Below are 57,671 nucleotides of genomic sequence, written 5' to 3'. Positions count from 1 at the left end.
GTATGGGTAACGATGGGGCTCAGTATCTGGATTTAATCCAAGACAATGACAGTCAGTTGTGGGCGCAAGATCCAAGTGTCAGTACTTGTCCTAGTCAGCCACAAGCGATTGTTGATTCTGGATATTGTGGTTTTATTGGTAGCCCTGTGGCTTTAGCACAAAAACTTACCGACTATATTGGTGAAAGGGCGGCTGTTGCCTCTTCGCATTAATCTATTGTGAGCGACGTATGAAACAAATTCTGAAACATTCGTTTGAGGCAGTAAGCTTGCTAACCACGAACAATGGTATGCTAGATGTCACTATCGTTCCAGCATTTAATCAGCCTGATTGGATTATTCCGAGCAGCCTGATTTTGAGTGTGGATGACTTTGATGAGCATATTTGGACTTATCTGTGGCAACAACAAGAAGTCGCTGTATTCCATTTGCTATCCAGTGGGCAAACGCCAGAAAAGATCATCGTATTAGAGGGTAATACGGCTGCCCATCGCATAGCATTACAGACTGTCGGTGAACTGCGCCATCTACAAGTACGTATCTCTGACGTTAAGGATATTGAGCTTCCTGAACAGTATACGAGCAATGCGAATATCAATTATAGCGTCGCCCAAAAAACGAAAAATAGCGATAGTGAAACGGTTCAAGCGACTGGCAAAAATCTGACAGATAGCGAAATCGACTACGTCAAAGAACGCTTTCAAGAAAACGTTGTAGAATCCTACTTGTTTCAAACCGTAATTATCGATAACATTCTCTACTTGGTGCCTGATTTGGATAAAATTGCGCATCAATTGGTTGATTTAGACAGCTAGCTTTTTTAGTAAGTGTGGCCTATAGTGAATAGCAATTCATTAGTCTTAATCATGACTAATGATCACGACTAATGATAGTGACCAGTAACATCGTCAAGACTAACCTAGCCACAATGACTGTGCCGCCTGTTATTGTCTTTATCTATAAATGTTGGTTAGAGTGAGTAGAGCAGCCTATGAATAATATCGATGCGAATGTTTCAAAGTGGTCAATCGCTAGCCGCTTATTTCACTGGATCAGTGCGGTTTTATTGCTGGTAACGTGGCTCATGATGCTGTTATACCAAAATCTTAATGACAATCTCTATATTGGGCTACACAAGGCCTTTGGTATAAGCTTGTTGTGTTGGATGATAGCGCGAGTTATCAATCGCGTCTTTACCAAAGTACCACCAGCGTTACCGATGCCTAAGTGGCAGCTGTTGATGTCAAAGTTGTCGCACTTTGCGCTATATGCTTTGCTAATCGCGATGCCGTTAGCTGGCTTGCTGATGTCAGTCTATGGGGGTCGACAGGTAGATATATTTGGTTTATTTCAGATTCCCGTCTTTGTCATCCCAGATAGAGGTTTAGCGCGTTATTATAATGATTTACACGCTGATATTATCTGGCCCATGATTATTGCCTTTACTGTATTGCATATTGGTGCAGCTTTGTATCATCAGTTTGTCAAAAAAGACAATTTGATCGCACGTATAAAGTAACGACTAATCTAGAAAGTATGCGTCCACAAAAAAGCCCTCAGTATTTTACTGAGGGCTTTTTTAGATTAGGGCTTAACTAGAGCGCTTTTTCTATATGCTTTTGAACAGTTTATTTTTTATGCTCAGGTAAGTTGATATTCATCTCTAGCACATCTAAGCTGTCTTCAGAACGATGATTGATATTCACATCATCAATTTGCACGCCATTGACGTACTTATTTACCACTTCTAGTATTTCACGTTTCATTTTTTCGATACGATCCGCTGTTAAGCGGTTGTTTAAGCGATTTTCACTCGCAACGATAACCTTGAGACGCTCAGTGGCTAAATTAGCACTGCCGACATTGCTGCTGTCATCAGTACCAAATAAATTGCTCCAAAATCCTTTTTTCTTACTCATCATTAACCCCCAAACCAGCGCTGTAATAAACTCTTTTTCTTCACGTCAATATGACGTAACGGCCGCTCTTCGCCTAAGAAACGGGCGACAATGTCATCATAACATTGACCAGCGATGGAGTCGGTATAGTGAATAACTGGTTCACCGTGGTTAGATGCCTCAAGCACTGAATGGCTTTCAGGGATAACACCAAGTAAAGGTACTTTTAGGATATCGTTAGAGATGGTATCGATATCCATCATCTCATTCGCTGCCGCACGTTCGGCATTGTAGCGAGTGATAACCAAATGCTCACGGATAGAACCTTGGTTCTCTTCGATCTTTTTGGTACGGCTTTGTAAGATACCGATAATACGATCCGAGTCACGTACTGAAGAGATCTCAGGGTTGGTCACGATGATCGCTTCATCAGCATGATACATCGCTAACTGGGCACCGCGCTCGATACCAGCAGGCGAATCACAAATGATATAGTCGAACTGCTTAGACAGCTCAGCCATTACTTCGGACACCCCTTCGTCTGTCAGCGCATCTTTGTCCCGCGTCTGACTGGCAGGTAGGATGTATAAGTTCTCAAGCTGTTTGTCTTTGACCAGTGCTTGTGACAAGCGCGCGTTACCGCTGATGACGTCTACAAAGTCATAAACAATTCGATTTTCACAGCCCATGATCAAGTCTAGATTACGTAGACCTACATCAAAATCGATAACAACTGTCTTATAGCCACGCAACGCCAAACCGGCGGCAAAAGAGGCACTAGTGGTGGTTTTGCCCACACCGCCTTTACCTGAAGTGATTACAACAATCTTCGCCACAATGGCACACTCCTATGAATCAATGGGATATCTATTAAATAAAATAGCGCATTCTCTTATGCTTATTATTCACATGTAATATATGCGCTGCGAGCGTAAGCCTAGCATAAATAAACAAAAATTTATAGCAAGTCTGCACTAAAGCGAAAAACAACGATTATCTGCGTTAAGTGCTCCTGCCTATAGGTATTAGCACTGATAGATAGGTTACATAGTGGCAGAGTAAATTATTTGTCTTGAGACAGTTTTGTTAACCAAACTTACCGAAATATTAAGTAAGATATTTAGCCATTACTTTCTTAGCACTACAGCAAATGCCTTTAAGATTTATATATAAAATTCGACAAATCAGCCGTCTAACTAAGCATCATCCATTACGGTAAATACCAAACCTTGACCTTCTATAAAGCGTACTTGTACTGGTTTGTCGATTACGTGTTCCGGTAAATTGTCTCGTAGGCAGTAAGTGCCTGCGACTGACACCAATGACGGGTTAAAGACCTGACAAAAAATACGAGCATCTTTGTCGCCTGTTGCTCCTGCGACCAAACGACCTTGGGCGCGGCCGTAGACATGCAAGCTGTTGTCAGTAATCGCTTCAGCGCCACTGTTGACACTGTTGGTCAAAATCAAATCCCCACCGACGTGGTTAAGGCTCTGTCCTGAACGTAGCATTTGATCATAGATGAGGCTGGTGATATGTTCAGCGCTTACCAAGGTTTCTGCTGGAATATTGGCGATGGTCGTCTCGGCCGCTGTCTCAAGTGCAGGTTCAGACGCTACGTCATTCGTGCTGGTCGACTCTGTACTTTTGGCTTCTGACGCTTTATTGACTTGAGCAGTGGCTTTTTTACTGGGTAGAATACGCTCGATACGTTTGCCGTCGGCAGGAAATATCGCCAATCGCTGCTCACGTGCTTGTGCATCTAACACACCTGTCACGACACCGATAGGTTGCAGTCCCCATGACCATAACAGCTCTACCAATGCAGACAGATCTTGTTCGACCTCGCTATCAATGAGGATAGGGATATTGCTGGATTTGTTGCTAAGCGTTTCAGCAAGCTGAGCCTCGATAGCGCTCAAGTCATCCGTACTGAACTGTAAGCGCGAAAAGGTGAGCATCTTACCGTAAAAGGCGAGAGCAGGCGTAGCACTCGGGGTTGGGCTGCTGTTGTCGTTATCTAAAATCGTCATAAGATTGATCCTCAAAAAATATCGTATGGCTGCATGCGTACTATATTTATTATTATTTAGTGGTTATTTACTTAGGTGCTGGTTATTTAGTAGCCATTTTTAGCAAAAATGTTATAAGTTAAGCATATCTTGGTGCTTCCATTGCTGCACTTTTATTTGTGCTTCAAATGCTGTCAAACTGTCCTCAATAATGCTAGAAATTAAAGTATCCAGCGCGGTGTTGTTGGTATCGATTTGTGCCACACCGCTGGCAATAGCGACCATCAATGCATCAAGACGTTCAGCATCAAGGAGACGCTCGTTTAAAGCAATGACCACATTTTCGCCAATATTGTGTCCCACATGCTGCAATTGCGACTCAATCAAGCCACCAGCGATGGGTATCATGCGCAAGTAGCGACGTAACTCTGGCGTATTGGCCAAACCTTCTTTAATCGCTTCGCCCATCGCACCAGCTAGCATGTTATTGCCTCCTGGTGAGGCCGTCAGCGCTTGCAGTTTTGGCGCCAGCTCTGTGCGTAGTAGCGAAAGTAATGCTGTTTCAATCTCATGACGGTTGCGAGCAATCGTTGATTCGATCAATGATTTGTGCGTTTTGGTGTCGGTAAGCTGCACACGAAAATTATCGATTGCAGTCAAAATGACACGATCTGACAACTCTTCTAGTAGCAGATCAATATAGAACTTGATACGGTCAATCCACGACTGCGGTAGTACTTGATAGCCAAGCTGGTAGAGTCGGCGGCCGATAACCACTACTCGAAATAACCGTAGCGCGCGTAGCTGCGGAAAACAGCCCAACACCTCATACCAGTGGACAAACGGAAAAAAGAACCAGCGATAATAAACTTTTTCTTTAATGGCAATTGCCCAGCGTAATAATAGCTCGACGACTAAGAATATGGTGAAAAACCCACCTGCCGTACGCAACGGATCATGCAAAGTGCCTTGATACCAGTTAAGCGCATCACTCAGTGTCAGCCACCCTGCAACATTGCTACTAAAGTTACTCATCAAGATGGCATCTATGCTAATCAATAAGAGATCAATACTAATAGCAACAATCATCAAAATGTCATAAGTCAGTTTAAAGCGACTTGGTTTGGGACGATTTGACTGTGGTGACTGCTCGCTTGAAGGTTGCGTGCTCGGAGATTGACTGCTTGCTAAGTTCGATGACTCATTTGGCATTGCTGCGGCTATTGGCGAGCTTTTAGTAGGAGAGGCGGGCACAGTCATACCTTTTAGTAAGAAATGGCATAAGAAATAATGTCATCAGTAGACAGGGTCAATGATGATATTACAACTGAGTAAGCGAGCGTTTTAATGACTATTCACATTATCAATGAATGCCATCAAAAAACAACCCATCAACCATTATAATTTGGTATTTTATATCAATTGAGTAAAACCTGATATTAGGGCGTGTCCTCAATCTGAACAGTAAACTGTAAACGGGTTAAAAATGGCTAAATATTTGCCAAACTGCGTCAAGTAGCTTGCTCATATCTCGATATTATATGTACTACTTTCCTTGTTTAGCTGCCATTTATCTCATTTTTATCACCATTTTCAAAATGAGGACACGTCCTAGCCAGCTTTTAGTGTTTATATTGCAGCATAAAAATTATAGCAACATTGTGATTTGCAGATTTACTGAAAAAAATAATTTATCGTTCGGTCTATTTTCTCTGCGGGTTATCTGCAAAGTCAGCAAGCATGGTGGTAATAAGGTCATCTTTTTGACACCATATCTGTTCAACCCAATCAAACATTTTAGCCTTTATTGCTTCATCCTCTTCATAGCCACCATTTTTGATACCAGCAAACAATTCGTCAGGTATTTTAATATACCGAACGTCAACGCCCAAGCGTCTGATATTGCCTTTCCATAGATCACCATAGGTTGGCACGCCATCCGGATAAACAATGGTCATATCCAAAATACCATCGATGTCATCCCCTAAGGCATTGATAGCCAGCGCCAAGCCACCCGCACGCGGTTTCAGTAAATGCGTATAAGGTGAGCCTTGTTTGGCATGTTTCTCTTGTGTGAAGCGAGTGCCTTCTAAGTAGTTTAATAAGGTGAACGGTTTATCTTTTAATAACGCGCAGGCACGCTTGGCTTCTTCAATGTCTTTGCCCTTTAATGCAGGGTTTTTGGCAACCTTTTCTTTAGGATGGCGGCGCATCATTGGGAAGTCTAAAAAATAAAAGGCTTGACCAACAATTGGGATGTAAATCAGCTCAAACTTGGTAAAAAATCGGGTGAGGGGCAGGCGCTGTTCACCAATATATTGCACGATACTGGTATCGACCCATGACTGATGATTGCTAACCAGCAGGTATTTACCGGCCATATGGACGTCATCGGGTAAGTTGATACGCCAATCTTTACGTGGCAACATATTATCGATCAAGGCGTTATTACTACTAATCCAGTGGGCAGCAATTTTTATCACGGTTTTATCCGCAATGGGTGCTCCAGTAATCATCTTGGTCGCGCCCATTAGCCATAGCGGGATACTATAACCAAAGCTATTGGCCGCGATGACACCGGCTGCTGTAGTCAGCGAAACTGCCTTGCCCAATTTTGGGGCGCGTTGATGTATTTTTTGAATAGTAGAGGTCAGGCGCATGTTTAATCCCTGTCTATCGATATTGTTGATATATAAACACTCCATTTCTGAAGTCGTTATTTGCAAAATTTTTGGCGGTTTTATAGGGTTGAAATCGCGCTATATGTTTAGTGGTGTTATTAGCGCTGCTTCACGGTCAACTTTATTGCATGATTTTAACAGAAATTATTCATAGTGTACGACTGTAAACGTGACTTGCCATGTCTGGCCTAGCAGAGATGGATAATACAAAGGAGAAGAGTGCAAACCCTCCTGCACTTCTCATACATAGATGTGACAAAATATTACACATAAATAGATAGTAATTGCCATAATAATAACGAACGAAAGTAAGCACCTAAATAAGATTCATAAATAATCTTTATAAAAAGCACAGCTTAACAAAGCACAATTTTAATTTAATACTTAAGAGGAAATATTATGCGTAATACATTAATGATTGCCGCAGTCGCATCTGGTTTAGCACTTAGTGGTTGTGCTACTGATCCAAACACTGGACAACAGCGCTTGAACAAAACTGCTATTGGTACATTGGCAGGTGCTTTAGGTGGTGCAACCATCTCTAAAGCAACTGGTGGCGACAAAACTGGCCGTGATGCAGCTATTGGTGCCGCATTGGGCGCTGGTGTTGGTTATTACATGGAGCGTCAAGCTAAGCAGCTTGAGCAACAGATGGCTGGTACAGGCGTAACGGTTGAGCAAAATCCAACGACTGGTAACATTGACTTAGTTATGCCAGGCAGCATCACCTTCTCATTCGATGATGCTACATTGAGCTCATCGTTCAAGCCAACACTTGATAAACTTGCTTCAACGATGAACCAGTACAACAAAACATCAGTTAACATTGCTGGTCATACCGATAGTAAAGGTTCAACGTCATATAACATGGGTCTATCACGTGATCGTGCTTACTCAGTGGCTAATTATCTAACTGCTCGTGGTGTTGCTTCTAACCGTGTCAACGTTGTTGCTTATGGCGAATCACGCCCAGTAGCTGATAACAACACTGATTATGGTCGTCAGCAAAACCGCCGTGTTGAGCTAACCATTAACTCGCCACAAAGCGTAAACTAATAAATGGTTTGATAACCATCTATTTTAGTCGCTTACAGTAAGAATAGTGCAAAAAAGGTCAGCAATACGCTGGCCTTTTTTTGGGCTTAGAATTTGATAAGGCAGCTTTTGATCAACGGTAAGACCCAATCCTTAAATTATATTTGATAATAGTTATCAATAACATTATAATTCGCAAATATTTGAATATTTCAGCAATAGTGATGACAGTGTTTAGCAGCTATGACCCTATACATCAGTCATTTACTGTACTTGCCTTTTTTTATAATGTATCTCATCGAGGACGTGTATGAATATGACCACAGTGACGAGCCGTAAAATTTTACCGACTACTTTAGCCGCTGCGCTTGCAGGGATACTGCTGGTATCGGGTTGTACCAAGCAAGCCAATGACGATACCGCCACTGATGCACAAACAGAAATACAAAATACAGACGCTGCCAATAATAAAATCACATCAGGCGCCGAGCAAGCCAATATCGATCGCTTGGCACTTAGCTATGTAAATATGGCTCATGCTGCCTATAAAGATTCATTAGACACCGCAAAGACTTTGCAGACAGCAGTGAATGCTTATGTAGATGCGCCAACTGAAGCGAACCTTGAAGCGGCAAAAGCTGCCTATAAAGCGGCGCGTCAGCCTTACTCACAGACTGAAGTATTTCGTTTTGATGAAGCATTTGTGAGCGCTGATGACAAGCGTGAGATTGGTAGCGTCGATGGCTGGGAAGGACAGGTCAATGCATGGCCGCTCGATGAAGCGCTCATTGATTACGTCAGCGACGACTATGAAGGTGAATATAACAGTCAAGACAATATCATCAATAGTGATAGCATTGCCGTCGGTAGCATTAAGCAAGATACCAGCACGATTACGCCGCAACTATTAGCAGACATGAATGAAATCGGTGGTAGCGAAGCCAACGTGACGACCGGCTATCATGCGATTGAGTTTATGCTATGGGGACAAGATATCAACGGCGTTGGTGAGGGTGCGGGCAACCGTCCGATTAGCGATTACAATACCACCGATGGCGAATGTACTAGTGGTGAAGGCGCCAATACCGATGCAAGCATTTGTGAGCGTCGTGGCGAATTCTTAAAAGCCGCTGCGCAGTTATTGGTTGATGATTTGACCGCGATGGAAGCCCAGTGGCAGCCTGACAGTGAGCATACCTTACGCAGCGATATGATAGCGCGCAAAGATAATAATGGCCTGCGCCAGATTATGTATCAGATGGGCAGCTTGGCATTTGGCGAGTTGGCCTCTCAGCGTATGCAGGTCGCCTTCGTCACGGGCTCTACCGAAGACGAACACGAATGCTTTAGTGACTTGACCCATCTTAGCTACGCCAATAATGCTCGCGGTATTCAGAATGTCTTTAATGGCAGCTACAAAACCCTCGCGGATAAAACCGTTGGTGGCTATGGCGTGAAGAACTACCTGATTGATACGGGTCATCAGGATGTTGCTGATAAGCTGGCTGCTGACTTTAGTAAAGTAGAAAGTGATTTTAATATCATCGTTGAAAAAGGCGAAAAAGAAGGTATTAAGATTGATCAAATGATCGCGACCGTTGGTCAAGCAAGCAAACAAGGTATCTCTGCTGAAGAGCAAAATGCTCGTCGTGGTTGGATCGAGACTGCCATTACCAGCTTGCAGGAATTGACGACTGGTATCGAAAGCGCGGCAAAAGCGGCTGGTATTGATAATCTCGATGCTGATGCGGGTTCATAGTTTTAAGCTAGGCTGTTTATACGCTTACTAGGGCGTGTCTTCATTTCAAAAATGGTGATAAAAATGAGATAAATTGCCGTCAAACAAGAAAAATAGCTGGTTAATATCGGGATATTAACCAGCTATTTGACGATGTTTGGCAAGATTTAGCCATTTTTAGCCCATTCAGATGATTATCGATTGAATTGAAGACACGCCCTAGCGTCAGTTGTATTCATTTATAATGCCTGATAAGTCGTTATAAGTGAATGAGAATTATTTTCATAAGAAAGTAATTTATGTATAATACACACGTTGTCAATCTCGGTTGGCAATGTGTTTTTTTATGCCCTATTAAAATAACGCTACCAGCCAGCTTTCTTACAGTTGTACCCTGTTGACTGTAACGACATATTGTTATGGTGCGCGATTTTGATGGTTCTATACTAGCGCTAAGGCAATGCTTATGAACGCCATTTCTGCCACGAAAGACAAACTATCTATGTCTCTTCATACCTCTTTATTGTCTAAAAATACACCGTTAAAGCTTGCGATTAGTGCTCTCTGCGTCTTGTCACTTACGTCTTGTCAGCCCACTGACAGCTCATCCGCTAATAAGAATGACGTCAATGCTGATAAGCAGGATCAGGATAAAGCCTTGTCTGCTGAACGCAGTCAAAATATCGAAGCGCTGGCTGGGGTGCCCATGCAGCAGCTTGCCTCTTTTGACCCGCAAGAGATTAAGCAAGGCGGTGATAGCGGTATTAGTATTACCAGTGCTGAGAGTTACTCAAAACCTTCATCAAATCTCACCGCCTTACGCAAAGGTTCTTTTTTTATTGGTAATGCGTTCTTTCAACAACCGTGGGTGATTGCCCCTGCTAGCACGGACAGCCGTGACGGTCTTGGCGCGTTATTCAATGTCGCTGCCTGCCAATCATGCCATGTCAAAGATGGTCGTGGTCACGCGCCGATGAGCAGCAAGGACGATGCTGATAGTTTATTAATACGTCTGTCTATGCCAGCGACAACGGATGAGCAGCGTCAGCAATTGCAGGATTCCCTGATCGAAAAAGTGGTGCATCCTATGTATGGCGGTCAGCTACAAGATCGCGGTATTCAGGGTGTACCAGCCGAAGCGCGAATTGCGGTACAGTGGACCGATATGCCAGTTACCTTTGCCGATGGTTATGTCGAAACCCTACGTGCGCCTAGCTTTAAGTTGACCAAACCCGGCTATGGGGCGTTTGATAATGAAATGATGGTATCACCGCGAGTGGCTTTACCAATGATTGGGCTTGGGCTCTTAGAACAAATACCTGACGATGATATTAAAAAACAAGCGGTCAATAACAATAGTACTAGCGACATCAGTGGCAAGTTTAACTGGGTGATGGATCCACAAACTGGCAAGCATGCGCTTGGTCGTTTTGGTTGGAAAGCCGGTCAAACCAAGCTGATTACACAAAACCAAAGTGCCTTTAATGAAGATATGGGGCTGACCTCAAACATTCGTCCTCATGAGTCCTGCATGCCGAGCCAAACCGCTTGTATTAACGCGACTACTGGCGCTGATGAGCAAGGTAATGGTAAGCCGCCCGTCGAAGTGAATGATGAAATAGCCAAGTTTGTAGAGTTTTATACGCGGAATTTAGCGGTGCCACATCGTCGTAATGCCGATGATAAGCTGGTACTGGCTGGTAAAAAACGCTTTTATGATATGGGTTGTCAAAGTTGCCATACGCCAAGATATCAGTTGCCAAAAACCGATGACGATCATCTTGAGCAGCATGGACAAGTCATTTATCCTTATACAGATTTGCTGCTGCATGATATGGGCGATGCGCTTGCCGATCGCACGATAGCGGGTAAACTACCAGCAAAAGATGCGCAAGTTGAGTTTTTGGCCAACTCATACGAGTGGCGTACTCCTGCATTGTGGGGAATTGGTCTGGCTCAAACCGTCGATCCACAAGCGACCTTTTTACATGATGGTCGCGCGCGCACGCTGATGGAAGCAGTGCTATGGCATGGCGGTGAAGCAGAAAAACAACGCCAAAAAGTGTTGAAATTAGATAAGCAAGGACGCGCTGAATTAAACGCCTTCTTAAAGTCATTATAAAAATGATATAAATTACTACTTATCCCATTACCGAGAAACTTATGAAAATAAATCCTGCATTAGCAATGGCGTTATCGGCACTGAGTGCTGGATTACTCATCAGTTGTGTCAAGCCTGCCGATGAGAATAAAACAGCAGAGGTGGATAGTCAAACCGTCGCGCAAGATGGCGCTGCCTCAAACAGTACGGCCGCCGATAGCGCGAATGACGAACAGATAGTCGCCATAGATATCAGTGCGGAGACCGAAAAAACCTATCTGACGCATGTGGCTGAAGACATTGTCATTCCAGCTTATGCGGATGCAGCGAAGCAAAGTGGTTTGTTACATGATTTGGCGCAGAAGCATTGTCAGCAAGCGCCTGTCAGCGGTGATGAATTGCAAGCATTGCGTGCTCAGTGGTTGGTACTGGCGCAAGCATGGGCGAGTGCTGAGATGATCAACTTCGGTCCTGCGACTGCTAGTATGAGCAACTTGTACATCAATTATTACCCTGACGAGCGCGGCTTGGTACACAGTGGTGTGGCTGACCTAATTGCCGCCAATCCAAAACTAACCCCAGAGCAGCTCGCTAACGAGAGCGCTATTGTGCAAGGCGTACCAGGTCTGGAAGAGGCGCTATTTGCCAATGACAGCTTGAATGCTGCTCAATGTGCTTATGTGGTTAGCGCCAGCGCGGCATTAAGCACGCGATTAAAAGACATCGAAAGTAACTGGCAGCAGAACGCCACGACTTTACTGGCGATTGATAAAACGGCTGACAGCGATCAAGGTTTGAACCAGTGGTTTAACGCTTTATTGTCATTGATTGAGACGATGAAGACCAATGCTATTGATGAACCATTAGGTCTCACAGGTAAAGCCAAGGGACATCTGCCAGCTGCTACTGCTGGACAAAGCCGCGCTATTATCAATGCTAAGTTGGCTACCTTGAATAAGACGCTAACTGACCCAGTATTGACGGCCATTCTTGGTAGCAATGATGAGAATGCTATTGCGGCAAGTCTATCAAGCGAGCTGGCTGATACCACCACGCTATTGGCGCAGATGCCAGAGGATTTAGCGACTGCCGATAAAGCCAAACAGCAAGAATTGTTTGATCATTTTACGACCATTACCCGTCTGCTGAAACGCCAATTGATTCCGACCCTCGGCATCCGTGTTGGCTTTAACAGCAATGATGGCGATTAAGTCATGCAAACCTCTGAAGCCCATACAGCTGCGATAGCAAAATCTCATAGCGCGTCCTCTAAAGCAACGCCTAGACCAGCAGACAAGCGCTCAAATCATGAGCAGCTGGTGACGTCGGCCTTGACTACGCTCGGTAGCGTATTGGGAACGGTGGCATTGGTTGGTATACATCATCACTATCGCAAGCAGCATCAGCCTGAAGCAAAGTTGCAAGATTATGTGTCGGGTGTGCGTTCTCAGCTGCATACATTGCAAGCATCGTCCAAGCCACAGCTAACCCGTTTTCGCTACGCCTATCAGCAAGCGACTGCTGCGTGGCAACGGGCTTATCATGATGATATCGATGATAAAAATCATGATACTAAAAATACCGTGACCGACCTGACGGCAATGCATAGCACCGTTATGCTGGCGCGTCCAGTATGCTGGGTCAGTGGCGTGGCATCCATGCCAAAAAACCTATCATTGATAAATGACGATAACAATCATGATGAAAATGGCTTTGGGGTGGTTGGTATCGATGCAGACCGACAAATCGTTTGGCAAACGACCATGCCTGAGCGTGTCCACGATATTGTTGTCCAGCCAATCCTTAATAGACAAAACAATCAAAACAGATCAAACACTCATAACCGTCAACGCGATGTCGTGGTGTTGGGTCGCCGCCCCAGTGAAAGTTTTTGGGTATTAGACACAGCGACAGGACAGGTAAAGCTTGCTATAAAAGCGGCTGATAATCGCCATTTTTATGGGCATGCTTGTTACAGTTTGGATGGCTCAAAGCTATACGTCACTGAGAATGATACGATAAGCTTGGCGGGTAAAATTGGTATCTACGATGCTCATGATAATTATAGCAAAGTAGCCGAATTTGACTCGCATGGTATTGGGCCACATGAGTTGATCATGCATTCAGATGGCGAGACACTGGTCATCGCTAATGGCGGTATCAAAACGGAACAAGCCTCTCGTGAAGAGCTGAATCTCGATACCATGCGTCCATCGTTGACTTATTTGAGTCGTCATGATGGGACGCTGCTTGAGCAAATTATTCCTGAACACAATCAGATGAGTGTGCGTCATTTGGCCATACATGAAGATGGCACGGTGATGATTGGTATTCAATTCCAAGGTGAAAAACATATCAATGTGCCGTTAGTGCTGACCCATCATCGCGGTGATCCTGACTTTAAACCATTGGTTATGCCCAATAATCAATGGCAATGCTTCCATCAATACATTGCCAGTGTGGCGGTTGATAGTGAGCGCAATCTGTTATGTGTGACCACACCAATTGGCGGCTGTGCGGCGATTTATGATTTAAACACACGTATGCTGATTGACGCTGTACGTTTGCCGGATTGTGCAGGCGCTTCGTTAGTCGCTGGTCAGGTATCTGGTCAGACCAAAAGTAATCATGGAGCGTCAGGCTTTATCGTCAGCGATGGGCACGGGAAACTGACCAGACTACGTGTCAATACTCTATCAGTAGAAACATCGGATGTAGCAGAATCAAATTCAAAGCATCCTGCCGACATTATTGTGCAGGACAGTCAAATACATAATATGTCTTTTGACAATCATTTGCAGGCAGTCTTAGCATAAGCGGTACAGGGGAGACATCACGATGCCGCAACCGAGTACGTCGCTCGTATTAGATATGGTCAGACAACAGCTGGCACAAGCAGGTATTGTGCTGCACGTGACCAAAAAGCGCGTCAAAAATATCAATTTTCGCTTAAAGCCTTATGCGCTCATGGTTTCTGTACCGATGTCTATCAGCGCCAGCCAAATCGCTCAGTCTGTCGACAAGCGCGTATTATGGGCGCTAGACAACCATCCGCAAGTATTAGCGCGTTATCATCACAAGCAAACCCCGAAACCCAAAGCGTCAACCTCGGATAGTCCTGTCCTCTTATGGGGCATCGAACAATCATTGAGGCTAAATCACGATGAAAAAATCGCTTATTATCGGCAACAACTTACTGAAGTAAATCCATCTTTATTTGACAAGTGGCAACCGATAGTCGGTGCTACTGCTAATGAAGTGCGGTTGAAGAAGATGCATACGCGCTGGGGCAGTTGTAATACACGCGCGCGCCGAATTTGGTTATCCGTATATCTTCCCGCTTACCCGATTGAATGCACCGAATACGTCATTGTCCATGAGCTGTGTCATTTGCATCATGCCAATCACAGCAAGGCGTTTTGGCAAACGGTAGCGGCAGCGATGCCAGATTATCAGCAGTGGCACGATATGCTAGCGGGCAAGTCGGGTCAGCTGGATTAAACGCCTCACACAAATGATATAAAGGCATTCGTTAACCCTAACATACCTGCTATGATAAGCGCTCACGTCGCAGTATACAGCGTATCATTCAAATAATAGAATGATAGGTATATTGTAGATGCATGGTATATACAGGGATGTCATATGGACAACGTCAATCAAGCCGAATTTTGGCAGCAGCGTTATGAGACTGGTAGCATACAGTGGGATATGGGACAGGTGTCACCACCGCTAAAAGCTTACATCGATCAACTGCCTGCGTCTGCTAAAGATCAGGCTATTCTAGTGCCAGGGGCAGGCAATGCCTATGAGGTTGGCTATCTACACGAGCAGGGTTTTACCAATGTCACATTGGTTGATTTTGCGCCTGCACCGATTGATGCGTTTGCAGAGCGCTATCCTGATTTCCCAGCGGCGCACTTGATTTGCGCAGATTTTTTTAATTTATCAGCTGAGCAATATCAATTTGATTGGGTGCTTGAGCAGACGTTTTTTTGTGCGATAAATCCGTCACGTCGTGATGAATATATCGAGCAGATGGCAGCGCTATTGAAGCCGCAAGGTAAGCTGGTTGGCCTACTTTTCAATGTGAATTTTGGCCGTGATGAACCACCTTTTGGTGGCACAAAAGATGAATATCAGCAGCGTTTTGAGCAGTATTTTGATATAGAGATTATGGAAGCCAGCTATAACTCGCATTCTGCACGTCAAGGCAGTGAGTTATTTATCAAGCTGCAAGCGAAGTAATCTCACGCTTGATATTATCTCGCGCTTGCTCTTCTAATCGTTCAAAGTAATAATCGGTCAGATACAGTCTTGGATGCGCCAACAATCCTTTTAACACCGCTGTTCGTCCGATACGGTAATCGGTAGCTGGCACGTGTGCATACTCTTTACGTACCGCAGATGCATATGGTTCATATTCAGACCATACAGCACCCAAAACGCTCAAATCCATATCTAGTAAATATGCTGCATCACTACACTTATCATCGTCTGCTAATGCATCAAGTTGATGAGTAGCTGTCATCATGATAAGTGCATAGATATGTTGGCATTGTTCCGCGCTCAAATATTTCCGTAACGCTTCCACCGCATAGTCTGCACTTTTTAACTCATTATCTGCCCGTGTTGGCTCGTATATCACATCGTGATAATACAGCGCTAAAGCGATAATATGCGGTTCATAAAGGTTGTGCTTAACTTGCTCAAACTGCGCAAACAACTGCTTAAGGTGGTGCAGGGTGTGATAAGCGCGATGGGCTTCGTTATAACGGGTAGCGACAGCTTGCCAAAGCATCTCTACCTCTACTCGATCAATATCATTAGCGATGGCAGACAAGTGCATGGCGAAATGCTGACCAAGGTCGGACGTTACGTGCGAAACATCGTTCATATCTATTCTACAACGCCTAGTTCATGATTGTTCTAACGGTCAAATCAATCCTTATGAGCTGCATCTTCAAAGGCCTGTTTAAATACCTTGCCCAGTAAATTTACATCGTCGACACGAGCATAATTCAAACGGGTGACAAAGGCGATGTGGCGATGTGGGCCTTTTTCTGCTAATGGCACCGCGACCGCATTTTGGTTTTGCAGATGCAATTGATCCAGCGCCATCTCAGGTACTAAGGTCGTGCCCATATTAGCGAGTGCCATCTGAATAAGCGTGTTTAAGCTAGCGTCAGAAAAGCTCGATTTCATTTGCGCCCGATCAAAATGACAAACCGATAGCGTCTGATCGGTCAGGCAATGTCCTTCACCCAGCAGCATGAGATTGGCAGTAGCGAGCTCCTCAGAATCAATGGTGTCAAGCTTGGCATGGACATCGTCTTTTGGGAATACTGCGAAGAAGTCTTCACTCCAAAATTCAAAACTGTGCAAGCCGTCTACGGCATAGGGTAGCGCAATGATTGCCGTGTCAATATGACCGTAACGCACTTGCTCAAGCAAGCGTTCGGTTTGTTGCTCAACGATGGTCATACGAAATTCTGGATAATTGGCTCGCAGTGTAGGCAGGACTTTTGGCAGCAAGTAAGGAGCAATCGTTGGAATGATACCCACGGTCATCGGGTAGGCAAGTGGCGTTTGATGACTGTGCGCACGGGTGGTCAAGTCGCTCACTTCAGAGAATACACGCTGCGCCCGCGTCAGGATATCTTGCCCAATAGGAGTGATAAGCACTTGTTTGTTATTACGCTCAAAAATCTGTGTGTCTAGTTGCTTTTCTAATTCTGCGATACCTAAGCTCAGCGCAGACTGCGAAATATTACAATCTTCTGCTGCCCGTTTGAAATGGCGGTGTTTAGCGACTGCTAAGGCAAATTCAAGTTGACGTAAGGTAATCATAAGACCTCTTTTTTGGTTGTTTTTCACGCAAATGACAATACTTATGCATCTTGGTCATTATCGAAATTTACCGATAGCACACTGATGACATGAAGTAGATAGAATAGTTTAACAAGTTTAATAAAACAAAACATCACATTAAAAACTTTTAACTGGATTAACCATAGAATTCGCGTATAGTTTGTCAGGTAGCCCAGATAGTTCAAGGCTTAACAGAAACAATCAAATAAATAAGCACCATTAAATTAATCACACTTAATCAAAAAAGGAGCCAATCATGGCGTCTATTATCAATCAAGAAATCCCAGAATTTTCAGCAGATGCATATGTAAACGGTGAGTTCAAAACCATCACTTCAGAAGATGTAAAAGGTAACTGGGCGATCTTCTTATTCTACCCAGCTGACTTTACTTTTGTTTGCCCAACTGAGCTTGAAGACATGGCAAACCATTACGAAGAGCTACAAGGTTTGGGCGTAGAAGTATACTCAGTATCGACTGACACTCATTTCACGCATAAAGCATGGCATGATTCTTCAGACGCAATTGGTAAAGTAAACTATCCAATGATCGGCGATCCTACTGGTAAAATCACTCGTGGTTTTAACGTGATGATCGAAGAAGCAGGCCTAGCTGAGCGCGGTACTTTCTTAATCGATCCAGACGGTTTGATTCAGGTTGCTGAGATTCATGCTGGCGGTATTGGCCGTAGCGCAAAAGACATGCTGCGTAAAGTAAAAGCGGCACAATATGTCCGTGAAAACGACGGTGAAGTTTGCCCAGCAGCTTGGGAACAAGGCGGCGATACATTGAAGCCAAGTCTTGACCTAGTCGGTAAGATCTAGGTTAGTAAAACCTAAGTAGTTATCCAACTATTTAGAGAAACGTGGCGCTGTTTTTATTATTTTATAATTTGAACCAGCGCTATAAGTAAAGACCCCATCAGCCTACGTTGATGGGGTCTTTTTATATCTTAATTTAAAGTTTTATTAGTTTTATTTATCGATAATAAATAAGCGATTACGCTTGAGATTGTACTTTATTCTTATCTATGGTTTTGTAAATCTCATCTTTGAGCTGTAGCTTGCGCCGTTTCATTTGTTCGATTTCTTCATCGCGGCTGGCGTGTTTGACCACGTCATTCTCAAGCTTATCAATTTGCCTGTCCAGTATAGTATGTTCATCGAAGATACTCGCAAAGTGCGCATCTTTTTGCTTGAGCTCATCGATGATGTCGCTGTGATCTTGCCATTTATCAGTCATGGTCATGTTGTCATCCTTGTTATTTAGCGTGTGCTTAGCATAAGCAGTGACGCGTTGTGGTTAAGACAGATTATGATTGTGAGACTTGTTGATTATAAAATTAAGATTTATAAAACTAAATGTAAGAAATTCTTAGCAGTAATTTTGAGGTGTATCCTCAATCTGAACGAAAGTGCTCAGATAGGATAAAGATGAGGACACGCCCCTAATAAATGAAGCATTAAGCGTGAGATTGTGTTTTGTTTTTATCAATTATTTTATAAATTTCATCTTTAAGGTGTAGTTTTCGACGCTTCATTTGTTCTATTTCATCGTCACAGCTGCTATGTTTTATCAAATCCTTTTCGAGATAATTGATCTTCTCATCCAGCTGAGTATGCTCAGCAAAAATACTCGCAAAATGGCTGTCTTTTTGCTTAAGTTCAGCGATAATTTCTTTGTTATCTAGCCTTGTATCAGTCTTTCTCATCTGGTCATCCTTGTTATGAAGCGCAAGCTAACGATCAGCATCAGCGCATTGTCGTTAAGATTTATGATTGTGAGACTTGATTATTACTCAACCAAACCACTATTACGCTCAATAGTGATAAGGCTTAATACAAGCAGAAATAGCCTTTGATAAGCACGCATAAAAGCCAATCTTCCGCTAGGAAACAGGAATTATTCCTATTGCTCTTATTCGATTGTAGCGAAAAAATCATCTTGATACTATGATAATAATCCTCTTATAAGTTTAAATTTAATTATAAATTACAATTAATGATTGGTTTTATAAAACATAAGGTTTGGGTTTCTCAGCTTGCTCAAATCTATGAAACCTATGATAATAGGGACATCAAAAGGCAAAAGCCTTATCCAAATAACACTTTAAACGATATCACTTACTACAGATTTTCCATCTTTAAACGTGCAACCGCTTAGTTGCCGTTACATATTAAATAATAATGAGGAACAAACATGATAGATCAAAGTTTATTAGATGCCATCAAGAGCTATAGCGAAAACATGACCCGTCCAATTACCTTTGTCTTAGGTAATGGCACGCATGAAAAGCGGGCAGAGTTGATTGACTTTTTAACCAAAATCGCTGGTACGACTGACAAAATTAATTTTGATGCAGAAGCGATTGATGAGAGCTTGCCTAGTGCGATTAGTTTTAAAGTCGTCAGCCATGCTGATGACGCGTTGACTGACACTGGTATCGTCTTTAGCGGTATTCCTGGTGGTCATGAGTTTACCTCGCTTATCTTGGCAATCTTGCAAGCGGGTGGTCATACGCTAAAACTAGACGAAGGTATTCAAAAATTAGTCAAACGCTTTAATAAGCCGTTACAGTTCCAGACCTATGTGTCATTGTCTTGCCACAGTTGCCCAGAAGTCGTGCAAGCGTTGAATCAATTTGCCTTATTGAATGACGACATCAGTAATGAGATGATCGACGGTGCATTATTCCAAGAGCAAGTAGAAGCGAATAACATCCAAGGAGTTCCAGCGGTATTTTTAAACGGTAAGCCGTTTGCTAATGGACTAATTGATACGGCTAAGTTGATTGGAAAATTGCAAGAGCAGTTCCCTGACTTGTTGTCAGAAGTGGAAGATGACGCTGAGCAATTAGAACAACAGGATGTCACTATCATTGGCGCTGGTCCTGCTGGGGTCGCTGCTGCCATTTATACCGCGCGTAAAGGTCTAAAAGTGACCATGGTCGCTGATCGTATCGGTGGACAGGTCAAAGATACGCAAGATATCGAAAACTTGATTTCTGTACCATTGACGACAGGTACACATCTATCAGCAGACTTCGTCAAACATTTAGGCGAATACAACATCACGCTAAAAGAGCACGTCAGCGTTAAAGAAATCGGCGAGACTGTCGATGAAAACTATAGTATTCATCTAAATACGGGTGAGACTTTTGAGACGCGCAGTATTATCTTAGCGACGGGTGCCCAATGGCGCAAGCTTGGTGTACCAGGTGAAGAAGAGAATATTGGTAAAGGCGTGGCTTTCTGTGCCCACTGTGACGGCCCGTTCTTTAAAGGTAAAGAAATCTCTGTCATCGGTGGCGGTAACTCTGGTGTCGAAGCGGCGTTAGACCTTGCCGGTATCGTGAAGCATGTAACCGTGCTTGAGTTCGCTGATGAGTTAAAAGCGGATCAGGTATTGATCAACAAAGCCAAAGAGAGATCAAACATCGAGTTCATCACTGGGGCGGCGACCAAAGAGATTAAGGCCACTGATGGTAAAGTCAGCTCTATCGTCTTTGAAGATCGCAAAACAGGTGAAACCCATGAGCGTGATTTGTCCGGTGTCTTTGTACAGATTGGTTTAGTACCCAATACTGGATTTATCAAAGGCTTCGTTGATTTAAACCGCTTTGGTGAAATTGAGATTGATGAGCGCTGCCGTACGGATCGCAAAGGTATCTTTGCTTGTGGTGACGTCACGACTGTGCCATTTAAGCAGATTAACATCGCGATGGGTGAGGGTAGTAAAGCAGCATTATCAGCGTTTGAATACTTGGTTATGCAGTAAGTTATTCGGTTTTAGTTTAAGCATAAAAAGCCACCTCGGTTGAGGTGGTTTTTTTATGGGTATATATAAACGCTGCTTCATGAAAGCCATTTTAAATATAAGTATTAAATGACAGACTGCTATTGACCTACTAGCCCATTTGGGCAACTATAGTTATGTTTATACCAATACACCCTATATACCTTCGCAAAAACATAAAATAAGACACTACTCTATGAATTTTGAACAAGCTTTTAAAAATATTGACAACCTACTTTATAAAGACTCAGGCGCAGATAGTGAACTGGACTACATCGGTCAAACCTCTTGGGTGATGTTTCTACGTTATTTAGACGAGTTAGAGCAAGATAAGGCGGACGAAGCCGAGCTACGGGGAGAAGACTACTCGTTTATTTTAGAGGACAAGTTCCGCTGGCCAAATTGGGCAATGCCAAAGGACGTTGATGGCAAGCTTGACCACCATATAGCCATGACAGGGCCAGATTTGGTGCAATTCGTTGATTATGAGTTGTTTCCTTATCTGGCAGGGTTTAAGAAAACAGCGGACAATCCCAAAACCATTGAATATAAAATTGGTGAAATATTCTCTGAGCTCAAAAACAAAATCCAAAGTGGCTATATTTTGCGTGAGATTTTGGAATATGCAGACGAGCTACCGTTTCGTGCATCAAAAGACAAGCACGAACTGAGTCATCTGTATGAAACCAAGATTAAAAACATGGGCAACGCTGGGCGTAATGGTGGACAGTACTATACGCCAAGACCTTTGATTCGTGCAATGATTCAAGTGATAGATCCAAAAATTGGTGAGACTATCTATGACGGTGCAGCGGGGTCATGCGGATTCTTATGTGAGTCATACGAGTATATGTACGAGCGTATGGACAAAACCACAGACAATCTAAAGACGCTGCAAGAAGATACGCTATACGGCAAAGAGAAAAAGAACCTCGCCTATGTGATCGGTATTATGAATATGATACTACATGGCATTGAGGCGCCCAATCTGGTGCATACCAATACCTTGAGCGAAAGTATCCGTGATATTCAAGAAAAAGACCGTCATCATGTGATATTAGCCAATCCGCCATTCGGTGGCAAAGAGCGTCAAGAGGTACAGCAAAACTTCGATATCAAAACAGGTGAGACCGCCTCACTTTTCTTACAGCACTTTATCAAAAGCCTAAAAACTGGCGGACGCGCGGCTATCGTCATCAAAAACACCTTTTTGAGTAATACCGATAATGCCTCCACAGCATTGCGAGAGCATTTATTAAACAGCTGTAATCTACATACTATCTTGGATATGCCAGCAGGGACGTTTACGGGCGCTGGGGTAAAAACGGTAGTGCTGTTCTTCACTAAGGGCGAGCCAACCAAAAATATTTGGTACTACCAATTAAACGCTGGCAGAAACATGGGTAAGACCAATCCGCTCAATGATAAAGATATGGCGGAGTTTTTAGAACTACAAAAAACCAAGCCTGAAACTGAAAAGTCTTGGGTTTATAAAGTCAGTGAGTTAGACGAAGAGACGTTAGATTTATCACCCAAAAATCCAAACTTACCTGAGGAAGCGCCGCTGCGTAGTCCGACTGAGATACTCGCCGAGATGCAAGCACTAGATGAAGACACTAATGAGATATTGGCTCAAATTAAGGAGTTGATATAAATGATTGAGCTAAAGAAATTCGGAGAAGTATGTGATTTTGTTAGAGGTCCGTTTGGTGGTAGCCTCAAAAAGAGTTGTTTTGTAGAAGAAGGTTATGCTGTTTACGAACAACAACATGCAATCTATAACCAATTTTCAGACATTAGATATTTCGTTACTGAAGATAAATTTAATGAAATGAAAAGATTTGAGCTCAAACCTAATGATTTGATTATGAGTTGTTCTGGGACAATGGGAAAAGTTGCAATTGTTCCAGAAGGTATTCAAAAAGGTATAATTAATCAAGCTTTGTTAAAGTTGACGCCAAAAGATTTTCTTGATATCGAATATTTAAAATACTGGATGAGTAGTCCTGATTTCGATAACCGTATTGAAGAAAATACAGTAGGTGCTGCAATTAAAAATGTAGCTTCTGTTAAAATCTTAAAACAGATTGATGTTCCAGTCCCACCTCTTGAAGAACAAAAAAAAATCGTTGCAATTCTTGATGATGCGTTTGAAGCGATAGACCAAGTGCAAGCCAATATAGCAAAAAATATTGAAAACGCTAAAGAGCTGTTTCAATCTAAACTAAATGAGATATTTAGTCAAAAGGGTGAGGGTTGGGAGGAGAAGAGTTTGGGTGAGGTTTCGACAGTATTAAATGGTTTTGCATTTAAAAGTAAAGATACCGTTACACACTCTGATACTCAGCTTTTGAGAATGGGCAATCTTTATAAAAATGTCTTAGACCTTACTAGAAATCCTGTTTTCTATCCAGATAAATTTGCAACCGATTACAATAAGTATGTTCTAAATGCTGGTGATTTAATTATGTCTTTAACTGGCACAGTAGACAAAACTGATTATGGTTATACTGTTGAAGTACCTGAAACAAATATTCATTTACTATTAAATCAACGCATTATGAAAATAGATGTAATTGATGAAGATGCCTTAGATAAGAAGTTTTTAAGGCATTATTTACAGTCAAAAACTTTTCTTGAAACATTGTATGCTACGGCTAGTGGTACAAGACAGGCGAACTTATCAAGTAAAACTATTTTGACACTTGTAATTAACTTTCCTAAAGATTTAGCAAAGCAGGAAGAATTAGTTTATCTAATTGAAGCGCTTAAAGATTTTACCTTAAACTTAGAAATAGATTATCAACAAAAACTAACCAACCTTGAAGACCTTAAAAAATCCCTGTTAGAAAAAGCTTTTGCTGGCGAGTTGACCCATAAGGATATGACCGTATGAACGAAGCGCAAACCAAACACGACTTAATTGAACCCGCACTACGCGCCGCAGGCTGGGGCGTGGTCGAGGGCAGTCGTTTACGTTTGGAGTTTCCGATTACCAAAGGTCGGCTCATTGGTCAAGGCCGCCGCGCTAAACCCTTATTCGCAGATTACGTTTTAGAATATAAAAATAGACATATTGGCGTGATCGAAGCCAAAAAAAGAGACGACTATTATACTCAAGGGCTAGGGCAAGCCAAAGACTATGCCGAACGCCTAAATATTCGTTTTACTTACTGCACCAATGGCTTAAAGATTTATAGCGTCGATATGCAAAAAGGAGTAGAAGGTGATGTCTTAATCTTCCCTAGCCCTGATGAGCTATGGGAGATGACCTATCCGACACCTATTGATATAGAAAAGGTTGAAATCGCCAATTGGAAACAGCGCCTATTTGCTATCCCCTTTGAAGACCGTGGCGGCACTTGGCAACCGCGTTATTATCAACAAAACGCCATTGCCAAAGTACTTGAAGCCATCGCAGAAAAACGAGATAGAATCCTACTTACCTTGGCTACTGGCACAGGCAAAACCGCCATTGCCTTTCAGGTCGCATGGAAACTGTTTCATGCCAAATGGAATCTAAGACGCGATGGCTCAAGACGACCTCGCATTCTATTTTTAGCAGACCGCAACATATTAGCAGACCAAGCATTTAACTCCTTCAATGCCTTTGATGAAGATGCCTTAGTACGTATCAAACCTAGCGAGATTAAAAAAGCAGGGCGTATTCCTAAAAACGGTAGCGTCTTTTTTACTATTTTTCAGACCTTTATGAGTGGCCCCAACGACTCACCGTATTTTGGCGAATATCCGCCAGATTTCTTTGATTTTATTATCATTGACGAGTGTCATAGAGGCGGCGCTAATGACGAAAGCTCATGGCGAGCTATTATGGAGTATTTTTCGCCTGCGGTTCAGTTAGGACTGACTGCCACCCCAAAACGCGATGTCAATGTGGACACCTACCATTACTTTGGTGAGCCCGTCTATAGCTACAAGTTAAAAGAGGGGATCAATGACGGGTTTTTGACCCCTTTTAAGGTCAAAGAGATTGCCACCACCCTTGATGACTATACCTATACCTCCGATGACACCGTAGAAGGTGATATTGAAGAAGGCCGTGAATATACCGAAGCCGATTTCAATAGAGTCATCGAAATCAAAGCGCGAGAAGAATATCGAGTCAAGCTGTTCATGGATTTGATCAATCAAAATCAGAAAACCTTGGTTTTTTGTGCGACCCAGATTCATGCTGCCGCCGTCAGAGATTTAATCAATCAATATGCTACTAGCATCAACTCAAACTATTGCCATAGAGTCACTGCCGACGATGGCAAAATCGGCGAGAGGCACCTAAGAGATTTTCAAGACAATGAAAAAAGTATCCCTACCATTTTGACCACGTCGCAAAAACTAAGTACAGGCGTTGATGCGCCAGAGATTAGAAACATTGTATTGATGCGTCCTATCAACTCTATGGTAGAGTTCAAACAAATCGTCGGTCGTGGCACGCGCTTGTTCGATGGTAAAGATTACTTTACTATTTACGACTTTGTCGATGCTCATAATCACTTTCAAGACCCTGAATGGGATGGCGAACCTATTGAGCCTGAAGGTGAAGGCGGCGGTCCAAGACCCTGCAATATATGCGGCGAGCACCCTTGTCTTTGTGAAAAACCAGAACCTGAACCTTGCTCTGAATGTGGTAATGTCCCCTGCGTCTGTGAAATATCATCTAAAAAGATGATTAAAGTGACTTTGTCTGATCACAAAGTACGTGAAATCGACTCAATGATTAAAACGTCATTTTGGAGTCCGTCAGGCAAGCCGATATCAGCGATAGAATTTATCAAACAACTCTTTGACGACTTACCAGCATTTTTTAAGAACGAGAGTGAACTTCGCAAAATTTGGAGTTTACCGAGTACAAGAAGAAAGCTGCTGACTGACTTGAGTGAAAAAGGGTATACCAACTCTCAATTAGAGGATTTGCAACATCTGATTCATGGTGAAGATAGCGACCTGTTTGATGTATTAAGCTATGTCGCTTATCACAAAGACCTCGTTCCAAGAGTAGAGAGAGCAGGAAAAGCCAAAATTTATTTGCACGACTATAGCAAGAACCAGCAAGAATTTTTAAACTTTGTCTTAGAGCAGTATGTCAAACAAGGGGTTAGTGAACTCGATGACACCAAACTTCCAGACTTGCTAGAGCTTAAGTACCAAGCAATAGCAGACGCAAAAAGAGAACTTGGTGATATAAAATCGATTAGAGATACGTTTGTTAAATTTCAAGAGCATCTCTATGAAGAAAAAATGATAAGTTAAAGTTTTTATATGTTTAATAGTCTAAATACTCTATCAAAAAGACCATTTCAGCTAATGAAATGGTCTTTTTTTATAACAGCTACTGTTAGTTTTTATTCCGAATCAACGCAATAACCGGAATCGCAATAACATACATCAATACGCCATACAAGGCAGCAGGTAGAGCTATGGCAGGCAGACCAACAGCCGTTCCCATAATGATGGGCGCTAAAGTAATGGCCGTTGTACTGTTCTGAATACTGGTCTCTATCGATACTGTCTTGGTATCAAACCAACTGAGCTTTAATACTCTAGACGTCAACATACTCAAAGCAAATAAAATCACGATAATAAGGACAAGCTCCAGCCCGATTACTGTGGCTTGCGATTTGAGTAATTCCCAATTAGAGGCGACCGCTGCCAAGACGATTAATACAAAGAAGACACTGGCTATACCATTTAAAATGCTGCTTTTGCGCACCATGAAATCAGTGAATTTGCGTCGAGCCAGCATACCGAGGGTAACGGGCAACGTTGTCAATAAAAACATCACCAGACCAATTTTTACCGCGCTGATAGAGCCTGCTTGGTCTTGCATAAAATGGTCAAAGGCTAAGGTAATTAATATCGGCAAAGTGACGACTGATAGCAGACTGACCACGCCGGTCAGTGCGACAGACAGTGCGACATTGCCTTTAGCATAAAAGGTCAGCATATTGCTGGTCACACCGCCTGGACAAAAACTAATCAGCATAATACCGAAGGCGATGGTTGGCGGTGGCATTGTGATTAACACGACTGCTAACGCTACCAAAGGCACAAAAATGACTTGATTGATAAGGCCGACAAAGAAGGCTTTGGGGTGAGTGGCGATCACTTTAAAATCGCTAAGTTTTAGCCCTGTCCCTAGGGTAAACATAATATAAGCAAGGGCTAATGGGAGTAGGGCTAAGGCAATATTACTCATAAAACTTCCTTGTAAATTTAAAAGTCGTATTAATAGGGCTTTTTAATAGATCACATTCCTTGTGCTTCTATCATCTTAAACGGTATTAAAAATTTAGCAAACGTTTCACCTTTAGGCTGATTCAGTTTAAATCAGCCAACACTCCAACTACCGATATTATCTTGCCTGCTTCATCTTCTTTGATTACGCGTGTCTCTTTTAAAGCTGAATCGATCCAAGCTTGTATATGAGGATTGTTTAACATCGTCTCACAGTACTGTTTAGTCGTCGGCTTTAATTCTATGCTGGAGGCATCAGCATAGGTTTGCAAGCGTAGCACTACTGGCGCAAAAAAAGCATCGGCAGCAGTGAATTGACCAAAAAGGTAGCTGTCTTTTGAGCGATTTTTTAAGCAATCCGCAAAAATCTCTTCGATACGAGCAATATCAGTAAGGCAAGCATCGCTCGGTTGTATCTTAGCAGTCGCTCTGATATTCATCGGCATCTCGCTACGAATTCCCGTTAGACCGGAATGCATCTCAGCGACGATGCTTTGGCAATAGGCGCTATTTATTCTGATGCTAGTATGGCTTTTAGTCTCAGAATTACTCAGTCCTGTCCAAACATCTATGTCGGTAAAATAATCATTGATATGCATGGTAATCGCTAAGGTATCCCAAACCGTAACCTTTTCATCATTTTCACCATAAACCAAAACGGGCACTTTGCCTGTTGGCGCATGCTCATCGAGAATTGATGTTGCTGAAGGATGAAACAATTCGATAAGCTGCTCATTGAAGTCAACATTGAAGGCTTTAAGTAATAGCCAAGCTCGCAATGACCATGATGAATAGTTTTTATTGCCGATGATGAGAAGTGGTTTTTGCATCATAAAGTCCTATTAAATTGTATAAATAAAATTTAATTATGTACCCAATGTTGAAAATAGACCAGTCTATAGTTTAGTAATATTAAAAAAAACGCCCATCCAAATTTTGAATGAGCATTTCTTTAAAACAATGGCACGTTTATTTAGACTAATATCAATCGTCTAACAAGTCCATGCGCTTAGCGGCTTCGTAGATACCCGTTGAGCGGTTACCCGTACGGCAAAATATTAACACTGGTTGCTCAGCTTGATTAAAGAAGTCAGCAAACTCCTCAACGTGGTTTTGATTGAGCTCACTACCAGCAAATGATACTTCTTTATAAGCAAGTCCTGCTTCTTTAGCAGCTGCTTCGATATCAGCGCTGGTAGGTTGTCCAGGCTCTTCGCCATCAGGACGATTATTGATAATGGTTTTGAAGCCGTTTTCGGCAAGCATAGGGACTTGATCAGGGGTAATTTGTCCCGTAATACTGATTTCGTGGCTCATAAGAGCTCCTTTTATTGTTTATATGAAAGAGTGAGATGTAAAGTGTAGGAATACAGCATCTAAGCCTAGGCTTATTGCAGTCACTTCTAAAGAGAAGGTGTGTAAGCGTTATTGCCGTTTTATAGCAGCCCTTGCATCAATGCGCTTTGATAAAGCAGTTTGGCGCGAGCACCAGTACCACAAAACATCAATATGGGCTTGGGCATTGAGTGATAAAAGACGGCAAACTGTTCTACGGTCAGCATACTTAGGCGCTCATCATCAAAGGGTAGGTGATGATACGTCAGATTTGCCTGCTTCGTTGCAGTCGCCAATTCACAGCTATTAGGCTGTGTCTCGATCTCAGCATCTGGGCGTATATTGAGTACTGAGCGATAGCCCAGCTCAGCAATTTTGACACATTGGCTTGGGTATATTTGCTTATAAATCGTTAAATCATCGGTCATAAAAAGGGTCATTTACGTTTATTAAAAAATGTTAAAAACACTAAAGCGTCGATTTGACGTCTAAATGTTGTCTTATTTTAGTTCGGCTTGATTTAGTTTGTTTAGATTGAGTGCAGCCATACAACAAGCTAGCATACTATACTCTCTATCATAACGATATTTTGTTGCAGACATCAATAGTGATTGTATGGTTGACGAAAATAGTAGGGCGTATTTATATTTGCTTTAGAGCATTGACGGCATCCATAGTACTGAGGTACACCTGTCCTGATAGCTCAGCAATCAGCGGAGTGTGTTCGATGACATCCATGACTGGGCCTTTAATAAAGCTAAAGTGTAAATGCTTGTTTTGCAGGGCCAGCTCTTGATTTAAGGTGCTGAGCATTTCCTGCGCGGTCAGATCAATGTGATTGACCGCGGCCATAATGAGAATCAGCTCATGCGCTTCGGGATATTGTTGTAAGGCATTTAAGATGCGCCGATGTACCGATTCGCTATTACCAAAAAACAGACTCTCATCGATACGTAACATCAATAAATTATGAAAAGTGACGACATCGTGGCGATTGATATTGCGAAAGTGTCCTGTCCCAGCCAATTGTCCGACGATGGCGACGTGTGGTTGACTCGATTGCCAGATGAGACTGGCAAATGACACCATGAGACCGATGACCAGTCCGGTATTCAGCCCAAATATTAGTACCCCTACAAACGCTGCGATAAAGCTTGCACCGTCTAAGCGATCCCGTTGCCAAGCGGACTTTAAGGTCGCAATATCGATCAAGCCAATGATGGATGCCATGATGGTTGCGCCAAGCAAGGCGTAAGGCAGCGGCGCAAGTGCACTATTAAAGGCGATTAATGCGGCAATCATCACCAGCACCGTCATCAGGCTGGCGAGTGGAGTTTTGGCACCTGAGTCGACGTTGATTGCCGTCCGTGAAAACCCGCCTGCCACGGCAAAGCTCTGAAAAAATCCACCAGAAAGATTGGCGAGTCCAAGCCCTGTCAGCTCACGATTAGCATCAAACTTCTCACCGCGCAGTCGCGCATAGGTGCTGGCGACGGAACTGCTAGAGACAAAGATAATAAGCGCCATCAATCCTGCGGTTGGTAACAGTTTGAGCGCTTCTTGGATGTCTGGTATATGAGGCAGTGTAAAACGTGGTAACCCTTGCGGAATATTACCGATAGTCGCCACGCCACGCGCGTCCCAATGCAGTGCCATACTGAGTAAAATGGCAATGCCGAGCAAAATAAGGGGAAACAAGCGTTCTGCCCATTTGGCAGATGAGGATGACAGCCACGTTCGCCACACCCATTTGCTACCGTAGCGATTTGCGACCAAGAGCGCAAAAGCGATCACGCCAATCAACAAGGTCAACGGATGTAGCTGGCGCGCATATAACTGCATGGTCGATAAATAACCGATTAGGCTGCTGCCCGCGATCGGGATATCCGTTAAGTATTTGAGCTGACTGACGAAAATGAGAACCGCCGCACCGCTTACAAATCCTGCCGATACGCCGCGACTGATAAACTGCATAATCCAGCCAAGCTTGAGCTGTCCTGCGATCCAAAGCAGTGACCCCACCATCAGTGCCAATAGACTTGCCATTAGGGCATACTGCTCAGTGCCTTGCTCAGCGTAAGGCAACAAACTACTGGCAGTCATAATAGCGGTGATGGCCACCGGTCCGACCGCTTGTACATTGCTAGAGCCAAGCCAAGCATAGACGATGACAGGCACAATCGCAGCGTACAGACCATAGACGGGCGGCAAGCCTGCAAGTACGGCGTAGCCTAGGCTTTGCGGTATCACCAGTACGCCCACCACCAGCCCAGCGATGACGTCAGTTGGCAAGGCAGCCAGCTGATACTGGCGCAGCCAAGTGGGAATGAGGCGAGCAGCGATAGAGGTCATATCAATACGTCATCACAATAAATAAAGTTAAAAACAGCTAAGAACTCAATAACCAGTTAAGTATCTGTTTTGGCACAAAAGCGTTGATAAAGTAGCTCTAAGACCGCTAAGGCATCGTCGCTGGCGATGCTATAGTAAATTTGCTTACCGTCGCGCCGTGTCGCGACCAGCTCATCCTTGCGCAATATGCCTAACTGCTGCGATAAGCTTGGCTGTCCAACACCGACCAAGCCCTCAAGCTCACCAACGCAATACTCACCTTGAGTCAATTGACAGAGAAGGAGTAAGCGATCAGGATGCGAGAGTGACTTTAGTAATTGGCTGGCTTGTAGCGATGCTTGTTGCATCTGTTTGGCCAGATCTAGCGGTACAGAGTCTGCGTTATTGACTGACATAGGGTCGGCCTTACTGTCAGTAGAGGTAGCCAATGCTGAGGTAGAAGTTGTCAGAGTGAGCTCCTTATATAAAACCAGGATAAAGGTCGCGTGGTTTTTATAAAAGTGATGAGTGATTACCGTTAATTATCAATGATATCGCAGCTTACATCAAGTTATATTTATTTACATTATATAATTTGATAAATTGTATTGTGATTGCTATATTGGTATTAACGTTAAGAAAGCATGTTAAAAAGGCATGCTAAAAATTTGACCGCTGATGTTGTCGGCGGCGTTGATATTAACTGCAATAATTTATAAACATTCAATATGCATTAGTTTTTGAATTAAATATTGTATATGACGATCCATTATACTTAAAGAATGGTTCGAAGGTTAAAACAATCCTATAAAAGCAAAGAGGCAGCTATGCAAGTTCATTCTTTTTTAGATAGTGATACAGAAACTTATACTCACGTTATCGCTGATACCGAACAGAAACTGTGCGCCATTGTCGATCCTGTACTGAACTTTGATGCCAAGTCAGGCAGAACGAGTACCAGTAGTGTGGATGAAGTGATTGAGTTCGTACGTGAGCAGGGCTGGGCGCTTAAATATATTATCGAGACGCATGCGCATGCAGACCATCTATCTGCTGCTATTCATGTAAAAGAAAGCCTTGGTGGACAATTAGTAATTGGTCAGCATATTACCGAAGTACAAAAAATCTTTAAGCAAATTTTTAACTTTGACACCAGTTTTCGTACCGATGCCAGTCAGTTTGATATTTTGACCGACGAGGGTGAAACACTAGCGCTTGGCGGTATCACCATTACAGCCATGTATGTACCCGGTCACACACGGGCAGACATGGCTTATCTGGCGACTGACGATGAAAAGACAGTGGTATTCGTTGGAGATACCTTGTTCGCACCTGATGTCGGTACAGCACGCTGCGACTTCCCCGGCGGCGATGCCAAAACGCTCTATCAGTCTATTCAAAAGCTGTTGGCGCTTCCTGAAGATACAGTCATGTATCTGTGCCATGATTATCCAGGTGAAGGCCGTAAGCACTGTCCAACGGCGACTGTTGCTGCACAAAAACTAGAAAATATCCATGTTAAAGACAGTATAAATGAAGCCGAGTTTGTGCAGATGCGTGAGCGCCGCGATGCGACTTTGGGTATGCCACGCCTTATCATTCCTGCCGTGCAAATTAATATTGATGCAGGACATTTCCCAGAGCCAGAAGACAATGGTACGCGCTATTTGAAAGTGCCGATCAATGTCCTTGGTGAATAAACTATAGTGAGTGAAAAGTAATATTGATACATCACTCACTGCTGATATCAATTTTTCTTGCTTGCTGTGCCTGCGCAGACAGAGGCGACAAAAAATTGATATCAGCAATACCGTCGCGTTTTTAGAATATTTTGACTATAAAATATCCTGACTATAAATAGTGCAATAAGTGATAACTGCCATCTTATGCCTCACTACGCAAGTATCGTATGATTGATATCTATCAGAATGCTACTCTGTAGATTATCTGCTGTACAGAAGCTTGGTATGAATATCCACAAGCGCTAAATATGGCAATGACTGGAGAGAATAATGAACCCTTATGAGCGTTATGTATTGCCCAAGCTGATAGATGTTGCTTGTAGTACAGGTAACGTGATGAAAGCACGTTCTAAAATTGTTCCTCAGGCGTTGGGCGAGGTATTAGAAATCGGGATTGGCAGTGGTCTTAATTTGCAATTTTATGATGCCAAAAAGGTTTCTTCTATTATCGGTGTCGACCCAGCGGCTCAGATGCAGACGTTAGCACGCAAGCGCGCAGCTGACATTAGTATTCCAGTTGAAGTGATAGCCGTTGATGTCCAAGGCATTCATGCGGATATGGATCAATTTGATACGATTGTGATGACCTTTACCCTATGTAGTATTGATGAGCCAATAGCTGCACTTCGAGAAATGGCGCGCGTGTTAAAACCTAGCGGTCGCTTGTTGTTTTGTGAGCATGGCTTAGCGCCAGATTTTTCTGTTGAGCGATGGCAGCATCGACTGACGCCTTTTTGGAAACCGATGGCGGGTGGTTGTCATTTAGATCGCGATATTCCAGCGCTGATTAGAGAAGGTGGTTTTGTCATTGACGAGTTGAGTGAAGAGTATTTGCCCGGGCCAAGACCGATGAGCTATGTGTATAGTGGCGTGGCACAGCAAGTGGCGTAGAGAATCATTATAATCGACTATGCTAAAATTGCTCGTAAAACCAATTCAAATAGCTTTTAGTTAAAAATATCAAAGTCGAATTTTCGAGACCGTAAAATAATTAGAATAGGAATCATATGATGAGTGAGCAAAGTTTTCATCTGGTCTGTCCCCATTGCCAAGCAACCAACCGTGTACCTGCTGCACGGCTAAGCGCTGCACCGAAATGCGGTAAATGTAGTCAGCCATTATTGACAGCAAGTCCGCATGAGCTGAACGCGCAAACAGCCAATAAAGTTATCCAAAAAAATGAGGTGCTGACCATCGTTGATTTTTGGGCAAGCTGGTGTCAGCCTTGTATTATGATGGCACCAGAGTTCAAAGTCGCTGCTGGTCAGCTGCCGCAAGTGGTCTTTGCCAAAGTGCAAACGGATAAATATGAGCAGGCGGCCGCTCCCTATAATATTCGCAGTTTACCAACGATGGTGGCCTTCAAAAATGGCAAAGAGGTCGCGCGTCAATCAGGGGCGCTGCCTAGCAATCAAATCGTCCAATGGGTGCAAAGCTTACGCTGATCGTCGCTGATGGCTCAATTGATTATGTTTGTTAGGTGGGATAAAAGTCGTTAAAAAAGCCAATATGCAGATCGCATATTGGCTTTTTCATTGTGTGGTCGCGCCATCTTAATCATTTAAACAGCTTTTGCTTAATGTTACTCACCATAAATCTTAACACCATTGGCAAAGCTACAACGTTGAATACGCGCCGATTGGACAATCGCATCACGCTCGCCATAAAGCCGTGACAACTTGGCATCGCGGGCTTTGGTATTGTTACTTTTGCCAACACCAAAGCTGATATTCGGTGAGATGCCCCAGCGGCCTGCAGAAACCCCAACACCCACACCCGAAGCGGACAAGGTTGATTGCTCATTACGAGTGGCGTCAACATAGCGATTGACACGGACGTACTCTTGACTCAGTGCTTGGCAATCATAGCTCTGATAAGTGCTTGGCGGCACATATTGCGGCGTGATATTGCCAGTAGAAGCGCAGCCTGAGAGACCCAACATGCCGGCTGATGCCAATAGTGTCGCTATAGTAAAAGTTTTCATAATGGCTCCATAGGGCTAAGTGGGGGTATGTGGCGTCGTCACGATTTTAAGTAAAATCATCGTGATGGCTTTGCTTATAGTCATCTGCTTGCAAACCTCTGTTCTTAATAACGAGCATGCAAGGCATTGTATTTATTTAAGATAGCAAAAATACTGGAATTAAGATATTAAAAATACACGCCCTAGTAGCCATTCATTCTGCAATCGTTCTATCTAAGATCAGTCAGATATAAAGTGACGATTAAAATAAATTATCAGGTTTGCTAAAGGCCAGTAACACAATACCAATATAAGCCACGGCAGCGATAAGAATGCCAGTTTTGGTTTGACCGGGTGTTGCGTGAGTTTGAAAGGCTTTTATACTGGCACTAATAGCCGCCACGAGTAAGATTATTTTGGCGAAGACCCATTGTACAGGCGCATTGGCATTCATCAGTTGCATCAGCATTATAGCCCCTGAGAGGATGAGCAGCGCATAGAGGACATGGGTGGCTATTTTGACCACGCGCGGCGCTCGTATATTGGCGTTTAATGCGAGATAGCTTTGGTATAAAAATAGCACAATCACCAATACTGCCATGAGCATATGTAAATGTTTCATTGGATGTCATTTCCTTTAACGGCGCAATTTGTAAGTCTGTAAAAAGTCACGCGATGTAGGGTTTTTAAATGGCTACCACACCGTGAGCAAAGTATTTTTATGATTGTTATTTAACTAAAACTTCGTTAGCTAAAGTACATCTAAGCTTTATTTTGTCCGGCACATAACGGGCTATCAGGGCTTTGACCTTGCCATTCGATTGGCGTAAAAGCATGAATCGCTAAGGCATGTACCTGACCACCCTGAGAGGTCAATAAAGCATTAACCAAGCCATATGCCAGCTGATGACGCGCTACTAAGCGCTTGCCTTCAAAAGCGTCACTCACGATAGTCAGTTTAAAGTGGCTTTCTTTACCATCGAAGTAACCAGAGTGATTCATCGATTCATTAATCAATTCGATATGTTGTGGTTGTAATACCTGTAGCTCATGTTGGAGGGCATCAGCAGTGGGTGAGTGGGTACTCATAAGAATCCTTTGTTTTGTGTTGCTTAGCAAGCTTTGAAGCAATATTTGAGACCGTGTGGTGACCATTATAACAGACGCTGACAACTGTACAGAAAGCTATTGGGTAGACCATAGCACATGCGACAGTTTTAAAGTAATACAGCCAGATTCTGCGCCAAAAATACAAAAAAGCAGAGCGCAACCCATGGGTTATACTCTGCTTTTGGTAAGCTATCAACCTCTATGTAAGACATTGATAGCTGACAGCCAGTAACTACTAGCCAAAATAGCTATTAGCGACGTGATTTTTGATACAGCGGCATCACTTTAGGCATCAATGCTTGCAATTGGCTAATGCGATTACTACTGGTTGGGTGAGTACTTAAGAACTGTGGTGGCTCACCTTGGCTGGCGCGCTGCATTTTTTGCCATAAGCTGATAGCCGCTTGAGGATTGTAGCCTGCACGTGCCATCAGCTCGAGACCGATTTGGTCGGCTTCAGCTTCTTGGGTGCGACTGTGTGGACGACTCAAACCTAAATCTCCAGCAACGTTCGCTAGATCAGCCTGACCTTGTGATAGACCAAAGATACTTGCTGCGACGCCAATACCGGTCTGAGTAGCATACTCGCGTGAGAGACGCTCACGTGAGTGCTCACGCAGGGCATGAGACATCTCATGACCCATAATCGCGGCAATTTCATCATCCGTGAGATTTAAGCGATCAATAATGCCCGAGTAAAACATAATTTTGCCACCCGGCATAACAAAGGCGTTTAGCTCGTTGGATCTAATGGTATGTACTTCCCATTTCCAATTAGCTGCATCAGGGCGGTATACGCCTACTTGACCGATGAGGCGGTTAGAGATATTTTTTAAACGATTGAGCTGAGCTTTATTGGTGTCGAGCACACCGCGTTTGCTTGCTTCTTGCAAGTTTTTATTATAGCTTTGCGCTGATAGCTGCTGTACTTGCTCGCTAGAAACCAAGAGTAGCTGTTGACGATCGACGCCGACCGCGCCACTGTTGGTGGTGCTGGTGCAGCCAGTCAAAGTAAGTGCCGATAATGACGCGGCCATCACGGTGGTGGTAAGCAATTTTCTCATGATAAACATCCTCGCTGTAAATGATAAAAAGTAAAGTTAAACAAAGTTAGTAATAGCGGAGTAGGCCGGTAACAGCAGAGCTGATAGAAGGGCAGTTTATTATTGAAGTTTTACTACCGTCTACCGATCTACTTAATCAGTAAAATTTTACCTGAATGGTAACAGGCCATAAGTATAATAATGTTAACAGCCTAAAACCAAGGCAGAAAAAGTAACAATACAGCGTATGATTGTAAGTGGAATCAATATTAACGAGAATAGCGTAACTTTTGTTCCTCTATCGTCATAAAGCAGTACGACGTTGCGTCACTAATAATGGTTAGTTAATGGTCATATTCAGAATTTATGAAAGAGTCAGGAATAATAGAAGAGATTTTCCTATTATTTCATAAAATAGTTTTAAACGCTGCAATGACTGTATTGATTGCAATATCAATCATTTATGATAAATATGCTCTCGAATAAAAATTAAAAGTGGCAATGCTGGTGAAAAATATGAAAAAACCTGTTGACACACGCAGGATATTTGCTAGAATAGCCAGCCTATCGAGACGTAGTAGTTAACAAGTTGTTAGCGATATTACGAATTGATTTAAGCGGGAATAGCTCAGTGGTAGAGCATAACCTTGCCAAGGTTGGGGTCGAGAGTTCGAATCTCTTTTCCCGCTCCAAATATGGCTCGTTTAGAGCACTAAAGCCTCACTTCATTGTGGGGCTTTTTTTATGGGTGAAATTTGAGAGTGCTGTCATTGAGCACACCAAGCCATGAGCACACCAAACCATCTTAAAAAAGAAGAGGCTGGGCAATCCATCATCGACCAGAACGACGGTCGTAAGCGTTTTGGTGAGGTTGATTCTAAACTAAAATGCTTATCTGCCCGAGTTACCCGAGAACTGCCCAACAGCTTTAAAAATTTTATTGTGTAATAAAACTGTCATAATGTATTTAATTATTAAGTTTTTATTACAAAAATAAGTGTGAGTTTAGTCCGTTTTTTCTTATAATAAATCACATTGAAAAATTAAAATTTTTGAAGGGGTTGATGAGCCATGTTTATTGAAACTCTATGCTCATTATATTAAATACATACTAATAATTTGGAGCACTATCCTATGTCAAATACGTCAAATACGTCAAATACGTCGAATACGTCAGATCTACAAGCATTGCAGCAATTGGCTGAAAAACGTCGTTCTATTTATGCATTGAATGATCAGTTACCAGTTGCAAAAGAAGAGGTGGTTAAATTGGTTGAGCATGCTATTTTGCATACGCCATCATCATTTAACTCGCAATCGACGCGCATTGTCGTGTTGTTTGGTGACGATCATCAAAAGCTTTGGGATATGACCGAAGAAGCATTACGTGGTATCGTTGGTGATGAAGAGAAGTTTACGCCAACCAAGCAAAAAATCGACGGCTTTAAAGCAGGCGCAGGTACGATTCTATTCTTTGAAGATCAAAAAGTAGTGAGAGCCTTACAAGAAGGAGCGCCATTATATGCCGACAAATTCCCTGTTTGGGCAGAGCACACCAGTGCTATGCATCAGTATGTAATCTGGACAGGGCTTGCTAGCATTAATATCGGCGCTAACTTACAGCATTACAATCCAGTGATTGATCATAAAGTTGCGAGCACTTGGAGTATTGATGCTGATTGGGATCTGACTGCACAAATGGTATTCGGTGGCATCGAGCAGCCAGCAGGTGATAAAGAGTTTATGCCTGTTGAAGAGCGCGTGAAAGTATTTGGTTAAACCATTACGTTTATCTATTATAGTCAGAGCACTTTTAAACCGCTACGGTGTTACCCATCCTAGATGTACTCAGTGTAATATCTGCGGTCGGTCGCCTTGTAGCGATTCTAAAATTCCTTGACTATATTTAGCGAGATAAACATAAAAAAGCGCCGTCCAGCAGTGTTGTTGGACGGCGCTTTTTTATTTCAAAGTATAAGTCAGTCGTTGTATAAATAATTGAATGCGCTAAATGATGACACGCCCTAGTTACGTCGCATAAGACTGTTGGCGACCCAAGCTGGACCGATTAATAAAAACTGTAAGTCTTTAAGAAATGACGGTTTTTTGCCTTCGACTTTATGACCAATAAACTGGGCAATCCAAGCCACCACAAAGACAGCTGCCCAAACTTTGAAACTTAAAGGTAGTAAGGTCATCACTGATAGACAAATGAGAATAAAAATCCCCATTGCCAAAAATAATGGCGTCGAGAGTTTCATATAGAATAGGAGTACTAAGGCACTAAGCACCAAAGTAAACCAGACTGACAGTGACATACCCATTCCTAATAAACTAACAAAAATGGTGGGGACGCACAGCCAATGGATTTTTTTGTTGATTAGGTTTTGATGACTGACTGAATACTCACTGAGCCATTGCTCAAGAGTACGCTTAGACATCTTTTGTTGATGATTGCGAGACATACTAACCTCCGTGTTAGTAAATGAATGACTGGTAGTAGCTCAATGCGTGAGTCTACTGACGACTACCAGTTGTAGCACTAATTTGTGCAATCTACCATATTATCTGGTAAACCGCACAGTCAAAATCGATTATACCAGCGATGCCAAATAGGTTCATTTTGAGCCAATATGTTTTATGCGGACTGTTGCTCGCTGCGATACCATTCATATAGGCCAACGAAAGAATTTACTTGGTAAACCATGGTCTGAATAGCAAAAATATAATTGCCCGACATGAGATTCACGATCAGCCAAACAAAATTGACGATAATCCATAACCACCAGCTAAAAGAATAACGCAGAATCATCGCGGCTTGCGCAGTAATAGACAACACAAAAGCAATGACGTTAATCCAAAAGAAGGAGATGAAACCTAAAAATAGACTGCTATCGTCTTCTACGACTGCGTAGCCGTAGTTGGCCAATAAGTCGTTGACGGTGGGAAAGAGTACCAAGCCGATAACAATAAATACGGCGGTAATTAACCAAACTGCTTTGCTAGCAGACTTCGGTATCATATCGCCATCAGGGTCAGTGTGCTTTGACCAATAAAAAATACCGTAGACATGGGTAAAAAAGTTAAATAACGGTGCCAGCATCAAGCCGACTGCGCCGGAAGTGGCTTGTACTACGACTTCGCCAGCGGTAGCGCCCATCCCAAAGCCATTGCCCATGACGTTTTTTCGGAACGAGAGTGACACCACGCAGATCAGACCGATAAATGAGACAGCCAAATAAAACCAATCAAGCGTGGTGTGGTCTGTGGTGAGCCAAAAACCTGCTGATAACGCAATAACGCCACAAATGAACCAGGTTATGATCCATTGCAGCGCCCATTTTCCAGTAATATTGTCTAATAGCTGAATACGCATAACTGTTTTTTCCTAAAATGAATATGGCTATCAAGAAGGTGCTGATAAAAGACACTGACAGCCGCAATATTATTATAAATTCATGAATTTTGGGTATGTTTTTTATTCTAAGAGTTTTTACCATAAACATACTGATCGATAAGCAGTAACGCTTGCTGGTAGCGTGCATCGTAATCAGGCTGATCAACCATATGCGGTTTAATATCATGACGGGCAAAGATGTCAACGAGGCGCTGCTCAAAGCGTCCACGCGCCTCAGGCGTACCTAATGAGCGCATACCGTCATCCACCCATGGAGTATTATTGTCCAGCATAATTGTATGGTCTACGCGAAACTCATCAATACAAGCAGCGACAAAAGGATGCGTGCGACCCTCATATTCTTCACAGAATGCTTGAGTGGTCACAAAGTCAGTATCAATAATGGTGACAGGCGCGGTCGCTCTAGCTGCCGCTTCTCGTATCGCCTGAGCGTGATGGAGCGAAATGGGTGCATAATCACTGTATTGTAGCCCGATCTCGCTCCCACCCAAATCCGTACCGACATATAGCCGTCCCATTTCTAATGCAAAGCTAGCGCCATAGTAGTTGGCAAGCTTGTGCACCAGTGTCGTCTTGCCTGAGCTTTCACCACCAACGATGGCAACGGTCTTGGTATAGTCCCCACGTGCTTGTGGATGCAGCGCTGACCAGTGCGCTACGGGATCACGAGCGATGGCATAAGAATCAAACTCAGGCTGTAGCGGGGTAATGACGACTGGCATCGATAACTGCTCATAAACATCGCTTTGAGCCAATGGATGGTTTTCTGCGACAAACAATATTGCCTCTGCGGGCAAGTTGAGCACTTCCGTCAAACGTTGTAATTTGGCATTACTGGCGGCAATATCGATTGTCACATCAACGAAGCCATCATGTAGAGGCAGCTCAATCTCATGAGTGGTATGAATACGAACGAAAGGCAGGTCTGCACAAGCCATCTGCAACCAACGCGCTTTGTCTTGTAAGGTGATGCTAAAATCTGTATGCGGTGATGGGTGTGCCATTATGACGATATGCAAGGTCTTTGCTTGTCCTGCCGCTGCCAATATGCTGCGCATCTGCCCCAAATGTAGAGGCTCAAAATGCCCAATCATTAAACCCGTCTCGTACATAGCTATCCTTATCTGTATCCACATTATGTTGAACCGACTATATAAAGGTTTGTCCAGACTTACAGGTAGGTTATTGTAAACAGCCGTTTTATGCTCAGAAAAATACCGTAAATCTATCAAATTTACTCTGTATAACTTAATATTTCCCCGCGCTTTTATTGGCATGTTAACCATTGTTCATAATTTATTGGAATATCAAAAGGTTAGAGTCACTGTAGTAAAGCTGTAAGGATGTAGAAATAAACTGCGCTCTGAAACATTTTGAAATATCTATTTAAAATCAGGGGTTTACGAGGCCTTATGACAGGTTAGGGCAAGTTTAGGTAGCATAAACTCACAAAGTACGTCTACATACTCAACAGATTAACTTCTAAACATTGCTATAATTATTCATAAGTTGAGAACGCTAAGCATTTTTAAGAATAAGCATCTTCAATGGTAAATATTTTTAGTAGTAGGTGTTCTTAATAGTAAGTGTTTATATAAAATCAAAAGTAAGCAAAAGAAAAACTATATTAAAGAGGTATTTGATTTGGCTAAATTAGCAAAATTACATCGCTCACAGAACAATCGCATGATAGCAGGTGTGATTGGCGGCATCGCAGAGTATGTCGGCTGGTCACCTACTTGGGTAAGAGTGTTATTTGTAATTATTTCATCATTGAGTGCGGCAGTACCAGGCATCCTAATCTATATCATTTTATGGATAACAATGCCTAAAGCAACAAATGAATCGTATCAATAAACCAGTTCTAAGATCTAAAGCTATACTTTGCAAGTGAAAGTTTAACTAAAAAATAAAAAGCCTGATCAATCAGGATACCAAAGACATACTTTTCCTCCTGCCCAAATGTTCACGCATTTGGGTATTTTTTTGTCATTTATCCTTTCCTTTATGGTCTCGTCGATGAAGCTTTTAGTGCTCAATGAGCAAATATGCACCATTTTTAGGGTGTCTCTTTGATTGCTTGATAAATTTAGTTGATGTAAATATGGATAAAATAGTCATTTTTTAGTAAGGTGAGCAGACAAATAGAGTCGTTGCCGAGTAGGCTGTACGAGTGCTATCAACGTTTTGTTCAACAGACCCTAATACTAATTCCACAGTGGCTTTATTATGATGCCCCAAACTATGACAACTCAAACTATGATAACTGAAGCGAAAAACTCTCAACCGATGACTTTTCAGGATTTAATCCTAACCTTGCAGAACTATTGGGCTGACAAGGGCTGTGTGATATTGCAGCCTTATGATATGGAAGTTGGCGCAGGTACTTTCCATACGGCGACATTTTTGCGTTCGTTAGGTCCTGAGCGCTGGAATGCTGCCTATGTGCAGCCGTCACGTCGTCCAACCGACGGACGCTATGGCGATAACCCAAACCGCTTGCAGCATTATTATCAATTTCAAGTAGTATTAAAGCCGAATCCACCTAATATCCAAGAGCTATATTTAGACTCGCTAAGAGCTATTGGTATCGATCCGTTGGTGCATGATGTGCGTTTCGTTGAAGACAACTGGGAGTCACCAACGCTAGGTGCGTGGGGACTTGGTTGGGAGATTTGGCTAAACGGTATGGAAGTGACGCAGTTTACTTACTTCCAGCAAGTAGGCGGTCTCGAATGTTTCCCAGTCACTGGCGAGATTACTTATGGTCTTGAGCGTTTGGCGATGTATGTGCAAGGTGTCGATAGCGTATACGACTTGGTCTGGGCAGATGGTGAGTTTGGTCGTGTCACTTATGGCGATGTCTTTCATCAAAATGAAGTTGAGCAGTCTACCTATAACTTTGAGCACGCCGATGTGCCGATGATGGGTCAGATGTTTGATTTTTATGAGCAGCAAGCGGATAAGCTAGTTGCCGAGGGTTTGCCACTACCAGCCTATGAGATGGTGTTAAAAGCCTCACATGCTTTTAACTTACTTGATGCTCGCGGTGCTATTTCAGTGACTGAGCGTCAGCGTTTTATCCTACGTGTGCGTACGCTTGCTCGTAAGGTTGCTATTGGTTATGTTGAAGCACGTGCCAAGTTAGGCTTTCCATTAGCAGACGAGGCACATCGTCAAGCGGCTTTAGATAAGTATTTGCCAAAAGAAGAAGCCGTTGAAAATACAGATGACAATCAAACTGCTAATCACAACCAAACTACTAATAATAAATAGGAGCATCCCATGAGTACTATTCTATTTGAACTGGGGTGTGAAGAACTACCTCCAAAAAGCCTAAAGCCACTACGTGACGCGCTACAAGCAAGTGTCACTGAACAATTGACTGAAGCAGGTATCAGCTTCGATAGTATCAAAGCCTTTGCTGCGCCGCGCCGTTTGGCGCTTCAAATTCAGGGCATTGGCGATAAGCAGCCAGATCGCAGCGAGCAAAAGCGAGGTCCAGCGATTAAAGCGGCCTTTGATGCTGATGGTAATCCAACACGTGCGGCAATGGGCTTTGCCAAAGGCTTGGGTATTGAGGCCAGTGAGCTGATAACGATTAACACTGATAAAGGTGATTATATCGGTTATGAGCAAACCATTCAGGGTCAAGCAACGACTGAATTGCTGCCCGCTATTTTCCAAACAGCGCTTGATAACTTACCTATTGCTAAGCGTATGCGCTCAGGCGCTAGCCGTAATGAGTTCGTGCGTCCAGTACAATGGGCCGTATTGATGCAAGATAATGCTGTCATTGACGCTACTATCCAAGGTCATCAGACAGGAACACAAACGCGTGGTCATCGCTTCCACAGCCCTGAATACTATAACATTGGTCATGCCAATGACTATGAAGAATTACTAGGTGGCTTAAAAGTAGTTGCTGATTTTGACAAGCGTCAAATGCTGATCAAAAATCAAGTCAAAGCATTGGCAGATGAAGTTAACTCTGATGCCATTGTGCCGCAAGCGCTGCTAGACGAAGTCACTGCATTGGTTGATTTTCCGATTGCCTTACGAGCAAGCTTTGAAGCGCGCTTCTTACAAGTGCCACAAGAAGCACTCATCTCTACCATGCAAGCGGATCAAAAGTATTTTTGCCTGACAGATAAAACTGGCAAATTGCAGCCTTACTTTATTTTTATTACCAATATTGAGTCAAAAGACCCGAATCAAATTATTGAAGGTAATGAGAAAGTCGTGCGTCCACGTTTGGCTGATGCAGAGTTTTTCTTCTTACAAGACCAAAAGCAGCCATTATTTGCACTAACAGAAAGCCTAAAAACTCGCGTCTTCCAAGACAAATTGGGTACGATTTGGGAAAAATCTGAACGCATTGCCAAGCTTGCTGCATTTATCGCCGCCTTGATGCAACAACAAGGTAGTGAGATTAGTATCGATGAAACGGTACGTGCAGGTATTTTGTCCAAAGCGGATTTGGCAAGCTCATTGGTTGGTGAGTATCCTGAATTACAAGGTATCGCGGGTACTTATTATGCGCGTTTGAATAATGAGCCAGAAGCAGTTGCGGCAAGTTTAGAAGAGCAATATTTACCTAAGTTCAGCGGTGATGTATTACCACAGACGCCGATTGGTATCTGCTTAGCGTTAGCGGATCGTTTGGACACGCTCGTCGGTATTTTTGCGATTGACCAAGCGCCGACTGGTTCAAAAGATCCGTTTAGCTTACGTCGTTCTGCTATTGGTATTCTGCGTATTTTGATTGAGAAGCAGCTACCGATTAACTTGGTAGCGTTGGTTGAGCAAGCCATCAAAGGCTATAGCACGGCTAACGGCAGCAAGATTGCCAAAATGGGTGATACGTTTACCCAAGTCATGTCGTTCTTAAACTCGCGCTATCGGGCGATGTATACGGAGCAGGGCGTTAGCGTCGATACGATTCAGGCAGTGCAAGCGATTAACCCGCATATGCCGCTTGATTTTGACCAGCGTATTCGTGCCGTACAAGCATTTAGCGAATTGTCACAAGCTTCAATGTTGGCTGATTCAAACAAACGTGTTGCCAATATTTTAGCCAAATCAGAGGTAAGCGTCGCTGATAATGTCGATGAAGCGTTATTATCGGAACCTGCTGAGCAAAGTCTATATGCGAGTGTGCAGCAAGCACAAACAGCGGTGCAACCATTGCTTGAGCAGGCTGACTATACGCAAGTATTGCAAACGCTAGCCAGTTTAGACGAGCCGTTGACGCAATTCTTTGACAATGTCATGGTCAACAGTGAAGATACTGCGCTAAAGAACAACCGCTTAGCGTTGCTTAAGCAAGTGCGAGCTTTATTCTTAACTGTGGCTGATATTAGTGAGCTGCAGCTGTAATTTTACTGAAACCTGATTGTTGATTTCGATGCAAAAAAAACTGGCTTAACGTGGCCAGTTTTTTTGTTGTAGCACTGCAATCAGTGAGTACGATTATCTAATGAGCAATTCAGTGAAATCAATAATTGAACGGTAAAGGTATTGTATTGTCACTATTATTGACGGTAAAATTTATACTATTAAGACGTAGTGAATAATCATTGGCTGAGCCATTTTAATCATTTCTCACGTTTACCCCTCATTCAAGGAGCAATGCTGTGTTCGCTGCTATTATGATGATAATTATTATCTGGATTGTGATGTGGGGCTTTTACAAGTTTATGTACCCGCGCGCGCCCAGAAGCATGATGCCAAAAGATGGTGATGTGACCACACTGCGTCACTGCAACTTCTGTGGTAACAGTTTGGCTGAATACCGCGGTGTTCTAGAGACCAAGCCGGGCTTGGTGGCAAGTAGCGATGGCAATACTGAAGCTGATATTAAAGGCAGTCAGGAGTTATTCTTTTGCAACTATGAGCATCAAGCGGATTTTCATGCTGGAAGAACTTATAATCCTAATGCATAAGTAAGTAATTCGGCTGTGGATTAGACATAAAAAAGCGCTTGGCTCACCAGAGCTAAGCGCTTATTGCTTAGTAGCGTACTACTGGCTTATAAGATAGAGTGTGCATCCTTCATGATTTTATTGAGTAATGCTTCGGATTGCTTATCTCCTTGAATACGATCTTCATCACTTCTTTGATGCGCATGAATTTTCTCGTATAAATTCAGACAGCACAGTACCAGTAAGCTCTCTTGGCTGAGGCTCGGCGCGTCGCGTTTTAGGTCGAGCGCATAGTTATTAATATAAGAAACGGCTGAATGTAGTTCTTCTTGCTCGTGTACTGGGCAATAGATGGGATAGGTGACCCCAGCAATCGCAATATCTACTTTTTTAATCTGCGGCTCAGGAGTGATATTCGTTTTAGGTGCAGGTTTAGCAGCGACGCTCTGTGAAGCCGAATTATTTGGGGCTGAAGCATTTGGCACGGCTTTTTGGGATTTAAGGCCGTTGGTTGGCCGTTGGTTGTTTTGTGATTGATTGTTTGGCGCTTGCTTATCTAAAGGGATAGTCTGGTCATCAGTCATGATAAATCCTACAATATATGTCATTAAAGTGAGTGATATAAGAGCCTACACGTGTGAGTCTGTTGGCTTACTCAATGCTGTATTTTTAATAATTAAGGTGCTTGATAATAAAGATACTTGATAAATGTGGCTTTTATCGATAAAAATGCTATTTGAAGACAATGATATTCGTTAATTATGTCCTCGTGCCGCTATTTATGAACCTTCTGCTTGGTCGATACGAGTTAAGCGTTTTAACACCACTTGCGTACGCTCAGCGGCCAGTTGATTCTTCTTTTGCAAGTCATTATTTTGCTGTTTGATATCGCTATACTGCTGCTTTAATTCATTATTATGCTGTAGCAGCTCGCTGTTTTCTTGTTGTAATTGGCTGATTTGCTTTTGCAGTTTATCTTGCTCTTCACCGATCATATGGTGGGCTTCTGCCAGATTTTGATAGCGGTTATCGAGGTCGTTCAGCTTCTTTTTGGCGCCATCGCGCTCTGTATAACTGCTATCGAGCTTGGCCTGAAGTGTGGTAAGTTCTTTTGGATCGGTAGCGGGGTGTTTTTTGAGGCTGCTAAGTTCAGCACTGACAAGCTGATACTGTTTTTTGATGTCGAGTATCATTTTTTCTAATATTCTAAGTTGATCATACATAGTCAGTTTTTATCCTTAACAAGTAAGCGTGAATGAATTTTGTTCTCTACGTTTAATAATGCCATAGGTGACCGCATAATATCTATATCAACAAAGTAATTGTATGCCGCTTTGTTTCATAACTTCTATTAGCCGCCGCCTCGTTAATGATATCGCGCGGCGTCTGTTGCTATTTAATACTACTAATCAATCACTAGGACATCTATTATGAATGATAATATCTCTGGCTGGAATACATGGCTGACTGCATTTGATGATTGGACTGACGTGTCTATCAGTGAGGTACACGGATTAATGACAGGGCTGATGACCGCCTGCGATGCACCTGATGAAAAGGTATGGGCGAAGGTGTTTGAAGAGCTGAGCTTCGCCGCTTTACCAGAGCCTGCATTGACTTTGTTGACAGAAGAAGCTGAAGATATAGTGTTCCAGCTCAAAGACAAAGACGATGCCTACTCTTATACGCCATTAGTCCCAGATGATGAACATGATTTATACGAGCGCGTGATGGCACTGAAACAGTGGGCAAATGGCTTTATGACCGGCTTTGGCATTACTGATTGCCGTCTAAGTAGCGAAGAAAACGAGATGCTATCGGATTTGGCTAAAATCGGTGGGATTCGATTAGAAGACGATGAGGACTTTGAAGGTGGCGAAGAGTCTTACCTGCATGTTTATGAATTTGCGCGTATGGTACCAGTGAGCTTTGCCACTCGCCAACGTAAGCCTGTCAAAGACATCGCCTTGATTTCTGGACTTGCCATTGATGCCAAAACCACCAAAGAGTTGCAAGCTGAAGGTAAGGTGTCAAAACCAATGCCGCCAGTTGTTGATATTATGAACCAACACAATCCCTCATAATACGAGTATCACGTATCATAATAAGGATGTTTTATGACTATACAGAGTAGTAATGATGATGCCAGTCAAGTATTGGCTGATGCTCATTATCCCACCCAAAGTATCGATTGGCTAACGCGCTTAATTGGCTTTGATACGGTCAGTCGTCATTCTAATTTGGCTTTGATTGAAGACGTAAAAGCTTACTGCGAGCAATTGGGTTTGAGCGTCGATTTGACTTTTAATGAAGCCAAAAATAAGGCCAACTTATTCGTCACTGTGCCAGCAGGGGCAAATGCTGACAACGTCAATCATGGTCTCGTGCTATCTGGTCATACCGATGTGGTGCCAGTCGATGGTCAAGACTGGACGTCTGAGCCTTTCACAGCAACCATTCGTGGTGACAAGCTGTATGGTCGCGGCGCTTGTGATATGAAAGGCTTTATCGCTTGTGCGCTGACGATGTTGCCACAAGCGGTAAAACTATCTAATGCAGGACAGCTGCGTCGCCCATTGCATTTGGCATTATCATTCGACGAAGAGATTGGCTGTCTAGGCGCGCCATTGATATTGGCAGATTTAAAGGCGCGCGGTATAACCCCTGATTATTGTATCGTGGGTGAGCCAACTAATATGGCTATGGTGGTGGCACATAAAGGTATTGCGGTTTATCGTTGCCGTGTGCATGGTAAGTCAGCGCATTCTTCATTGATTGCACAAGGGGTCAATGCCATTAGCTATGCCAGCCGATTGGTGGGCTATGTCGATACGCTTGCCGAAGAGCTAAGTACTCGTAACGGTGCTCTTGAAGATGGGGACGAGATATTCACTGTGCCTTACTCAACGTTGTCAGTAGGTACCATCCATGGTGGTACGGCCACCAATATCGTGCCCAATCTGTGCGAGTTTACCTTTGATTATCGTAATCTGCCGCATATGACGCAAGACGATGTACTGACACCTATTCAAGCCAAGATTGCGGAATTAAATGCGCAGATGCAAGCCCGCGCGCCAGAGACTGGCATTGAGCTGATGCAAGAAGAAAGCGTACCGGCAATGACTGATAATGATAGTGCTGAACTACAATCATTGATAGCTGCATTGACAGGAGATGATGAGCGTCATAAAGTGGCTTACGCGACTGAAGGCGGTCAATTTACCAATGCAGGTATTCCAACAATCATCTGTGGACCTGGTAGTATTGAACAAGCTCATAAGGCGGATGAATACGTTGAACTTAACGAAATTGTACGTTGTGATGGGTTTTTGCAAAAGCTGTTAACTAGTTGTGCGGTCAATTAATAGATTGAGAAGCAAGTGATTGTTTTTTCATCTAACTTTTTATCTAAGTTGGCATAAAACACACCGTCTATATGGCGGTGTTTATTTTTTGCCTCTTTTTCATGTTTCAAGTTTATTTCAAATAAAAGAGTAGGGGTTGGTTGATGTCTTGGCACCTGTTTGCGGTATTTTTTGCGAGTACGTTTTTTATCTCAGCGACCCCAGGTCCCAATATGCTGCTAGCATTCCAGTATGGTATGAACTACGGCGTGAAGCGCACATTGTGGACGCTGGCAGGTTTAAGCCTTGGATTGTTTGTGCTACTGCTTTCGACATTGCTTGGCCTCGATGTGATCAGTCGCCAGTCACCTTGGTTGCTGACGATCATCAAAGCCGTTGGCGCGGCATACTTGATTTATCTGGGTATTAGCTCATGGCGTGATGCTGGCAATGGCAGCTTGATGAGTGATGCTCGTGAAATGAGCGAAGAAGTCGCGGCTGACTATCCTTCTTCTGATAGTAAAGATACAGTTGGTACACCGCAGCCGCGCTCACTCTCCAGTGCTGCTGCTAAAGCTGCCCCAAGTAATATGACTTTGTTTCGTACTGGCGTCTGGGTATCGTTGTCCAATCCAAAAGCCATTTTGTTCTTTGCTGCCTTTTTTCCTAAATTCATCAATTTCAGCGCGCCATTATGGCCACAATATATCTTACTGACCATCGGCTTGTTTTTGAGTGAGACAATTTGGCAGATCATTTATACGTTGGGCGGTAAGAAGCTGGCAAGTTGGCTCGATGTGGGTAATCGCTTGGCTTGGCTCAATCGTGGTTGCGGGGTGATATTTATCATCATTGCTGCTGCTTTATTGGCTGAAGTTATAAATAGTTTTATGGTTTAAAGATTTCTGAGTTCTGTGTTTAAAATAAGAGTTTCAATGAAATATAATTTTTTCTATAAAGTAAAATTAATTATTGACTTTATTTTTTAAATCGTTATTATTAGCAATATTGATTTATTAGCTTCTATGTAAGCGATAAATCATTCCAATAAACCTGCTACTATTGTCTACAATAATTAGCCACAACCTATGGAGGAATCATCGTGTCCTATTTAACTACCAAGACGTTTTTAAAGACTGAATGTGTAAACTACATGACAGCAATGACAACTTCGAAAAGGTTTGGCTGAATCTATATACAAGCTATTGAATGATATCCTATTGAATGATATCAACGCATAGCCTTCTGTATTTACTTGTGCTATCCCTCTTCTAAGTCTACTGTGCCAAAATCGCTCTGCGATCGTGCTAAGCCATATTGCGCCTGCTGTTATCTGTTTACCTAACATTTTTCTTCACCGTCATTGCTAATAGAGTGCTTCATGCTATTATTTAGCTGATACTTTTCTATGCGTATAGCATTTACGCAATGGGCAGCGGTTTTGAACCATGTAACCTTTCTTTAAAACGTCCATCATAAATTAACCATGAATTTTTATTGATTTTTTATTTAATAAAAAGACGGTATTTTATTACCTAAATTTTATAGATTGTTAAAAAACTACTTATTAAACGTTATGTTTAATTGAGATAGATAAGTAATATCTAAAAATCATAATAGTCAAAATAAAAATATTTTGTATGGTTATTAAAATAATAAAATGGAAGTAATAGATAATGAGCATTAAATTAATATTAAACGAAAATCGTAAGCACGGCGTACCCGTCAAGATTTATACCTCGGACGTTGAGCAAGGTGCGATGCAGCAACTACGCAATTTAGCTCAGTTGGAGTTTGTGCACTCACATATTGCAGTGATGCCCGATGTGCACGTTGGCAAAGGCGCAACAGTCGGCAGTGTGATTCCGACCAAGTCCGCCATCATTCCTGCCGCAGTCGGTGTAGATATTGGCTGCGGTATGAATGCAGTACGTTTGTCCCTGACGGCAAGTGATTTGCCTGATAGCTTGAGGTCATTGCGGTCGATCGTTGAACAGCAAGTGCCTGTTGGGTTCAACATGCACAAGCAAATCCAAGCCAAGAACTCAACGCTTGATCCGCTAGGTAAGCGATTAAAACCGATTACTGATAAGCACCCAGGTTTGCTTAAAATGCTCAAAGGTTTTGAGCGTACGTGGGCGAAGCAGTTGGGAACACTCGGCGGTGGCAATCATTTCATTGAGCTGTGCTTGGATGAAAACAATGATGTCTGGGTAATGCTGCACTCTGGCAGCCGCGGCATAGGTAACTGTATCGGCCAGTACTTTATTAACCTTGCCAAAAAAGAACGTCAATCGCGCTTCGGTCATGTGCCAGATCGAGATTTGTCTTACTTTGCCGAAGGGTCTGATAGTTTTGCTGATTATGTCGAAGCAGTGGGCTGGGCGCAGGACTACGCGCTTGAAAACCGCCGTGAGATGATGCGTTTAGTCATTAAGTCATTGCAGTCGCCACAAGCGGGATTACCACGGTTTCAGCTGACCAAAGAAGCTATTAATTGTCATCATAACTATGTCAATGAAGAGGTGCATTTCGGTGAGCAAGTCTATGTGACCCGCAAAGGTGCCATTAGTGCTTATGCTGGTGAGCTCGGCATTATCCCAGGCTCTATGGGCGCAAAATCCTTTATCGTACGTGGTCTGGGCGAGGCTGAATCGTTTTGCTCATGTTCACATGGGGCAGGGCGACAGATGAGCCGAGGTAAGGCCATGCGAGCGTTCACTATCGATGAGCTAAAAGCGCAGACGGATGGTGTCGAATGTCGCAAAGATAAAGGCGTCATCGATGAAATACCTGGCGCGTATAAAGACATTGATGAAGTGATGGCCAATCAAATGGATTTGGTTGAGGTGGTGCATACGCTAAAGCAGGTCATGTGTATTAAAGGCTAATGAGTAAAACCATAGCGAGTCACGACGGTGTCAACCGAGCTAAATGTACTAAGTGTACTATTTGCGCTCGATTTCCTAATCGTGGTCTCACTATGGGGCCACTCGAATATATAAAATAGATTTAGATAGATTAAAATATAGGTAAAAATATGAGCTTAAAAGAAACTTTAAAAAAGGCCAAACAGATTGAACGGCAGTTAGAGCAGCAAGCTGAAACAGGTACACAGCAATCGCTAGGCACAGTTAAGCCGCGCAACTATTTGGCGCTTGATCCACTATTAAGAAAGGGTGGTATTCACGAAAAGGAGGATATCGATATCGTTCGCAAAAAACGCCGCCGTGAGACTAAGCAGCAATTGCGTCAAACGGATTGGTTGTCAGAGTAGCCATCGTTCATCTTAATCTTAAATTTAAACAACAAAAAAGCCGTTCGCTATTATAGTGAACGGCTTTTTTATTCAAGCTTATAACTTAACCACTATGCCAATATTTCGATTAGCTCACCTTTTACCATGTGCGGGCTGACGAAATCAGTAATACGTACGCTCACAAGTTTACCTAACATCTCATCCATTTTCTCGACATCATGAGGGAACATGACGGTACGGGTGTTATCCGCCGTACCGATTAAGCAATCAGGATGACGGTTGGCAACTTGTTCAACCAAGACACGAGTCGTAGTGCCGACCATCTCATGGGTTTTGGCAAGTGTTGAATCAATGATGACTTTTTGAAATTCTGCCAAGCGCTCCTTTTTAGTTTTGAAGCTCACATCATCTGGCAATTCTGCCGCTGGCGTGCCTGGACGCTTAGAGTAGATAAAGCTGTAAGAGTGATCGAAGTTCAATTCTTTTGCTAGATTTAAAGTATCTTGGAAATCTTGATCGGTCTCACCAGGGAAGCCAATGATAAAGTCGCTCGATAAGTGAATATCAGGACGAATGGCTTTAAGCTTATTAATCTGATTGATATACACATCGATTGTATGGTTGCGCTTCATCGCTGCCAAGATAGCATTCGAGCCACTCTGAACAGGCAGATGCAAGTGAGACACCAGCTCTGGCAATTGTGCATACGCATCAATGATGTCATCAGTGAATTCAAGCGGATGGCTGGTCGTATAGCGAATACGCTCAACACCATCGACATGCGAGACATAATGTAACAGCTCAGCGAAACGGCAAATGCTGCCATCGTCTTTTTCACCGCGATAGCCGTTGACGTTTTGACCGAGCAGGTTGATTTCACGCACCCCTTGTTCGGCAAGGCTATCAATCTCAGCCAATACGTCATCGAGTGGGCGCGATAACTCTTCACCGCGGGTATAAGGTACGACGCAAAATGAGCAATACTTTGAGCAACCTTCCATAATAGAGACAAAGGCTTTAAAGCCTTCTACTCTTGGCTCAGGCAAAAAATCAAACTTTTCGATGCTAGGAAAGGACACATCAATCGTACCAATACGGTTTTTAGGCGCGATATCACGCTGCTCGTTTGACTGATCATACAGCTCTGGCAAGCGATGCAAGGTTTGTGGGCCGAATACCATATCGACGTAAGGCGCACGTTTTTGAATGTTATCGCCTTCTTGCGAAGCCACACAACCACCGACACCAATGACGAGGTCAGGGCGTTTTTCTTTTAGTTTGCGCCAGCGACCCAATTCTGAAAACACTTTTTCTTGTGCTTTTTCGCGGATAGAGCAAGTGTTCATTAGTAGTACATCGGCCTCATCGATGTCATGAGTCACTTCCATGCCATGAGAATCGCCTAGCACGTCTAGCATTTTGCCAGAGTCATAGACATTCATCTGACAGCCTTGGGTGGTGACAAAGACCTTTTTGGTCACTGCTTTTTCGACGGGTGCTTGGGCTGAACTTGCTTCTTTGAGTGCAGTGACAGCAGGCGCAGTAGCAGTTGTCTCAGCAACAGCAGCGTCATTGATGCGGGGATTAAATACAGTAACACTCATAAGGATAAGTCCATGATTGACTAAAAATATAGCAGGGTAGCCGATTAACAGGTGGCATATTTTATCACAACCCTCTGCCAATGTGAAAAATTAGCACAGGCTATTGGTCATCAATATGATAAACAATTCATAGCAGTATCAATTATTTACTAGAATTAGCAGTGCTTTTGACAAAAACTGCGACTAGACATCATTTCTATGTTACACCGTACTGTCCTATTTATTAACAAAAGGTAAAGGAGATAGTTGAAAGTACAATGAATATAGTATGATGAGTGCTATAACCTTGGCGATACTTAGCGAATCGCTATTCACTTATTTGTAGAGATATCATGAAGAGAGTCAGTATGACAAAGTTGCGTGTTGCTCATAGCATCAAGGATGAAAAGTCTACCAGTAAAAAGCACGCGTCCAAGCGGCTCACATCCGGTACGCTACGGATGAGCGCGCTGAGTGTAGCGACAGCAGTGAGTGCGCTAGGCATATCGCAAGTTGCTTGTGCAGAGCTGACATGGGGTGATAACGACAGCTATCAGCCAGAAAGTAATTATCAACAAGACAGCAGTGTTGACTCATTTACAGCCGCTGCCATCGCAGCAGATCGCGGTGATGTCAGTGCACTTTATAATTACGAACAAATGATGAGCGGCGGTTTGTTTGCGATGTATCCTACTTATTGGCGGATGAATCTAGACCTTAACTCACAAAGTTCAGCGGCGGTATCGCAGTTTGTACGTCAGTATCCTGATACTGTCATGGCTGAGAAATTGGTTGCGGATTTTGCTGAGACCAAAGCGGGGTCAAACGATTATGCCTCAGTCAGACAAGTGGCAAACTTGATTACCAATGCCGATGCTAGCGAGCGCTGTGCCGTTGCGCTTGGGTTCAATAATGGCGGTGATACCATGCGCGCCATGGCAGCCAAGTCTGATGTATGGCTGACCACCCAAAAACAGCCTGCCTTGTGTGATCAGCTAGCGATGGAGATGAATAACAACGCGCTGATTAGTAATCAAGATCGTGCTGCTCGTCTGAAACGTATGCTACGCAAAGGCAAAACTGGCGATATTATGGCGTTGTCATCACGCCTTGGTACACCGATTGCTTATTCTGCTTTGAGTGAGATTCAGCTAAATCCTTCATCATTCTTTACCAGTTTTGGTCGTGAGCCTGCCAGTCAGACCAATCAGTATCTCTATCTGTATGCGATAGGCCGTATCGCTGACAAGTCTTATCGTGAGGCAGCATTACAGTTAGATTTTGATATCAAACAAGACAATCAGCGCTCAGTCAAACTATTGAACGATGAGACCCGTCGCTATGCTTATCGTACCCTTGGGGTACAGCGTATGAATCATAATACTGACGATGGTTTTAACGCTGAAGCAGTTGATTGGTTCCGCAACAGTTTAGATGACGATTTTAACTTCGAAGAAGCTGAAGACTATGCCATGGCAGCGATTCGCTTTGGTCGTTGGGACGATGTGGTCGAAGCCATCTCAAAAATGGATGGTGAAACTCAAAAAGGCAATCAGTGGCAGTATTGGCTGGCTCGCGCTTATGAGCAATCAGGCAATAGCAGTAAGAGTAATACTGCTAAGAAGATGTATCAAAACCTAGCAAAAAGCAATGATTACTATGGTCTGATGGCAAAAGACAGAATCGGTCAGCGTTTTGACGCCAGTCGCTTAGGCGGTAGCAACTTACCCAATGTTAGTACTGCCGATCGTGCCCGCGTCATGCAAGATGGAAACTTTGCTCGTGCCTTTGCTTTATATAACGCTGACGCTAGCCGCGCCTATGCCAACCGTGAGTGGAACTGGGCAGTCAAGCAAGCACGTGACAATCGTGATGACAATCTAATCATCGCTGCTGCTAGCTTGGCACATGACATGGGCTGGCTCGATCGGGCGATCTATGCCGTTGACAATACGGACAGAGTTGACAGCTTGGCATTATCGCATCCGATGCCGCACCAAGATGCCGTCGTTCGCTACAGCCAATCGGCGGGGATTGATCCGGCATGGGCTTATGGCATCATGCGTCAAGAGAGTCGATTTGTAGCCTCAGCACGCTCAGGTGTTGGTGCTAGTGGGTTGATGCAAGTCATGCCTGACACAGCAAAATATATTGCCCGTAATTTAGGTGAGACTTATAGTGCTAGCCGTGCCAACAGTGGTGATACCAATATCCGTTATGGTACTTGGTATATGGGGGATATTTTGGGCAAACTAAATTATCAGCCAGTATTGGCAACGGCGGGCTATAATGCTGGCCCTAATAATGCCAAGCGCTGGCAGCCGGTCTATGGTTCGTTAGCCGCTGATCAATACGTGGAGTCAATCGCTTTTCCTGAAACGCGCAATTATGTGAAACACGTAATGGAGAACGCTACGATTTATAGTAGCTTATTGGGTCGTAGTCAGCCGATTAGTCAACGTATGGGTACGGTGCCAGCTGCATTTTAGGTTGTTCATTTAGTAAAAAAGAAACCATTGACGATAGACTGTTAATGGTTTTTTTTATATCTATTTTTCAGCATTCATTTTTATTTGAACCAATGGGTTATTATTCTGCTATATAGAGGCTTGTATTCTCTCTGATTTCTATCTTGTTTTTAATACTTAAGCGATGTTTACGTTTCTGCTATAGATTAAAAAACGCATTTTGCTACCATTGCTTTAATTGTTGTCTGTATTTTTTTTGGTTTATTTTAAGCTTGGTTCAATGAATATTTATACTTTGAGCACCTTTATTTAAGCTTGCCCACTCTTTTATCGTTGCTAGATACCTAACTACTTATGATCAAAAAATATTTCAATTTGCCTATGTTATTGCAAGTAAATCGTCAGCTGTCGAATCAGACGCGGGTGGACACTCTGTCGGAACCAGTCACGATAAAGTTATCTACGAAGCTAAATGACAGTGCGATACGTAAAAAGGATGCGATAGGCAAAGAATATAAGGATAAAGGGTATACGGTGATGGGCGGGGTCGCCTTGTTATTGTTACAGAGTGTGATGATCATACCAGCGCAAGCGGCCAATGCCGTCAAGAGTGGTCAACGTGTGTTAATGATTGAGATGACGCCTGCATTATGTAGCTTGCAACCAACGCGAGTACGTATGCGCCAATGTCTAGAAGGGTATTCATTAACGGTATCAGGTTTGGACATGGGTTATGGCGAGCGCTGTGGGCGCGGTGTTGAGCCGCGCCT

General features: G+C 43.1%; 56 protein-coding genes and 1 tRNA gene (2 of these 57 running past the window's edge). 32 read left to right on the top strand and 25 right to left on the bottom strand.

The features are described from left to right. From IOD06_RS04665 to IOD06_RS04655, 3 genes are all read left to right on the top strand, one after another. On the top strand, positions 1 to 212 hold the 3' portion of the coding sequence (locus IOD06_RS04665; RefSeq protein ID WP_194619444.1) for a chemotaxis protein CheB. The gene continues 784 nt to the left of window position 1, outside the view; the window shows 212 of its 996 coding nt (coding positions 785-996); its start codon lies off the left edge, out of view; the stop codon is at positions 210 to 212. A gap of 17 nt (positions 213 to 229) precedes the next feature. Continuing rightward, positions 230 to 814 carry a hypothetical protein gene (locus IOD06_RS04660; protein WP_194619442.1) on the top strand — a complete coding sequence of 195 codons (585 nt, stop codon included), beginning with the start codon at positions 230 to 232 and terminating at the stop codon, positions 812 to 814. A 176-nt stretch (positions 815 to 990) separates the two neighbouring features. Further along, positions 991 to 1,518, top strand: coding sequence for a cytochrome b (locus IOD06_RS04655; protein ID WP_194619440.1), 528 nt, complete (start codon positions 991 to 993; stop codon positions 1,516 to 1,518). 109 nt (positions 1,519 to 1,627) lie between these two features. On the opposite strand, the gene minE is transcribed toward IOD06_RS04655, so the two are convergent. The 5 genes from minE to IOD06_RS04630 all read right to left on the bottom strand — a co-directional run bounded on the left by minE (position 1,628) and on the right by IOD06_RS04630 (position 6,569). Beyond that, complete coding sequence (gene minE / locus IOD06_RS04650; RefSeq protein ID WP_010201590.1) at positions 1,628 to 1,918, bottom strand: cell division topological specificity factor MinE; 291 nt, start codon at positions 1,916 to 1,918, stop codon at positions 1,628 to 1,630. Between the two features lie 2 nt (positions 1,919 to 1,920). After that, positions 1,921 to 2,733, bottom strand: a complete 813-nt coding sequence (gene minD / locus IOD06_RS04645) for a septum site-determining protein MinD (protein ID WP_010201589.1) — start codon at positions 2,731 to 2,733, stop codon at positions 1,921 to 1,923. 360 nt (positions 2,734 to 3,093) lie between these two features. Beyond that, positions 3,094 to 3,930 (bottom strand): septum site-determining protein MinC, encoded by an 837-nt coding sequence (gene minC / locus IOD06_RS04640; RefSeq protein WP_194619438.1) that lies wholly within the window; start codon positions 3,928 to 3,930, stop codon positions 3,094 to 3,096. 111 nt (positions 3,931 to 4,041) lie between these two features. After that, on the bottom strand, positions 4,042 to 5,169 hold the full coding sequence (locus IOD06_RS04635; protein ID WP_227669885.1) for a hypothetical protein: 1,128 nt from the start codon (positions 5,167 to 5,169) through the stop codon (positions 4,042 to 4,044). A 443-nt stretch (positions 5,170 to 5,612) separates the two neighbouring features. After that, positions 5,613 to 6,569: an acyltransferase gene (locus IOD06_RS04630; RefSeq protein WP_194619434.1), complete on the bottom strand. Its 957-nt coding sequence runs from the start codon at positions 6,567 to 6,569 to the stop codon at positions 5,613 to 5,615. 420 nt (positions 6,570 to 6,989) lie between these two features. Between IOD06_RS04630 and IOD06_RS04625 the strand changes: the two genes are divergently transcribed. The 7 genes from IOD06_RS04625 to IOD06_RS04595 all read left to right on the top strand — a co-directional run bounded on the left by IOD06_RS04625 (position 6,990) and on the right by IOD06_RS04595 (position 15,712). Then, positions 6,990 to 7,646 (top strand): OmpA family protein, encoded by a 657-nt coding sequence (locus IOD06_RS04625; protein ID WP_189585567.1) that lies wholly within the window; start codon positions 6,990 to 6,992, stop codon positions 7,644 to 7,646. 289 nt (positions 7,647 to 7,935) lie between these two features. Further along, entirely contained in the window at positions 7,936 to 9,384 is a 1,449-nt protein-coding gene (locus IOD06_RS04620) for an imelysin family protein (RefSeq protein WP_194619432.1), read from the top strand. A gap of 445 nt (positions 9,385 to 9,829) precedes the next feature. Further along, positions 9,830 to 11,485: a di-heme oxidoredictase family protein gene (locus tag IOD06_RS04615; protein WP_194619430.1), complete on the top strand. Its 1,656-nt coding sequence runs from the start codon at positions 9,830 to 9,832 to the stop codon at positions 11,483 to 11,485. A gap of 41 nt (positions 11,486 to 11,526) precedes the next feature. Further along, a complete protein-coding gene (locus tag IOD06_RS04610; protein ID WP_194619428.1) occupies positions 11,527 to 12,675 on the top strand; it encodes an imelysin family protein in 1,149 nt (382 codons plus the stop codon). A 3-nt stretch (positions 12,676 to 12,678) separates the two neighbouring features. After that, positions 12,679 to 14,280 (top strand): DUF1513 domain-containing protein, encoded by a 1,602-nt coding sequence (locus IOD06_RS04605; RefSeq protein WP_194619425.1) that lies wholly within the window; start codon positions 12,679 to 12,681, stop codon positions 14,278 to 14,280. Positions 14,281 to 14,302: 22 nt separating this feature from the next. Continuing rightward, the gene (locus IOD06_RS04600) at positions 14,303 to 14,965 is read left to right on the top strand and encodes a M48 family metallopeptidase (protein WP_194619423.1); all 663 of its coding nucleotides are present in this window, start codon (positions 14,303 to 14,305) and stop codon (positions 14,963 to 14,965) included. A gap of 144 nt (positions 14,966 to 15,109) precedes the next feature. After that, on the top strand, positions 15,110 to 15,712 hold the full coding sequence (locus IOD06_RS04595) for a methyltransferase domain-containing protein (protein WP_194619421.1): 603 nt from the start codon (positions 15,110 to 15,112) through the stop codon (positions 15,710 to 15,712). Here the strand turns inward: IOD06_RS04595 and IOD06_RS04590 are convergent. Both IOD06_RS04590 and IOD06_RS04585 read right to left on the bottom strand, forming a co-directional pair. Next, on the bottom strand, positions 15,693 to 16,361 hold the full coding sequence (locus IOD06_RS04590) for a hypothetical protein (protein ID WP_194619419.1): 669 nt from the start codon (positions 16,359 to 16,361) through the stop codon (positions 15,693 to 15,695). The genes IOD06_RS04595 and IOD06_RS04590 overlap by 20 nt on opposite strands. A 44-nt stretch (positions 16,362 to 16,405) precedes the next feature. Beyond that, positions 16,406 to 17,314: a hydrogen peroxide-inducible genes activator gene (locus IOD06_RS04585; RefSeq protein WP_194619417.1), complete on the bottom strand. Its 909-nt coding sequence runs from the start codon at positions 17,312 to 17,314 to the stop codon at positions 16,406 to 16,408. A gap of 277 nt (positions 17,315 to 17,591) precedes the next feature. On the opposite strand from IOD06_RS04585, the gene ahpC reads away from it, so the two are divergent. Further along, entirely contained in the window at positions 17,592 to 18,158 is a 567-nt protein-coding gene (ahpC, locus tag IOD06_RS04580) for an alkyl hydroperoxide reductase subunit C (RefSeq protein ID WP_010201562.1), read from the top strand. 175 nt (positions 18,159 to 18,333) lie between these two features. Here the strand turns inward: ahpC and IOD06_RS04575 are convergent, their stop codons facing one another. Next, positions 18,334 to 18,582: a YdcH family protein gene (locus tag IOD06_RS04575; RefSeq protein ID WP_189585550.1), complete on the bottom strand. Its 249-nt coding sequence runs from the start codon at positions 18,580 to 18,582 to the stop codon at positions 18,334 to 18,336. Between the two features lie 214 nt (positions 18,583 to 18,796). Beyond that, positions 18,797 to 19,045 (bottom strand): YdcH family protein, encoded by a 249-nt coding sequence (locus IOD06_RS04570; protein WP_010201558.1) that lies wholly within the window; start codon positions 19,043 to 19,045, stop codon positions 18,797 to 18,799. A 488-nt stretch (positions 19,046 to 19,533) separates the two neighbouring features. Between IOD06_RS04570 and ahpF the strand changes: the two genes are divergently transcribed. The 4 genes from ahpF (at position 19,534) to hsdR (ending at position 26,397) form a co-directional block, all read left to right on the top strand. Next, a complete protein-coding gene (gene ahpF, locus IOD06_RS04565) occupies positions 19,534 to 21,111 on the top strand; it encodes an alkyl hydroperoxide reductase subunit F (RefSeq protein ID WP_194619415.1) in 1,578 nt (525 codons plus the stop codon). Between the two features lie 214 nt (positions 21,112 to 21,325). Next, the gene (locus IOD06_RS04560) at positions 21,326 to 22,783 is read left to right on the top strand and encodes an N-6 DNA methylase (protein ID WP_194619413.1); all 1,458 of its coding nucleotides are present in this window, start codon (positions 21,326 to 21,328) and stop codon (positions 22,781 to 22,783) included. Next, positions 22,784 to 24,025 (top strand): restriction endonuclease subunit S, encoded by a 1,242-nt coding sequence (locus tag IOD06_RS04555; protein ID WP_194619410.1) that lies wholly within the window; start codon positions 22,784 to 22,786, stop codon positions 24,023 to 24,025. Then, the gene (gene hsdR, locus IOD06_RS04550) at positions 24,022 to 26,397 is read left to right on the top strand and encodes an EcoAI/FtnUII family type I restriction enzme subunit R (RefSeq protein WP_194619408.1); all 2,376 of its coding nucleotides are present in this window, start codon (positions 24,022 to 24,024) and stop codon (positions 26,395 to 26,397) included. The genes IOD06_RS04555 and hsdR overlap by 4 nt, the downstream gene beginning before the upstream one ends. 85 nt (positions 26,398 to 26,482) lie before the next feature. Here hsdR and IOD06_RS04545 read toward each other — a convergent pair whose 3' ends face one another. The 6 genes from IOD06_RS04545 to IOD06_RS04520 all read right to left on the bottom strand — a co-directional run bounded on the left by IOD06_RS04545 (position 26,483) and on the right by IOD06_RS04520 (position 31,463). After that, positions 26,483 to 27,343, bottom strand: a complete 861-nt coding sequence (locus tag IOD06_RS04545; RefSeq protein ID WP_194619406.1) for a bile acid:sodium symporter family protein — start codon at positions 27,341 to 27,343, stop codon at positions 26,483 to 26,485. Between the two features lie 121 nt (positions 27,344 to 27,464). Beyond that, positions 27,465 to 28,211: a glutathione S-transferase family protein gene (locus tag IOD06_RS04540; protein ID WP_194619404.1), complete on the bottom strand. Its 747-nt coding sequence runs from the start codon at positions 28,209 to 28,211 to the stop codon at positions 27,465 to 27,467. A gap of 154 nt (positions 28,212 to 28,365) precedes the next feature. Continuing rightward, positions 28,366 to 28,698, bottom strand: coding sequence for a TIGR01244 family sulfur transferase (locus tag IOD06_RS04535; RefSeq protein WP_010201553.1), 333 nt, complete (start codon positions 28,696 to 28,698; stop codon positions 28,366 to 28,368). A gap of 119 nt (positions 28,699 to 28,817) precedes the next feature. After that, positions 28,818 to 29,144, bottom strand: coding sequence for a sulfur transferase domain-containing protein (locus IOD06_RS04530; RefSeq protein ID WP_194619402.1), 327 nt, complete (start codon positions 29,142 to 29,144; stop codon positions 28,818 to 28,820). A 214-nt stretch (positions 29,145 to 29,358) separates the two neighbouring features. Then, positions 29,359 to 31,068, bottom strand: coding sequence for a SulP family inorganic anion transporter (locus tag IOD06_RS04525; RefSeq protein ID WP_194619400.1), 1,710 nt, complete (start codon positions 31,066 to 31,068; stop codon positions 29,359 to 29,361). 56 nt (positions 31,069 to 31,124) lie between these two features. Beyond that, on the bottom strand, positions 31,125 to 31,463 hold the full coding sequence (locus IOD06_RS04520; protein ID WP_228293161.1) for a helix-turn-helix transcriptional regulator: 339 nt from the start codon (positions 31,461 to 31,463) through the stop codon (positions 31,125 to 31,127). A 411-nt stretch (positions 31,464 to 31,874) separates the two neighbouring features. Here IOD06_RS04520 and IOD06_RS04515 point away from each other — a divergent pair, with 411 nt between their 5' ends. From IOD06_RS04515 to trxC, 3 genes are all read left to right on the top strand, one after another. Beyond that, positions 31,875 to 32,747: an MBL fold metallo-hydrolase gene (locus tag IOD06_RS04515; protein ID WP_010201548.1), complete on the top strand. Its 873-nt coding sequence runs from the start codon at positions 31,875 to 31,877 to the stop codon at positions 32,745 to 32,747. 312 nt (positions 32,748 to 33,059) lie between these two features. Then, the gene (locus IOD06_RS04510) at positions 33,060 to 33,680 is read left to right on the top strand and encodes a class I SAM-dependent methyltransferase (RefSeq protein ID WP_194619398.1); all 621 of its coding nucleotides are present in this window, start codon (positions 33,060 to 33,062) and stop codon (positions 33,678 to 33,680) included. A 119-nt stretch (positions 33,681 to 33,799) separates the two neighbouring features. Beyond that, positions 33,800 to 34,234, top strand: a complete 435-nt coding sequence (gene trxC, locus IOD06_RS04505; RefSeq protein WP_194619396.1) for a thioredoxin TrxC — start codon at positions 33,800 to 33,802, stop codon at positions 34,232 to 34,234. A 137-nt stretch (positions 34,235 to 34,371) separates the two neighbouring features. Here trxC and IOD06_RS04500 read toward each other — a convergent pair whose 3' ends face one another. The 4 genes from IOD06_RS04500 to IOD06_RS04485 all read right to left on the bottom strand — a co-directional run bounded on the left by IOD06_RS04500 (position 34,372) and on the right by IOD06_RS04485 (position 36,926). Continuing rightward, a complete protein-coding gene (locus tag IOD06_RS04500) occupies positions 34,372 to 34,773 on the bottom strand; it encodes a hypothetical protein (RefSeq protein WP_010201538.1) in 402 nt (133 codons plus the stop codon). Between the two features lie 241 nt (positions 34,774 to 35,014). Beyond that, positions 35,015 to 35,374 (bottom strand): SirB2 family protein, encoded by a 360-nt coding sequence (locus tag IOD06_RS04495; RefSeq protein ID WP_194619394.1) that lies wholly within the window; start codon positions 35,372 to 35,374, stop codon positions 35,015 to 35,017. A 140-nt stretch (positions 35,375 to 35,514) separates the two neighbouring features. Continuing rightward, a complete protein-coding gene (locus IOD06_RS04490; protein ID WP_194619392.1) occupies positions 35,515 to 35,841 on the bottom strand; it encodes a BolA family transcriptional regulator in 327 nt (108 codons plus the stop codon). 272 nt (positions 35,842 to 36,113) lie between these two features. After that, complete coding sequence (locus IOD06_RS04485) at positions 36,114 to 36,926, bottom strand: M48 family metallopeptidase (RefSeq protein ID WP_189585530.1); 813 nt, start codon at positions 36,924 to 36,926, stop codon at positions 36,114 to 36,116. Positions 36,927 to 37,522: 596 nt separating this feature from the next. Between IOD06_RS04485 and IOD06_RS04480 the strand changes: the two genes are divergently transcribed. From IOD06_RS04480 to IOD06_RS04470, 3 genes are all read left to right on the top strand, one after another. After that, positions 37,523 to 37,597 (top strand) — tRNA-Gly (locus IOD06_RS04480). 94 nt (positions 37,598 to 37,691) lie between these two features. Beyond that, positions 37,692 to 37,853, top strand: a complete 162-nt coding sequence (locus IOD06_RS04475; RefSeq protein ID WP_194619390.1) for a hypothetical protein — start codon at positions 37,692 to 37,694, stop codon at positions 37,851 to 37,853. 186 nt (positions 37,854 to 38,039) lie between these two features. After that, entirely contained in the window at positions 38,040 to 38,684 is a 645-nt protein-coding gene (locus tag IOD06_RS04470) for a nitroreductase family protein (protein WP_194619388.1), read from the top strand. Positions 38,685 to 38,929: 245 nt separating this feature from the next. Here IOD06_RS04470 and IOD06_RS04465 read toward each other — a convergent pair whose 3' ends face one another. The 3 genes from IOD06_RS04465 to nadR all read right to left on the bottom strand — a co-directional run bounded on the left by IOD06_RS04465 (position 38,930) and on the right by nadR (position 41,459). Further along, a complete protein-coding gene (locus IOD06_RS04465) occupies positions 38,930 to 39,370 on the bottom strand; it encodes a DUF962 domain-containing protein (RefSeq protein WP_194619372.1) in 441 nt (146 codons plus the stop codon). Between the two features lie 173 nt (positions 39,371 to 39,543). Continuing rightward, a complete protein-coding gene (pnuC, locus tag IOD06_RS04460; protein WP_194619370.1) occupies positions 39,544 to 40,281 on the bottom strand; it encodes a nicotinamide riboside transporter PnuC in 738 nt (245 codons plus the stop codon). Positions 40,282 to 40,388: 107 nt separating this feature from the next. Then, entirely contained in the window at positions 40,389 to 41,459 is a 1,071-nt protein-coding gene (gene nadR, locus IOD06_RS04455; RefSeq protein ID WP_194619368.1) for a multifunctional transcriptional regulator/nicotinamide-nucleotide adenylyltransferase/ribosylnicotinamide kinase NadR, read from the bottom strand. Positions 41,460 to 41,967: 508 nt separating this feature from the next. Here nadR and IOD06_RS04450 point away from each other — a divergent pair. From IOD06_RS04450 to IOD06_RS04435, 4 genes are all read left to right on the top strand, one after another. After that, positions 41,968 to 42,180, top strand: coding sequence for a PspC domain-containing protein (locus IOD06_RS04450; RefSeq protein ID WP_194619366.1), 213 nt, complete (start codon positions 41,968 to 41,970; stop codon positions 42,178 to 42,180). Positions 42,181 to 42,612: 432 nt separating this feature from the next. Continuing rightward, complete coding sequence (gene glyQ, locus IOD06_RS04445) at positions 42,613 to 43,599, top strand: glycine--tRNA ligase subunit alpha (protein ID WP_194619673.1); 987 nt, start codon at positions 42,613 to 42,615, stop codon at positions 43,597 to 43,599. A gap of 9 nt (positions 43,600 to 43,608) precedes the next feature. Beyond that, complete coding sequence (gene glyS / locus IOD06_RS04440) at positions 43,609 to 45,702, top strand: glycine--tRNA ligase subunit beta (RefSeq protein WP_194619365.1); 2,094 nt, start codon at positions 43,609 to 43,611, stop codon at positions 45,700 to 45,702. 257 nt (positions 45,703 to 45,959) lie between these two features. Continuing rightward, positions 45,960 to 46,268, top strand: coding sequence for a hypothetical protein (locus IOD06_RS04435; RefSeq protein ID WP_240215227.1), 309 nt, complete (start codon positions 45,960 to 45,962; stop codon positions 46,266 to 46,268). An 86-nt stretch (positions 46,269 to 46,354) separates the two neighbouring features. Here the strand turns inward: IOD06_RS04435 and IOD06_RS04430 are convergent, their stop codons facing one another. Next, entirely contained in the window at positions 46,355 to 46,831 is a 477-nt protein-coding gene (locus IOD06_RS04430) for a cell division protein ZapA (protein WP_194619363.1), read from the bottom strand. Positions 46,832 to 47,026: 195 nt separating this feature from the next. After that, positions 47,027 to 47,470 (bottom strand): hypothetical protein, encoded by a 444-nt coding sequence (locus IOD06_RS04425; protein ID WP_189585515.1) that lies wholly within the window; start codon positions 47,468 to 47,470, stop codon positions 47,027 to 47,029. 207 nt (positions 47,471 to 47,677) lie between these two features. Here IOD06_RS04425 and IOD06_RS04420 point away from each other — a divergent pair, with 207 nt between their 5' ends. The 5 genes from IOD06_RS04420 to IOD06_RS04400 all read left to right on the top strand — a co-directional run bounded on the left by IOD06_RS04420 (position 47,678) and on the right by IOD06_RS04400 (position 52,868). Then, complete coding sequence (locus IOD06_RS04420; protein WP_189585512.1) at positions 47,678 to 48,331, top strand: UPF0149 family protein; 654 nt, start codon at positions 47,678 to 47,680, stop codon at positions 48,329 to 48,331. Positions 48,332 to 48,364: 33 nt separating this feature from the next. Further along, positions 48,365 to 49,612, top strand: a complete 1,248-nt coding sequence (argE, locus tag IOD06_RS04415) for an acetylornithine deacetylase (RefSeq protein ID WP_194619361.1) — start codon at positions 48,365 to 48,367, stop codon at positions 49,610 to 49,612. A 143-nt stretch (positions 49,613 to 49,755) separates the two neighbouring features. Next, a complete protein-coding gene (locus IOD06_RS04410) occupies positions 49,756 to 50,490 on the top strand; it encodes a LysE family translocator (RefSeq protein ID WP_189585506.1) in 735 nt (244 codons plus the stop codon). 777 nt (positions 50,491 to 51,267) lie between these two features. Next, a complete protein-coding gene (locus IOD06_RS04405) occupies positions 51,268 to 52,482 on the top strand; it encodes an RtcB family protein (protein WP_189585503.1) in 1,215 nt (404 codons plus the stop codon). Between the two features lie 149 nt (positions 52,483 to 52,631). Next, positions 52,632 to 52,868, top strand: a complete 237-nt coding sequence (locus IOD06_RS04400; protein ID WP_227669883.1) for a hypothetical protein — start codon at positions 52,632 to 52,634, stop codon at positions 52,866 to 52,868. Positions 52,869 to 52,960: 92 nt separating this feature from the next. Here IOD06_RS04400 and miaB read toward each other — a convergent pair whose 3' ends face one another. Beyond that, entirely contained in the window at positions 52,961 to 54,454 is a 1,494-nt protein-coding gene (gene miaB / locus IOD06_RS04395) for a tRNA (N6-isopentenyl adenosine(37)-C2)-methylthiotransferase MiaB (protein ID WP_189585500.1), read from the bottom strand. A 347-nt stretch (positions 54,455 to 54,801) separates the two neighbouring features. Between miaB and IOD06_RS04390 the strand changes: the two genes are divergently transcribed. Beyond that, positions 54,802 to 56,922 (top strand): lytic transglycosylase domain-containing protein, encoded by a 2,121-nt coding sequence (locus tag IOD06_RS04390; RefSeq protein WP_189585497.1) that lies wholly within the window; start codon positions 54,802 to 54,804, stop codon positions 56,920 to 56,922. Between the two features lie 360 nt (positions 56,923 to 57,282). Further along, positions 57,283 to 57,671, top strand: the 5' portion of a protein-coding gene (locus tag IOD06_RS04385) for a ribonuclease T2 (RefSeq protein ID WP_227669882.1). Its footprint extends 388 nt past the window's final position; only the first 389 of its 777 coding nucleotides appear in the window; the start codon lies at positions 57,283 to 57,285; its stop codon lies off the right edge, out of view.

Origin of the sequence: Psychrobacter sp. N25K4-3-2 (assembly GCF_015351755.1) — a bacterium.
In the GTDB taxonomy this organism is placed as follows: Bacteria; Pseudomonadota; Gammaproteobacteria; order Pseudomonadales; family Moraxellaceae; genus Psychrobacter; species Psychrobacter glaciei.
Note: the sequence above shows the minus strand (reverse complement) of the source record. Positions and strands in the feature narration are given on the sequence as shown.

Coding starts and splice junctions, on each gene's coding strand:
- IOD06_RS04630 (WP_194619434.1), bottom strand. CDS start 6,569: ATGCGCCTGACCTCTACTATTCAAAAAATACATCAACGCGCCCCAAAA.
- IOD06_RS04600 (WP_194619423.1), top strand. CDS start 14,303: ATGCCGCAACCGAGTACGTCGCTCGTATTAGATATGGTCAGACAACAG.
- IOD06_RS04475 (WP_194619390.1), top strand. CDS start 37,692: ATGAGCACACCAAACCATCTTAAAAAAGAAGAGGCTGGGCAATCCATC.
- IOD06_RS04430 (WP_194619363.1), bottom strand. CDS start 46,831: ATGACTGATGACCAGACTATCCCTTTAGATAAGCAAGCGCCAAACAAT.
- IOD06_RS04560 (WP_194619413.1), top strand. CDS start 21,326: ATGAATTTTGAACAAGCTTTTAAAAATATTGACAACCTACTTTATAAA.
- IOD06_RS04470 (WP_194619388.1), top strand. CDS start 38,040: ATGTCAAATACGTCAAATACGTCAAATACGTCGAATACGTCAGATCTA.
- ahpF (WP_194619415.1), top strand. CDS start 19,534: ATGATAGATCAAAGTTTATTAGATGCCATCAAGAGCTATAGCGAAAAC.
- IOD06_RS04545 (WP_194619406.1), bottom strand. CDS start 27,343: ATGAGTAATATTGCCTTAGCCCTACTCCCATTAGCCCTTGCTTATATT.
- IOD06_RS04465 (WP_194619372.1), bottom strand. CDS start 39,370: ATGTCTCGCAATCATCAACAAAAGATGTCTAAGCGTACTCTTGAGCAA.
- IOD06_RS04535 (WP_010201553.1), bottom strand. CDS start 28,698: ATGAGCCACGAAATCAGTATTACGGGACAAATTACCCCTGATCAAGTC.
- IOD06_RS04390 (WP_189585497.1), top strand. CDS start 54,802: ATGACAAAGTTGCGTGTTGCTCATAGCATCAAGGATGAAAAGTCTACC.
- IOD06_RS04525 (WP_194619400.1), bottom strand. CDS start 31,068: ATGACCTCTATCGCTGCTCGCCTCATTCCCACTTGGCTGCGCCAGTAT.
- IOD06_RS04605 (WP_194619425.1), top strand. CDS start 12,679: ATGCAAACCTCTGAAGCCCATACAGCTGCGATAGCAAAATCTCATAGC.
- glyQ (WP_194619673.1), top strand. CDS start 42,613: ATGACTTTTCAGGATTTAATCCTAACCTTGCAGAACTATTGGGCTGAC.
- IOD06_RS04425 (WP_189585515.1), bottom strand. CDS start 47,470: ATGTATGATCAACTTAGAATATTAGAAAAAATGATACTCGACATCAAA.
- glyS (WP_194619365.1), top strand. CDS start 43,609: ATGAGTACTATTCTATTTGAACTGGGGTGTGAAGAACTACCTCCAAAA.
- hsdR (WP_194619408.1), top strand. CDS start 24,022: ATGAACGAAGCGCAAACCAAACACGACTTAATTGAACCCGCACTACGC.
- IOD06_RS04595 (WP_194619421.1), top strand. CDS start 15,110: ATGGACAACGTCAATCAAGCCGAATTTTGGCAGCAGCGTTATGAGACT.
- IOD06_RS04400 (WP_227669883.1), top strand. CDS start 52,632: ATGAGCTTAAAAGAAACTTTAAAAAAGGCCAAACAGATTGAACGGCAG.
- IOD06_RS04500 (WP_010201538.1), bottom strand. CDS start 34,773: ATGAAAACTTTTACTATAGCGACACTATTGGCATCAGCCGGCATGTTG.
- IOD06_RS04410 (WP_189585506.1), top strand. CDS start 49,756: ATGTCTTGGCACCTGTTTGCGGTATTTTTTGCGAGTACGTTTTTTATC.
- IOD06_RS04615 (WP_194619430.1), top strand. CDS start 9,830: ATGAACGCCATTTCTGCCACGAAAGACAAACTATCTATGTCTCTTCAT.
- minE (WP_010201590.1), bottom strand. CDS start 1,918: ATGAGTAAGAAAAAAGGATTTTGGAGCAATTTATTTGGTACTGATGAC.
- argE (WP_194619361.1), top strand. CDS start 48,365: ATGACTATACAGAGTAGTAATGATGATGCCAGTCAAGTATTGGCTGAT.
- IOD06_RS04625 (WP_189585567.1), top strand. CDS start 6,990: ATGCGTAATACATTAATGATTGCCGCAGTCGCATCTGGTTTAGCACTT.
- IOD06_RS04585 (WP_194619417.1), bottom strand. CDS start 17,314: ATGATTACCTTACGTCAACTTGAATTTGCCTTAGCAGTCGCTAAACAC.
- minC (WP_194619438.1), bottom strand. CDS start 3,930: ATGACGATTTTAGATAACGACAACAGCAGCCCAACCCCGAGTGCTACG.
- IOD06_RS04530 (WP_194619402.1), bottom strand. CDS start 29,144: ATGACCGATGATTTAACGATTTATAAGCAAATATACCCAAGCCAATGT.
- IOD06_RS04655 (WP_194619440.1), top strand. CDS start 991: ATGAATAATATCGATGCGAATGTTTCAAAGTGGTCAATCGCTAGCCGC.
- IOD06_RS04590 (WP_194619419.1), bottom strand. CDS start 16,361: ATGAACGATGTTTCGCACGTAACGTCCGACCTTGGTCAGCATTTCGCC.
- IOD06_RS04660 (WP_194619442.1), top strand. CDS start 230: ATGAAACAAATTCTGAAACATTCGTTTGAGGCAGTAAGCTTGCTAACC.
- IOD06_RS04555 (WP_194619410.1), top strand. CDS start 22,784: ATGATTGAGCTAAAGAAATTCGGAGAAGTATGTGATTTTGTTAGAGGT.
- IOD06_RS04420 (WP_189585512.1), top strand. CDS start 47,678: ATGAATGATAATATCTCTGGCTGGAATACATGGCTGACTGCATTTGAT.
- IOD06_RS04610 (WP_194619428.1), top strand. CDS start 11,527: ATGAAAATAAATCCTGCATTAGCAATGGCGTTATCGGCACTGAGTGCT.
- IOD06_RS04520 (WP_228293161.1), bottom strand. CDS start 31,463: ATGTCAGTCAATAACGCAGACTCTGTACCGCTAGATCTGGCCAAACAG.
- miaB (WP_189585500.1), bottom strand. CDS start 54,454: ATGAGTGTTACTGTATTTAATCCCCGCATCAATGACGCTGCTGTTGCT.
- IOD06_RS04485 (WP_189585530.1), bottom strand. CDS start 36,926: ATGAGAAAATTGCTTACCACCACCGTGATGGCCGCGTCATTATCGGCA.
- IOD06_RS04635 (WP_227669885.1), bottom strand. CDS start 5,169: ATGACTGTGCCCGCCTCTCCTACTAAAAGCTCGCCAATAGCCGCAGCA.
- IOD06_RS04405 (WP_189585503.1), top strand. CDS start 51,268: ATGAGCATTAAATTAATATTAAACGAAAATCGTAAGCACGGCGTACCC.
- trxC (WP_194619396.1), top strand. CDS start 33,800: ATGAGTGAGCAAAGTTTTCATCTGGTCTGTCCCCATTGCCAAGCAACC.
- IOD06_RS04490 (WP_194619392.1), bottom strand. CDS start 35,841: ATGAGTACCCACTCACCCACTGCTGATGCCCTCCAACATGAGCTACAG.
- pnuC (WP_194619370.1), bottom strand. CDS start 40,281: ATGCGTATTCAGCTATTAGACAATATTACTGGAAAATGGGCGCTGCAA.
- IOD06_RS04570 (WP_010201558.1), bottom strand. CDS start 19,045: ATGAGAAAGACTGATACAAGGCTAGATAACAAAGAAATTATCGCTGAA.
- IOD06_RS04510 (WP_194619398.1), top strand. CDS start 33,060: ATGAACCCTTATGAGCGTTATGTATTGCCCAAGCTGATAGATGTTGCT.
- IOD06_RS04575 (WP_189585550.1), bottom strand. CDS start 18,582: ATGACCATGACTGATAAATGGCAAGATCACAGCGACATCATCGATGAG.
- IOD06_RS04515 (WP_010201548.1), top strand. CDS start 31,875: ATGCAAGTTCATTCTTTTTTAGATAGTGATACAGAAACTTATACTCAC.
- IOD06_RS04495 (WP_194619394.1), bottom strand. CDS start 35,374: ATGAAACATTTACATATGCTCATGGCAGTATTGGTGATTGTGCTATTT.
- ahpC (WP_010201562.1), top strand. CDS start 17,592: ATGGCGTCTATTATCAATCAAGAAATCCCAGAATTTTCAGCAGATGCA.
- IOD06_RS04620 (WP_194619432.1), top strand. CDS start 7,936: ATGAATATGACCACAGTGACGAGCCGTAAAATTTTACCGACTACTTTA.
- nadR (WP_194619368.1), bottom strand. CDS start 41,459: ATGTGGATACAGATAAGGATAGCTATGTACGAGACGGGTTTAATGATT.
- IOD06_RS04540 (WP_194619404.1), bottom strand. CDS start 28,211: ATGCAAAAACCACTTCTCATCATCGGCAATAAAAACTATTCATCATGG.